This window comes from Mycobacterium sp. 852014-52144_SCH5372336, assembly GCF_001665615.1.
Lineage (GTDB): Bacteria > Actinomycetota > Actinomycetes > Mycobacteriales > Mycobacteriaceae > Mycobacterium > Mycobacterium neumannii_A.
This window is the reverse complement of sequence record NZ_LZSW01000035.1, coordinates 1-57671: the sequence shown is the minus strand read 5'-3', so window position 1 is coordinate 57671 and position 57671 is coordinate 1. Positions and strand designations below refer to the sequence as shown.

The window sequence follows — 57671 nt, the reverse complement described above, 5'->3', positions numbered from 1 at the left end:
CATCGGTATGGCTTGTCGCCTTCCGGACGGTATCGACTCCCCCGCACGGTTATGGGAGTCGTTGTTGCGAGGCGATGACCTGGTCACCGAAATTCCCGGCGACCGCTGGGACGCCGATGATTTCTACGACCCAGAGCCAGAGGTGCCCGGCCAGTCGGTATCCAAATGGGGCGCATTCCTCGACGATGTCGCCGGTTTCGATTCCGGATTTTTCGGGATCGCCGACGCCGAGGCTGCCGCCATGGACCCGCAGCATCGGTTGTTGTTGGAGAACTGCTGGGAAGCGACGGAGCATGCCGGCCTTGTACCGCAGACCCTGTCCGCTTCGCTCACCGGCGTCTTCGTCGGACTGGATCATTCCGACTACCAGTTGGTCAACTCGGATTCTGACGCAATGGCGGGCCCGTTCGGTTACCTGGGAAACAGCTCCGGCATGGCTTCCGGACGGATCGCGCGCATCCTGGGGCTCCGTGGTCCCGCGGTGACGTTGGACGCTGCGGGTTCTTCAGGTCTCCTTGCGGTGCACATGGCCTGCCGCAGCCTGGGTGACGCAGAGACAGATTTGGCGTTCGCCGGCGGGGCCTTCGTGATGCTGGAACCACGAAGGTTTCTCGAAGGGACGGCGAGAGGCGAACTGTCGCCTACGGGACGCTGTCGCGCATTCGACGCCACAGCGGATGGGTGCGTCTACGGCGAGGGTAGCGCGGTGGTGTTACTCAAACGTCTGCCGGACGCGATCAGGGACGGCGACAGGATTCTGGCGGTGGTGCGTGGCACGGCAGCCAATCAGCAAGGCCGGATAGTCGAGACGTCGGAATCGTCGCTCAGTGCCCTGACAAGCCTGTACCGGGCAGCCCTGACCACCGCGGGCGTAGACGCCAAGACGATCGGCTTGGTCGAGGCACACGGTGCCGGGTCCCCCGTGGACGATCCAATCGAATACACCAGCGTGACCAAAATCTATGGCGTGGACAGTGATTGTGCACTGGGTTCGGTGAAGACCAACCTCGGCCACGCACAGTCGGCATCGGGAACCGTGGGTTTGATGAAGGCGGTGCTCGCTCTGCGTCATGGCGTCATTCCACCGAGCCTGCACTTCACTCGCCTGCCCGAAGAACTCGCTGACGTCCACACCAAACTCTCTGTCTCGCAAGATGTCAGGCAATGGCCGTCGCCCGGTGAGCATCCACGACGCGCCGCGGTTTCGTCCTGCGGCGTGACAGGAACCAACGTCCACGCCATCCTCGAGCAGGCCCCTCCACCACCGGGACCCGAGGCGGGTCACGACGGGAAAGCCGACGCGACGCTGCCGGCAGCACAACCGTTTCTGATCTCGTCCTCGTCGACCGACCAGCTGCGTCGGACTGCGAGCCGGCTGGCCGACTGGGTGCAAGCGCACGATGACGAGCCGCTATCAGATCTGGCCTACACCTTGGCGCGTCGACGGGCACACCGCCCGATGCGGACCGCCGTGATCGCAAGCAGCCGACCCGACCTCGTGGAAGGTTTGCGCGCCGTCGCGGCCGACGACGACACCGCTTATCGCGCCGCGGTCGGCCACGACGACCGCGGCCCGGTTTGGGTGTTCTCCGGCGAGGCGACGCAATGGGCAGCCGTCGGCGCCCATCTACTCAGAACTGAGCCGGTGTTCGCCGCCACGGTCGCGCAGATCGACTCGGTGATCGCTCGTGAATGCTCGTTCTCGGTGACCGAAATGGTGTCGTCGCCGAACGCGGTCACCGGTATCGAGCGCGCCCAGCCGACGCTCTTCACCATGCAGGTCGCACTTGCCACCGCATTGGACGCCTATGGGTTGCAACCAGGTGCGGTCATCGGGCACTCGCTTGGTGAGGCCGCGGCAGCCGTCGTCGCGGGAGCCCTGTCGCTGGAAGACGGTGTGCGCGTGGTGTGCCGTCGCTCTCGCCTGCTATCCCGCATCGCCGACACGGGCGCTATGGCGTCGGTGGAGTTACCCGCCAAGCAGGTTCTTTCGGAGCTGACGATGCGGCGCGCCAAAGACGTCGCGGTGGCCATAGCCGCCTCGCCGGAGTCGACGGTCATCAGCGGCGCCGCGAACACGGTCCGCGATCTGGTGGCAGGCTGGCAGCAACGTGATGTGGTCGCTCGAGAACTCCCCGCTGATGTCGCCGTTCATTCCCCTCAGGTCGATTCGATCCTCGGCGAGCTGACCGACGCACTGGCAGAACTGAATCCGGCGACGCCGAAGGTTCCGTTCTACTCCGCGACGCAGTTCGACCCACGCGAACAGCCGGTGTGCGACAGCAGGTACTGGGTGGACAATCTGCGCCGCACCGGACGATTCGGTGCGGCGGTGCGGGCCGCATTGGAGGACGGCTACAAGGTATTCGCGGAGCTGGTACCGGAGGCTTTGCTCACCAAGGCTCTCGAGCAGACCGCGCACAGCCTCGACATGGAGTTGGTCGCGCTGGCCGTCGTCCGGAATGAAGAACCGCTGTCATCGGGGCTCCGTGGCGTCGTGGCAGAGGTGCACCGCGCGGGCGCAGCGGTGGACTTCTCGGTGCTCTATCCGAATGGGAATCTGGTCGACGCGCCGTTGCCGTCGTGGACTCATCGACAGCTGTGGTTGGGCGACAATGGCCATGCTTCGCCGACACACAGTGATTGCACCGTCGCGGTACACCCGCTGCTGGGCCAGCACGTGCGGTTACCAGAGGAGCCTGAACGCCATGTCTGGCAACGGGAGATCGACACCACCCAGACGTGGTTGGACGAATATCAAATCGGCGATAAGCCGGCACTCCCAGGGGCTGCCCTCTGCGAAATGGCGCTCACAGCCGCGCATGCTGTGTTCGGTGAGACGACTGAGGTCCGTGATATCCGCTTGCAGCAGACATTGCACTTGGACGGGCCGACCGTCATCGACGCTTCGGCGACAGTCGGATCACCGGGAAGCGCCGACTTCACTGTGGAGACGAACCGCAGCAACGAGCGAGTGAGGCATGCCGCCGCGATCCTCGGTGCCGCAAATGACGATCAGCCCCCCGCCTACGAGATCCAGTCGCTGCTTTCCATGCACCCGCAGCGCGAAAACGGCGCCGCGTTGCGCGAGCGACTCGAACAGAGCGGCGTTCGCCACGGTCCGGCGTTCACCGGGCTTGACACGATCCACACCGACAGGGCATCGAACACCGTGTTGGCGGAGCTTGCGCTTCCCCGCCAAATCCGTTCCGGGCTGGATGATTACGACGTCCACCCCGCTCTGTTGGATGCGTGTTTCCAGTCCGCGGCCGCCCACCCAGACGTCCAGGCTCTGGACGGGGAGGCGGCGCCTGGGCTGCCCGTGAGCATCCGACGCCTGCGTCCCTATGGCTCGGCACGTGGTGCGCGCTTCTGCTACACGAAGGTCATCAAGGCTGATAGCACCGAGGTCGAGGCCGACTTGGAAATACTCGACGACGAGGGAACGGTGCTGCTGGTCGTCGAAGGCCTGCGGTTGAGCACCGGAACCTCCGAGCACGACCGCAGGGATCGAGTGTTCCGCGAGCGACTGCTCACCGTCGAGTGGTTGAGACGTCAGTTACCTGAACCGGCACGGACCAGTTCTGGGAAGTGGTTGCTGATCAGCGCCACAGCCGCGGACCTGGTTGCGGCCGCCTTGGCCGGTGCGTTGAGTGACCTGGGCGCCCAGTGCACACCCATGGACTGGCCGCAGCACGCTGACGTGATCGACAGCGCGGCGACAGTTGGAAACCATCTGCGCGCAGGCGGTTTCACCGGTGTGGTGGTGCTGGCGGGACCCAAACAAGCCACCGAGGACGGCAGCTTACCCCTCCTCGGACACGAGAACGTGCAGCGTTTGGTACACCTCGCTCGCGCCTTGTCTGAGGTTCCGACTGGGTCGCCTCAGCTCTACGTTGTGACACGCAACGCGCAACCCGTCGTTGCGGGCGAGGACCCCAACTTGGAGCAGGCGGGGCTGCGGGGTTTGGTCCGGGCCATCGGCGCCGAGCACCCACACTTGCATACGACCCTGATCGATCTCGACGATTCCACCGATGCAAGGCATGTGGCGCAGCAACTGGTCGGCGAGTCCGAAGAAGACGAGACCGCATGGCGCAACAGTGAGTGGTACGTCGCGCGGCTGCAGCCGTCTCCACTTCGCCCTGACGAGCGAAGAACAACCGTCGCCGATCATCAACATGATGGAATCTGCCTGCAGATACGAACTCCGGACGATTTGGAGACTCTGGAGCTTGTTGCGTGCGAAAGGAATTCGCCGGGGCCAGGCCAGATTGAGGTTGCGGTCCGCGCAGCCGGCATCAATTCCGTTGATGTGCTTGTCGCGATGGGACGACTCCCGAGCATGGACGGACATCGCCCACAGCTGGGTATGGAGTTCGTCGGTGTAGTGACGGCGCTCGGTCCGGGGGTGGTCGACCATCACGTCGGGGACCACGTGGGAGGCGTCGCCGACGGGTGCTGGCGCAGCTTTCTCACGTGCGATGCCCGCCTGGCCGTCAGACTCCCCGAGGGCCTGTCCGACGGCCAGGCGGCAGCGGCCACAGTCGCGTACGCGACAGCCTGGTACGGCTTACACGACCTGGCCGGGATCGGATCCGGTGACAAGGTGCTGATCCAGTCGGCGGCCGGCGGCGTCGGGCAGGCCGCAATCGCGATCGCACGCGCTGTCGGCGCAGAGATCTTCGCTACAGCTGGTAGCCCGCAGCATCGGCAGATCCTGCGGGACATGGGTGTTCAGCATGTCTACGACTCAGGCAGCATCGAGTTCGCCGAATCGATCAGGCGCGACACGAACGACTATGGCGTCGACATAGTGTTGAACTCGCTGGCCGGTGCCGCCCGACGCGCTGGTCTCGAGCTCCTGTCCGTCGGCGGTCGGTTCATCGAGATCGGAACGGGCGACATTCACGGCGACACGCGCTTGTGGCTTGCGCCCTTCCGTCACAACCTCACATTCCACGCCTTCGACCTGGCGTTGCTGTCTCGCACCCGCCCCCAACGGGTTCGGGATCTGCTGCAGAAGGTGTACGCGCTCGTCGCCCAAGGGGACCTGCCAGCGGCGGAAACCACGCACTACTCGATCGAGGATGCGGCATCGGCGCTTCGGCTCATGGGCGCGGCCGACCACTTCGGCAAATTGGTTCTCGACGTTCCAGACGATCGGCGCGACACAGTGATAGTTCCGCCGGAGCAGGTTCCGGTTTTTCGCCGTGACGGCGCCTACGTCATCGCCGGAGCGCTCGGAGACTTCGGGCTTCACCTCGCGGAGAAGATGGCAGCTGCCGGCTGCGGTCGAGTCGTGATCTCCGCGCGCTCGAGACCGACGTTCGACGCAGAACGAAGCGTCGAGCGCCTCCGGGCATCGGGTGCGGACGTCGAGGTCGTAACAGGTGACATTGCCGATGCCAATACCGTGCAGCGGCTGGTGGCCACAGCGACCGCCGCGGGGCACCAGGTGCGCGGTGTGCTGCATCTGACCGCCTCCACCGACGAGGCGACCTTGTCGAATCTGACCGATGCGCTCATCGAAGGCGATTGGGCAGCAACGGTTCACGGCGCATGGAACCTGCACACCGCCACTTCCGACCAGCCGTTGGACTGGTTCTGCTCGTTCTCATCGGTGGCCGCGTTGATGGGCGCGCCCGGGCAGGGAGGCTATGCCGCCGCCACCGGTTGGGTGGATGCCTTCATGTTATGGCGACGGGCTCACGGCTTGCGGGCGACCGCGATCGCCTGGGGTGCTATCGGACGCTCCTCGGCTGCGTCATCCGGCGCTGATGCCATCATCACTCCCGAAGAGGCCGCATACGCACTAGACACGCTGTTGCGTCACGACCGCGGATACACCGGCTATGCCCCGCTCGAGGGGACGCCATGGTTGGCCGCATTCTCGCAACGTAGTCCTTTTGCCGAAGCATTCCGCTCGACCTCGGAAAACGCTGCGGGCAGTTCCCAGCTTCGCTCCGAACTGAACGAGCTTCCACGCAACGAATGGCCCGGCCGGTTACGGCGGCTGATCTCGGACCAAATCAGCCTGATCCTGCGTCGCAGCATCGACCCGGATCGGCCGCTCGCCGAGTACGGTGTCGACTCGCTCGGCGCCCTCGAGCTGAGGACCCGCATCGAAGCCGAAACCGGAGTGCGTCTCACGGCCGGCGACATCGCCACCATCAACATCCGGGACTTGGCGGTGCTGCTGTGTGAGAGGCTGGCAGCCGTCGAAGGCGGCTGACTTCGACGAATTCGCGAATGCGTCAGTCGATCTCGCCTGTCAGGTCGAACTCGGCCAGTGTGCGGGCAGTCAACTCGCGCAGCGCAGCCTTTGTGTTCGCCGCACCCGGCTGATAGGCGACTACGCTGATGCCGATCTTGTCGCCGATGCGCCCGGCCTGCAACCTCAGTACTCCGCCTGCCCGATCGAGCCATTCGCGGGTCGCAGTGCTGGCCCCTCGGGTGGTGACGTATTCGGCGTCGGTGCCATCGATGCGGCAGATCAACGTGCTGAAGTCACCGAGATTGGAACAGAACACCGGGAGATCCGGGTCGGCGAGTGCCGCATCCGCGCCTCGTCTCAGGGACCTCGTCGTCCTCAACGGAGCCAGCCACAGGAGTTCCTTCGGCTCCTCCGGGCTCTCCAACGAAGCCGTCAGTGCCTGCTTGACGGTGGTGTGAATGTCACGCAGATCCGTCGTCACCCGCGTCGGATCGACGCTGACGCGCGTGACCGACAATGCGATTGCGCGCGTGTCGCCCTCGACGCGGTCGCTCATCGGCAGTTCCAGGGTGACCGCGCCGTCGGCGCGTCGGCGCTCCATCCGCTCCCCGAGTTTGGCGGCCATCCCCGCGATCAGCGTGTCGCCCGTGGCGCCGAGCGCTTCGGCACGGGCATCCCAGTCATCCGCATCGACGTAAACCGTGATACCCGGCACGAGGACGACTTCGTCGCCGTCGCCCTCCGAGAGGATCACAGCTCGCGGCGCCGGTGAGCGAGGGAGATCTCGTCCCTGGCGGCGGGCCAGCCTCAACTCCCGTCGCTGACGCCGATTCAGCGACAGCCCCGTGAAAAACGCCCGGGCCACCTCGGGTGTGTCGCGCGCCGCCTGCCGGGCATCCTGCGTCACTGCACGAAGCTGCGTACGTGAATTGGGCTGGGGGAGGTTGAGATCGAGCTTGCGACCCGAGACCGCATCGGCCAACGCTATTGCGAGGCCGAGCCCGTCGATCAAAAAGTGCGAAACCACCAGGGTGACCGCGGTCGATCCGTCGTTGAGCTTAAGGACGCCGAGATGCCAGCCGGGACCCCGTTCCGCGTCGATCGGCACTTGCAGGCGTTCATCGGTCCAGTCGCTGAGTTCGGCGCGGGGACGAGCGGACTCGGCGATGTCGATGTCCGGCGCCTCCTGAGCCGCGACCCACCGATGCCGGGCGAAGGGCAGCGGCGAACACTCGATGAGGCGTCCGAGTAAACCGTGACCGAGATTGCGATGAAAGCCCCGCAGCGCGTCGAAGTCGACGGGGTGCTCGTACACCCACGTGACCTGAATGAGCTGCTGCTGGCCGACCGCACGATGTCCTGAGTAAAAGGCGTGGTCCAGCAGTGCGAGTCGACTGTCGGGCATATCCCCGTCAGCTGAGCGGCCGTCGGTCTCCTTGCTGGCCTGAGGGCTGAAGGGCGGGAGCGAGGGCCTTGTACCTTGGCTTGAGGAACCTTTGTCAGAACCCGTCTGCGTTCGCGGGCGGCCGGGCGAAGGCAAGTGGTGCGCATCCCGTTCGTGCCCGTCCGAGGTTACGGCCGGCGTGGCGGCGATCCTCTCGCACAACAAGTCCGCCAGCTCGCGGATGGTGTTGGTGGTGACGAATTCTCGCGGACTGATGCGGACATCGGTTTCGGCCTCTATTCGGGTACGTAGCTCGAGGGAACCCAGCGAATCCAGCCCGTACTCCGAGAGCGGATGGTCGGGATCGACGCTGCGGCGCAGGATCAGGCTGATCTGATCGGAGAGTACGCGCCGCAACCGCGCCGGCCACTCGTCTGTCGGTAGCTCATTGAGCTCGGCACGCAATCTGCTTGTGGCCGTTTGGTTTTGACTGGTCACCCGAAACGCTTCGGCAAACGGGCTGGATCGGGCGAGGGTGTCCAACCAGGGTGCGTCCACGTATGGCGCATAACCGCTGTAGGCGCGATCGTGGCGCAGCAGCGCTTCGAATGCGAAGGCGCCCTCGTCGGGCGCGATCGCCAGCCGGGCGTCCTCCGCCAGCGCGGCGCCGCGCCCGATCTGCGCCCAGGCCCCCCAGGCGATCGCCGTCGCCGGCAGACCCTGCGTGCGCCGCCACAGGGTGAAGGCATCCAGCCAGCTGTTGGCCGCCGCATAGGCACCCTGCCCTGGCGAACCCACCAGCGCGGCCGCCGAGGAGAACGAGCAGAACCAGTCCAACGGCTCGTCGGCAGTGGCAGTGTGTAAGTGCCACGCCCCGGCCACCTTCGGTGCCCAGTCACGCTCGACGAGCTCGTCGGTGATGTTGGTCAGGGTGGCGTCCTCGATCACCGCCGCTGCGTGCAGAACACCGCGTAGCGCAAGCCCGGTGGCGCGGGCCGCCGCGACCAACCGATGAGCGGTTGCGGCCTCGGAAATGTCGCCGCATTCCACGACGACGTCGGCGCCCGAGGCCCGGATGTGTTCGATGGTGTGCAACGTGTCTCGATCGGGTTCAGACCGGGAAGAGAGCACGATGCGCCCGCAGCCGGCCGCTGCCATCTTCTCGGCCAGGAACAGCCCGAGTCCCCCCAACCCGCCCGAGATGATGTAAGCGCCGTCGCTGCGGAAGACCTGCACCTGGGCCGGCCGCACCACCACGCGGCTGGACCCGGTTCGTGGCATGTCGAGCACCAGCTTTCCGGTGTGCGCAGCGCTGCTCATCAGCCGAATAGCGGTGGCGGCATCGGCCAAATGGTAGTGCGTGCTCTGCGGCATCGGGAGCGTGCCGTCGCCGGTTAGCCGATACACCGTGCTCAATAGGTCGCGTAGCCGTTCGGGATGGCTACGGGACAGCAGTCCGAGGTCGACGCCGTAGAACGCGAGGTTGCGCCGGAACGGAAAGAGCCCTAATCGGCTGTCGCCGTAGATGTCACGTTTGCCGATCTCGACGAACCGTCCACCGAACGCGAGCAGCTCGATGCCGGCACGTTGGGCGGCGCCGCTCACCGAGTTGAGCACGATGTCGACGCCGTAGCCGTGCGTGTCGCGCCGGATCTGCTCGGCGAATTCGGTGCTGCGCGAGTCGTAGACGTGTGTGATGCCCATGTCGCGCAACACCCGCCGGCGCTGCTCGCTGCCTGCAGTGGCGAAGATTTCCGCTCCCGCCGTACTCGCGATCGCGATCGCCGCCTGCCCGACCCCGCCAGTGCCGGAATGAATCAGCACCTTCTCGCCGCTCTTGATGCCGGCGAGATCGTGCAGGCCATGCCAGGCCGTGGCGGTCGCGGTGGTCACCGCGGCCGCCTGTCCTTCGGTGAGTCCGGTCGGCAGCGCGACGGCCGTCCGTGCGTCACAGGTCAGGAAGGTCCCCCAGCAACCGTCGGCGGAAAGGCCGCCCACACGATCACCGACCCGGTGGTCGACCACGCCCGGGCCGACCGCCGTCACCACCCCGGCGAAATCGGTGCCCAGCTGCGGCAGTTTCCCCTCGAACTCGGGGTAGCGGCCGAACGCGATCAGCACATCCGCGAAGTTGATGCTCGATGCGCTGACGGCAACCTCGATCTGTTCCGGGCCTGGTGTATTCCGTTTATCTGCAGCGATTTCCAGTGTCTTCAGGTCACCAGGTGTGCGGATCCGGGCGCGTATGCCGTCGCGCTCGTGGTGGACGACTACGGTACGTCGATCCTCCGGGGCGAGCGGCGCCGGTGACAACCGCGCGACGTACCACTGGTTGGCTCTCCAAGCGGTCTCATCCTCGTCGGAGCCGCTGACCAGTTGCTGTGCCAACTGCTCGGTGTCCGTTGCGGAGTCGAGATCGATCTGGGTCGCGTGCAGATGCGGATGCTCCGCGCCGATCACCCGCGTCAAACCGCGTAGCCCAGCCTGTTCGAGGTTGGCCACGTCGCCCGCCACCACGGTTCGGGCGTTACAGGTGACCACCCACAGACGCGGTGATTCGGCGGGGAACTCGGCCAGTTCACGCGCGATGTGCACCAGGTGCCGCACATGGTCGCAACCCAGCTCTGCCGGCCCTTTGCCGGCGACCGCGTTCGCCGGGCCCGCGAGCACCACCACGCCGGTGAAGGCACTTTCCTGCATGTTGCTCTTGAACTCTTCGGCGCTGGCGGTCGGGTCATCCTGGACGGTCCAACCCATCGCAGTGCACTGTGCGCCGCGATCTTTCAACGCAGCGGCCAACGCGGTGGCCCTTGAGTCGGGAGAGGAGGCACTGATCACCAACCAGGAACCGGCGTCGGCATGACCCAGTTCAGGCAACTGCCGTCGCCGCCATTCGATCGCCAGCAGTCGCTCGGAAAGCACCCGTTCTCTGTGGCTCACCTCGGAGGTTCCGGTACCCAACCGCAGACCCTGCACGGCGAGCAGCACCGTTCCGCCCTCGTCGAGCACATCCAGATCGGCCACCACGCCGGAACTCTCGGCCTTCGTCACCCGGGTGTAGCAGTAGTGAGCGCTGCGAGCGGCACCGTGGACACGCAGGCGAGACACTGCCAGCGGCAGTGCCAGCGCTCCGTCGCTCAGAGCCCGGACGGCGGGATGCGCGCCGACGGACTGGAAACACGCATCGAGCAGAGCAGGGTGCACGCCGTACGCATCTGTCTGCGAGCGAATCTCCCTGGGCAGCATGACCTCAGCCAGCAGAGTCTTCGAGTCCGCCGCCCCGGTGTATGCCGCAATCAGACCGGTGAATGCTGGACCGTACTCAATACCCTTGTGCTCCAGGCTCTCGCGTATCTCGGCGCCGTCTCGCCGGCACGGGTGTGCGGAGAGCAACGCAGCCAGATCGTAGGCAGGCGGTTGCTCGGGCGCTGCGGCGTGCAGCACTGCTGCAGCGTGCTGCAGTCGTTCCCCCTCGTGGTGTGACACGGCAGCGAAGTCGGCTTTTTCCGCCGACGCAACCGTGGCCGAAGCCTCCAGTGTGGATTGCTCATTCAACAGCAACGCCTGCTCGAAACGGACGTCGCGGACCTCACCGGCCTCGCCCAACACTGTGCGCGCCGCCGCCAACGCCATCTCGCAATAGGCCGCCCCCGGGAGCACCGCCACATCGCGGATCCGGTGATCGCCCAACCACGGCTGAGCACCGGTGCCGACGTCGCCCTGCCAGATGTGGCGTTCCGGTTCCTCCTGCAAGTGCACATGCTGGCCGAGCAGCGGGTGTACCGACACAGCGCACCCGTTATGCGTTCGGGCATCCTGTGCGTCGGGAGTCAGCCACAGCCGACGGTGTGTCCACGTCGGCAGGGGCGCATCGATCAATCGACCGCTCGGATAAAGCGCCGAAAAATCGACTTCGGCCCCAGAACTGTGCAGGTCTGCCAGGAAACCGCGGAGCCCGTGGGCTGACGGTTGTTCGCGCCGCATAGCGGCCAGCGCGGCCAGCAGCACGTCGAGGCTGCGAGCGGTCTGCTCGACCGCGTGCGTGAGCAGCGGGTGCGGCGCCAACTCCGCGAAGACCCGGTACCCGTCCTCCAGAGCCGCCTGCACCGCCCCGGAGAACCGGACCGTCTGTCGCAGGTTGTCCACCCAGTAGTCGCTGTCGAACACCGACTGTTCGCGCGAGTCGAACTGCGTCGCCGAATAGTAGGGAATCTCCGGTGCCATCGGATGCAGGTCTGCCAACACCTCGGCCAGCTCGTCGAGGATCGGCTCGACTTGAGGTGAATGCGATGCGACGTCGACGGCGATCTCGCGGGCCATCACGTCACGCTGCTCCCATGCGGCAACCAGTTCGCGAACCGTCTGGGTGGCGCCGCCGATCACCGTGGACTCCGGGGAGGCCACCACCGCCACCACGGCGTCCTCGACCTCGGCCACCGCAAGTTCGGTGAGAACCTGTTTGGCCGGCAGTTCCACCGAAGCCATGGCGCCGGCGCCGGAGATCCGCGACATCAGCCGCGAGCGCCGGCAGATGATCCGCACACCGTCTCCCAGCGACAGCGCCCCCGCGACAACCGCTGCCGCGACCTCGCCCAACGAGTGCCCGATCACCGCACCCGGGCGCACTCCACAGCTCCTCATCGTGGCCGCCAACGCGACCTGGATGGTGAACAGCGTCGGCTGGATGCGTTCGATGCCCGTGACGACGCGCGGCGCAGACATCGCGTCCGTCACCGAGAACCCGGATTCACGGGCAATCAGGGGCTCCGCCTGAGCGACCGTCGCAGCGAACACCGGTTCGTTGGCTAAGAGGTACGCGCCCATCCCCGCCCACTGCGACCCCTGGCCGGAAAAGACCCACACCGGACCCCGGTCATCGCGTCCGACGGCAGCCTGATACGGAACCTCGCTTTCGGCGACCTGGCGCAGGGCTTCGGCGAGTTCCGGTGGGCTGCTCGCGATTACGGCGGTGCGAACGGGACGGTGAGCACGCCGGCGTGCCAAGGTATATGCCAAGTCCGGCAAGGCTACGTCTGATTGTGTTCGCACCCAATCGGCCAGTCGACCCGCGGTGCGGCGTAACTCCTCGCTCGAGGTGGACGACAGCGCGAAGATCTGGGGTGCTGTCGAGTTGGCTGGAGTTGAGCCGGTAACGGGCGCAGTGGTTTCCGGAGCGCTCTCCACGATGGCATGGACGTTCGTACCCGAGAGTCCATACGACGATACCGCGGCCCGCCGAGGGGTACGACCGTTAGCGGGCCACGGTGTATGCGCCTGCGGCACAAACAATCTGGTGTCGATTCGGGCGAGTTCGTCGGGTAGACGAGTGAAATGCAGGTTCTGCGGAACGCCACCATGTTGCAGGGCGAGGATCGTCTTCATCAGCCCAAGCACACCCGCAGCCGACTGGGCATGACCGAAATTGGTCTTCACCGAGCCGAGCGCACACGGACCCTCGACGCCGTAGACCTTCGCCAGGCTGGTGAATTCGATCGGATCACCCACTGGAGTGCCGGGGCCATGCGCCTCGACCATGCCGACGCTTCCGGCGTCCACGCCCGCAGCGGCCAACGCGGCCCGAAACACCGCAGTCTGCGCGTCCACTGACGGTGTCGAGATGTTCACGGTGTGACCGTCCTGGTTGGCCGCCGTGGCACGCAGAACCGCCAGAATCTGGTCACCATCGCGCAGCGCATCGGGCAGGCGTTTGAGCAGCACCACCGCAGCCGCCTCGCCACACACATACCCGTCGGCCGCGACGTCGAACGCACGGCAGCGTCCCGTAGGCGACAGATGCCCCTCAGCAGTACCTGCAACGAACTTCCGCGGATCCAGCATCACGTAAGCACCGCCCGCCAGTGCCATGTCGCTTTCACCGTCATTCAGGCTGTGAAATGCAAGATGGACGGCAGTCAGGCTGGAGGAGCATGCAGTATCCACAGTCAACGCCGGGCCACGGAGACCCAGCACGTAGGCGATCCGCCCGGACGCCATGCTGAAGATGTTGCCTGTGAAGCCGTACGGCTTCTCCATCGCCTGGGAACCGACCGTCACGAGTTGGTAGTCGAAATGCGTCAGGCCGATGAACACGCCCGTTCGAGAACCGAACACGACCTCCGGGACCAGACCGGCGTGTTCCACGGTTTCCCACGATGTTTCCAGCAGCAGCCGGTGCTGTGGGTCCAGCGCAGCGGCCTCGCGTTCGTTGAGGTGAAAGAAGTCGGGATCGAAGCCGCCAACGTCTTCGAGGAACGCGCCCCACTTAGACGTCGACCTGCCGGGCACACCGGGTTCCGAATCGTAGAACTCGTCGATATCCCAACGTTCGCGTGGAACTTCGGTCACCAGATCTTCGCCCCGCGCCAACGCCTCCCAGAGCTTCGCAGGGGAATCGATGCCGCCGGGCAGTCGGCACGCCATGCCGATGGCGGCAACCGGGATGACAGGCTTGGTGTTGATGGGCGACGCTTTCACCGAGAACCCCCGTGTGCCAGTAAGTCAAGCACCCGATGAGGCTATCCACTTTTAGTGCAATTCGGGATGTAAATGACGGGTGATCGCGTACTTTCTGCCGACAATTACATGTACCTCGGCTTTTGCACGGTAATCTCAAGCCGTGCTCGAGGCGTCGATTCCGGCTCTTGTGCGAGAACGTGCCAGCCTGCAGCCTAATGACACGGCATTCACATTCGTCGATTACGACCGGGACTGGGAAGGTCTTTCCGAGAGCGTCACCTGGTCGCAGTTGCATCGCCGATCGTGCAACCTTGCACGCGAACTCAGGCTCTGCGCATCAGCGGGTGACCGGGCGGTCATATTGGCGCCACAGGGGCTCAATTACGTCATCGCCTTCCTCGGAGCCTTGCAGGCAGGCCTTATCGCGGTTCCGCTGTCGGTCCCACTAGGCGGCGTCAGCGACGAGCGTGTCGAATCGGTACTGGGCGATGCGTCACCGTCAGTCGTTCTGACCGAATCCGCGGTTGCCGGCGAAGTGGCTTCGCACGCTAAGTCCCAGGGTCGAAGATTCAATCCATCGGTGATCGAAATTGATTCGCTGGAATTGAATGCCCGTGTGCGTTCGGACAGCAGCCAAAACGATTCTGGTGAAACGGCGTATCTGCAATACACGTCCGGGTCGACCCGCCAACCCCGCGGAGTGATGGTCTCCTATAGAAATCTTCGAGCCAATTTCAAACAGTTATCGGCAGGCTATTGGCCGCCACACGGCGTCCCACCATCCGACACCACTTTCGTTTCGTGGCTGCCGTTTTATCACGATATGGGGTTGGTTCTCGGAATCGCTGCGCCGATTGTGTTGGGGCTCCCCGCGATGCTCACCAGCCCGGTGGCCTTCCTGCAGCGCCCGGCACGTTGGATGACATTGCTGGCGACCACTTCTCATCCACTCACTGCGGCGCCGAACTTTGCATTTGAGCTGGCTGTTCGCAAGACATCTGACGACGACATGGCCGGGCTGGACCTCGGAGGAGTGCACTCCGTCCTCAGCGGCGCCGAGAGGGTGAACCCCGCAACCCTCAAGCGCTTCACCGAGCGGTTCGCCCGGTTCGGCCTTCGCGACGAGGTTTTGCGGCCCTCATATGGGCTCGCGGAAGGCACGGTGTACGTGGCCTCCGGCAGAGCCGGGAGCCCGCCCGAAATCGTCGACTTCGAGCGCGACGAACTTGCGGCCGGGCATGCGAAGCGATGCGCTGGCGGAGCCGGCGCAGCCCTGGTCGGCTACCCCCTGCCGAGCTCACCCGTCGTGCGCATCGTCGATGCCGATACGCAGAACGAATGCCCGGACGGATCGGCCGGCGAAATCTGGGTCCACGGCGACAACGTCGCGTCCGGTTACTGGCGCAAGCCCGACGAAACTAAATACACCTTCGAAGCCAGGCTTGCCGCGCCAACAGCGGGTACACCCGAAGGACCGTGGCTGAGGACCGGAGACCTCGGCCTGATATTCGACGGAAAGCTATTCATCGTCGGCCGCATCAAGGACCTCCTGATCGTCTACGGGCGTAACCACTCCCCCGACGACATCGAGGCGACCATCCAGGAGATCACCGGTGGCAGGGCCGCTGCGATAGCCGTTGCAAACGGCGACGACGAGCAGCTTGTCGTCGTGATGGAGGTAATGGCGCGAGGGACCTCCCACGAGGACGTCCTAGAGACGCTCAAGGCGCTGAAAGGCGCAGTCGTCTCGGCGATCTCGGACTCGCACGGCCTCTCCGTGGCGGACCTGGTTATGGTGTCCCCAGGCTCGATTCCGATCACCACGAGCGGCAAGGTAAGACGTGCAACCTGTGCCGAACAGTATCGACGCGGTCAGTTCGTCCGAGCCGACGCCTGATAACCGGTCAGATCAGAAGTTCTGACAGGTGTTGAACGCTGCCTCGATGGACGGCAGGTACGGCTGGGCCCATTGGGCGTTCGCAATCTGCGTCGCTATGACCCGCCGTTGATTCGGTCCCGAGGCGAGGAACTGGTGCAAACCCGCCTGCAGCCCCTTCGCTTGGTTGAAGCCGGCGGCGGCTTCAGGGCTCTGCGCGTTCAGTGCCGCGACCAACTGGGGGTACGTGCACGTCGTGTTGACAGCCGCGTCCAAGTTGGGAGCCGCGGATGCGGCCCCGGCACCGGTTGCCAGCGAGACGGCGACACAGCCCGCACCGACGGCCAGACTGGTAAGCGACTTCTTGATCATGAACGATTCCCTCCCTGCGCAGAATTACGCCGACTTTACTTTGTTACACCGACTAGTTCGCTATGCCGGCTCACACCGTTACAGCGACTTTAGTCCCCGCTGCCAGCGTGGCCCAAACCCTTCGGAGCACACCCCCACCTCGGCTCGAGATTTACCGTTCCTTGCCGAGCAGAGTCCGCACCGCGGGGCGAGGCCCTGTCGGCCGCAGCATGGAACTGGCGGGACGAGGGCGCACGCGTAGCGGCCACCAGAACCACCGTCCCAGCAATGCCGCGATCGAGGGTGTCATAAACGCGCGGACGACCAAGGTGTCGAACAGTAGCCCCAACCCAATGGTCGAGCCGACCTGCCCGATGATCCGCAGGTCGCTGACCACCATCGACAACATGGTGAAGGCGAACACCAGACCTGCTGCGGTCGCGACCTTGCCGCTACCGCCCATGGCCCGAATGATGCCGGTGTTGAGGCCGGCGCCTATCTCCTCCTTCATCCGCGACACCAGCAGCAGGTTGTAGTCAGAACCCACCGCAAGCAGGATGATCACCGACATCGCGAGCACAAGCCAGTGCAATTCGATACCCAGAATGTGTTGCCAGATCAGCACGGAAAGTCCGAACGCCGCACCCAGCGACAGCGCCACCGTGCCCACGATCACGACCGCGGCGACGAAACTTCGCGTGACGATCAACATGATGATGAAGATCAGACAGAGCGCAGCGACACCCGCGAGCAACAGATCGTAGAAAGAGCCGTCACGCAAGTCTTTATATGTCGGTGCGGTACCCGCGACGTAAATTTTGGCGTTCTCCAGCGGAGTCACCTTGAGCGCTTCCTCGGCAGCGGTTCTGATCGCGTCCACCCGCGAAATGGCCTCCGGGGACCCGGGGTCATCCCGGTGCGAAATGATCAGGCGAACGGCTTTCCCGTCCGGGGAGAAGAACAGTTCCATCGCGCGTTTGAAGTCTTCGTTTTCGAAGACCTCCGGGGGCAGGTAGAAGGAGTCATCACTTTGGGCCTCGTCGAAGATTCGGCCCATGGCGGTCGCAGTGCTGCTGGACTCATCCATCCTGAGGATGACACCGGACATCGTGCTGTGCATTGTCAGAACCATTGTCCGCATACTCTGCATGGCCGCGATCATCTGCGGGAACTGAGCGAGCATCTGCGGCAGCAGTGCGTCTATCTTGTCAAGATTTTCGACGAGCTCGTGCATCTTCATACTGATCCGGTCGGGCCCGTCGAGTGCGTCGAATAGCGACCTGAACGCCCAGCAGATCGGAATGTTGAAGCAGTGCGGTTCCCAATAGAGATAGTTACGGATGGGTCTGAAGAAATCGTCGAAATTGGCGATGCTATCCCGCAACTCGTCGGTTATTTCTGTCAGTTCCTTAGTCTTGACAATAGTCTCGCGAGTAATCGCATTCATTTGCTGCATCAGCGAATACATACGCTGTAGCTGCGTCAACATCTTCGTCATGTCATCTGCCTGTTTCAGCAGATCTCCCATGCGGTTCTTCTGAAACGGCAGCATCTGCATGAGACTGGCGCTTTGGAGGCTGATCTGAAACGGTATGGAAGTGCGCTCGATCGGCGTTCCCTCGGGCCGGGTTATACCCTGCACCCTCGACACCCCGGGGACGGCGAAGATGCTCTTGGCGAGTTTGTGCAGTACCAGGAAGTCGGTTGGATTACGCAAGTCGTGGTCGGCCTCGACCATAAGGATGTCGGGCATCATTCGCGACGTCGGAAAGTGCCGCTCTGCGGCGGCATACCCGACATTCGCCGGAATGTCCTGGGGCACGTACATTCGATCGTTGTAGCTGGTTCGGTATCCGGGCAGGGCCAGCAGACCGACGAGAGCGACCACACACGCGGTGATGAGGATAGGCGCCGGCCATCGAACGATGGCCGTACCCAAGCGTCGCCACCTGCGGACGATGACCTTGCGCTTTGGTTCGAACAACCCGAAACGACTGCCGACAGCAAGCGCGGCGGGAATCAGCGTGAGCGCGACCAGAACCGCGATGACCATGCCCACTGCCGTCGGAATGCCCATTGTCTGGAAGTAGGGCAACCGAGTGAAGCTCAGGCAGAATATCGCTCCGGCGATCGTCATACCGGAGGCCAGCACGACCTTGGCCACGCTGCTGTAGGTCGTGTAGAACGCGGTAACTCGATCCTCGCCGGCCTGCCGCGCCTCGTGATACCGACCGGTGAAGAATATGCCGTAATCAGTCCCGATCGCTATGCCGAGTGATACGAGCATGTTCACAGCGAACGTGGAAAGCCCGATGATGTCGTGGTCGCCGAGGAGTGCAACGACCCCCCGGGCTGCCTGAACCTGCACGCCGACGATCAGCAGTAACAGGACAGCGGTGACAATCGAGCGATAGACGAAAAGCAACATCGCGATGATCACTGCGACAGTGACGATGGTGATTTTGATGATGGACTTGTCGCCGGCGTGGTTCATGTCCGAGACCAATGGCGCGGGACCGGTGACGTAGGCTTGCACCCCCGGCGGCGACGGTGTCCGTGCCACGATGTCCCGGACGGCTTCCACGGATTCGTTGGCCAACGCCTCGCCCTGGTTGCCCGCGAGGTTCAGCTGCACATACGCGGCCGTACCGTCGGCGCTCTGCACGCCCGATGCGGTCAGCGGATCACCCCAGTAGTCCTGTACATGCTGCACGTGGGTGGTGTCGGCCGTCAGTTGGCGGATGAGTTCGTCGTAATACTCGTGTGCGTCCTCGCCGAGGGGCTGCTTGCTCTCCAGGACGATCATCGCTACGGAGTCGGAATCCGATTCTTCGAAGACATGCCCCATGCGCTCGATCGCGTTGAACGACGGCGCGTCCCTGGGCACCAGCGAAACCGAGTTCTCCCGCCCGACCTGTTCCAACGATGGGACGGCGAAGAAGAATATCGCGACGAGCACCAACCATCCGACGATGATGGGCACCGAAAGCCGGTAAATCATCCGCGCAATGAATGGCGGTCTTTCGCTCGTCTGCTGGCTGCTCATGCGACTACGAGCAGGCCGAAGGTTGGCCCGGTCATTGCGTCAGCGCTCTTCTTGCCTCAGCAACAGCGAACGCACCAGCGGACGGGGTCCTGTCGGTCGAAGCATGGAACTGGCGGGGCGGGGGCGCACGCGCAGCGGCCACCAGAACCACCGGCCCAACAGTGCGGCGATCGAAGGGGTCATGAAGGCGCGGACCACCAGGGTGTCGAACAGCAGGCCCACTCCGATGGTCGAACCCACTTGTCCAAGGGTGCGCAGGTCGCTGACCAACATCGACATCATCGTGAACGCAAACACCAGACCCGCGGCCGTCACGACCTTGCCGCTTCCGCCCACCGCCCGGATGATGCCGGTGTTTATCCCGGCAGCGATTTCCTCTTTCATTCGCGATACCAGCAGCAGGTTGTAGTCGGACCCGACCGCCAGGAGGATGATCACCGACATTGCGAGCACCACCCAGTGAATCTGCATCCCGAATATGTGTTGCCAGATGAGCACCGACAGCCCGAACGCCGTCCCCAGCGACAGCGCCACCGTGCCGACGATCACCAGGGCGGCGACGAAACTTCGCGTGACGATGAGCATAATGGTGAAGACGAGACACAGCGCGGCGACTCCGGCGATTAAGAGGTCGTAGGTGGAACCGACCACCAGGTCCTTCACGCCGGCTGCGGTGCCACCGAGATAGACCTTCGCATTCTCCAGAGGTGTCCCCTTGAGCGCCTCTTCGGCCGCGGTCTTGATCGGGTCTACCCGAGCGATGCCCTCAGGACTGGCGGGGTCGCCCCGCTGAGTGATGAGGAGCCGCGCTACCTTCCCATCGGGCGACAAGAAGATGTCCAACACTCGCTGGAAGTCTTCGTTCTCGAAGACATCCGGTGGCAGATAGAAGGAGTCGTCGTTCTGGGCGGCGTCGAAAGCCTTGCCCATGGCGGTCGAGTTCTCACTCGCTTCCTCCATCTGGGCGATCATTCCCGACATGGTGCTGTGCATCGTCAGCATCATCGTCCGGGCGCTCTGCATGCTCTCGATCATCGTGGGGAACTGCTCGAGCAGCTGTGGCATGAGCGCGTCCAGGCGGTCGAGGTTCTCGACCAATCCGCGCATTTCATCAGTGATCTGGTCGATACCGTCGATCGTGTCGAACACCGATCTGAGCGCCCAGCAGATGGGAATGTTGAAGCAGTGCGGCTCCCAGTAAAAATAGTTGCGGATGGGCCTGAAGAAATCGTCGAAGTTCGCAACGCGATCGCGTAGCTCGTTGGTGATGTCCTCGAGCTCGTGAGTCTTGCCGACCATGTCGTGAGTCGTGGCCACGATCTGCTGGGTAAGGCCGTACATGCGTTGCATCACGGCCACCATTTCTTCCATCTCGTTCGCCTGCGTGAGCATGTCGTCCATGCGGGCCCGCTGGAACGGCAGCATCTGCACCTGGGTGGCATTGCTCATGCTGAGCATGTAAGGAATCGAAGTGTGCTTGAGCGGCACCCCGCCAGGGCGCGTGACGCTCTGCACCCTGGCGACGCCCGGAACCGACAGCACACCCTTGGCGAGCTTGTTCAGGACGAGAAGATCGGGCGCATTGCGCATGTCGTGGTCGGCCTCGACCAACAAGATGTCGGGGGCCATCATCATCGATGGGGGGAAGTGGCGCTGAGCGGCCGCGAATCCCACGTTAGCCGGGATGTCGTCCGGAATGGTCTCCTGGTCGTTATAGGTGGGTTCGTAGCCGATCAGCGCCAAGAGCCCGACCAGTGCGACGGCTATTGTCGCGACCAGGATGGGCGCGGGCCACCGCACGATTGCCGTGCCCACCCGCCGCCACCGGTGAACTGCGATCTTTTTCCTGGGCTCGAAGATCCCGAAGCGGCTGCCTACGACGAGCACAGCGGGAATCAGGGTGAGGGCCACCGCGACCGCGATGACCATGCCCACCGCGGTGGGAACGCCCATGGTCTGGAACACGGGTAGCCGGGTGAAACTGAGGCAGTAAACCGCACCGGCGATAGTCATACCGGACGCCAAGACCACCTTGGCCACGCTTCGATAGGTGGTGTAAAAGGCCGTTTCTCGATCTTCGCCGGCTTCGCGCGCCTCCTGATACCGCCCGGTGAAGAAAATCCCGTAATCGGTTCCAATCGCGATCGCTAGCGCGACCAGCACATTGATGACGAACGTCGTGAGGCCGATGAGTTCGAGATCGCCGAGCAACGCGACGACACCACGAGCCACCTGCACCTGAATCCCGACCAGGAGCAATATCAGGATGACCGTGAATATCGAGCGGAAGACGATCAGCAGCATCACGAAGATCACGGCCAGGCTGAGAGCGGTGACGAGCGCGATCGTCCTGTTGCCCGCCGGGCCCAGATCCGCGGCGAACGCTGCGGGACCGGTCACGAAAGCTTCGACACCAGGCGGCGCCGGCGTCCGATCGACGATGTCCCGAACGGCTTGTACCGCCTGGTTGGCCGAGGCTTGGCCCGGGTCTCCAGTGAGGCTGACTTGGACATATGCGGCCTTGCCGTCGGCGCTTTCGGCGGCTGCCGACGTGAGGGGGTCGCCCCAGAAGTCCTGCACGTATTGCACGTGTGCCGAATCGGCTCTCAGCTGACGTACCAGCTCGTCGTAGTACGCGTGCGCTTCGTCACCGAGAGGTTGCTGGCCCTCCAGGACGATCATCACCACGGTGCTGGATTTCGTCTCCGTGAAGTGCTCCGTCATGCGCTGCATCGCTTCGATCGACGGCGCTTTGGGCGGATTCAGCGTTACCGCACGCTCTTCCTGGACCTTCTCCAGAGGAGGGACACCGACGGTGAGGAGGACGGTGATCGCCAGCCACGCCAGGATGATGGGCACCGCTAGGCGATAGATCCATCGCGCTATCGCCGGCGGCTTACGGTGTAGCCGGTCTGTACTCATGCGGCCTTCAGCAAACAGAAGGTGAACGCGTTGACGCCCTCCCGGACTCGCTCAGACTTCACCTCATCGTCGACGATAATCCGGCAGCCGATGCTGTTACCCGTGCCCTGCGCCGCGATGTTCCCGACTCCCGCCGTCTCCGTGATGGGGAAGCTAAACGACCAGGGCAGGCTTGCCCCCTCGACGAGTTCGGGGTCCGCGTTCTCGTTGAAGTAGCTGATGTCGGCCACGGTTCCCGGGGGGCCGAACACCTCGTAAACCAGGTACTTGGGGTCGTATGGCCGAGCTTCCTGTCGCTCCGTGTCGGCATACGACGGACGGTGTTCGTTACCGAAGACGCCTTGCAGCCGCGAAACCGTGAATCCACCGGCCAAGAGCACGACGAGTATGAGCAGCGGGATCCACAGCCGCCCCAGTACCTTGAGAATCGCGCTCCCCCTCTCCGTTCCCGTGCCGTCGTCCGGCCGCCGCTCGAACTCACAACCCGACGGCCGCGCTGGCAGCCTATGCGCCTCGATGCGGCGGCATGCGAGGCTAGCTTATGGGGTCACCGCAAACGTGTGGCGCCTCGGGCAGCACAATGCGATCTTGACGAGTAAATCACGGCGATGGCCTCCAGAATCTGCTCGTTCTCAACGCGATATGGGATCGTAATGCACGTTTGCGTACGCCACGGCACGGTACCGACGTTCCACGCCTCCCCGCAAATTAAAGTAACCCGGGTTCGCCTGTTCCGCTAGGCGGTACACCTCAAGCACATTCACAGAAAACACCGAGGTACGGCGGGCGGGATGAATGACAGGAGTTAGCTCGTAGGGCCAGCCCAAATGTCTGACGATTTTCTTACGGCCGCGAAAAATACCTGGTGGCGTGGCGTCGGGCTAACGGCGACGACTGTTCTCCGGCCTCTCCGCGAGCCTCCGGTGGCTGTCGCTGAAATCGTTGTGGCACAGCAATTCTGGTGACTTCAGTTCGGTCACACCGGGGCGGCACCGGCCACATTTCGGCATCTTTGATTGAAACAATGTCCGCAGCGGGGCCCGGTCGTATGCTGACTTGCGGCGACGGCGCGTTCTACAAACTACGCGGGGTGGGGGTTAACCCCCCCTGATCTGTCCGGTAAACGGCATGTTGTCGCACGATAGTGGCCCGTACGTTTGATGGTGTGGTCACGATGATGGGACATGCGGTCGAGCCGGTCAGGGCTGACGCGACCCCTGCGGCGGTCCGCCGGTGGATCGGCGTTGTGCCCACCGCGTCGCTGATCGTGGGCGCGGTGATCGCCGTAGCGTGGCTGTGGATACCCATCACAATCGCGGTTGTCGGGATCGCATCGATTCCCTCGGTGATCGGTTTTGCCGTTGCCGTAGTCATATTCGTGTACCTGATGCGCGTGGTCGGGTGGCTTGAGCGTCTGCGTAGCGAGGCCGTCTTCGGCTTGGATCTCCAGGGTGCGCCCCGAAAGACATCTCCCTACAACGGTTTTCTGGGCTGGGCACACCAATTGTGGCTGGACCTCAACAGCGCGCGCTTCTGGAAGGGTTGCCTTCACCACTTCCTTCGGGCGTTCTATGACCTGATAGCCGCCGGCCTGGCGTTTGCGCTCCTGGCGTTCGGGGTACTTGCGCCGGCGGCGGCGATCGCCGTGAGTCGCGGCGACGACGCCCAACTCTCCTTCATCCCGGCCGGACTTGCGTGGCCCTTGGGCGCTGTCGCATTGATCGCGGCCGCTGCGACCTTGGTCTTTGCGCCACTTCTCGACGCCAAGATCGACCATTGGCTGCTCGCCCCGTCGCCGGCCACGATGCTGCAACACGAAGTGAACGCACTCGCAGATGCCCGGTTGGGCGCGGTGTCATCGGCGCAGACCGAGCGCCACCGCATCGAGCGCGACCTGCACGACAGTGTGCAGCCCCGACTGGTGTCTCTCGCGATCACGATCGGTCTTGCGCAAACCAAGCTCGAATCCGACCCGGCCGCTGCCAAGGCGCTGATCGCCGAGGCGCACGACGACGCGAAAACCGCTCTGGTGGAACTGCGTAACGTGGTGCGCGGTATCGCACCGACGATTCTGTCCGACCGCGGATTGGACGCCGCGCTCTCGTCGGTGGTGCAACGCGCCCAAAACACCGGGGTACCCACCACCCTGGACATCGACTTGCCTCGGCGCATTCCCGCCGAGACGGAATCGGTCGCATACTTCGTCGTCGCCGAGGCGCTGACCAACGTCGCGAAGCACGCGATGGCGTCGCGCGCGGCCGTGACGGTTCGACTCGACGAGGCCGAAAACACGCTTCACGTATCCGTATTCGACGATGGCCGCGGCGGTGCACAAGTCACCGACAGCGCGAGCGCCACCGGCCTGCGCGGCCTGGCCGAGAGGGTCCGCGCTGCGCGCGGCACGTTCACGGTGTCCAGTCCGGCGTCCGGGCCCACGATTGTCACCGCGGTGTTGCCATGCGGATCGTGATCGCCGAGGACTCGGCGCTGCTGCGCGCCGGCATCGAACGAATCCTCATCGACGCCGGCCATGAGGTGGTGGCGGGTGTCGGCGACGCTACGGATTTGCTGAACCTCGTCAACGACAGCAACCCTGATCTTGTGATCGTCGATGTGCGGATGCCGCCGACGTTCACCGACGAGGGAATACGCGCCGCAGCGCTGTTGCGCAGCCAGAATCCGGAGTCGCCGGTGCTGGTGTTGTCGCACTACGTCGAAGAGCGCTACGCCTCCGATCTGATCACCTCGGACACCCGTGGCTTCGGCTACCTACTCAAAGACCGCGTCGCCGACGTACCGGCCTTTCTCGACGCCGTCGCAGTCGTGGGCGCCGGCGGGACCCTGCTCGACCCTGAAGTCGTGTCCCAGATACTCGCGCGATCGCATCGTCGCAGCGCACTCGATCAGCTCACCCCCCGCGAGACCGAAGTGCTGCACCTCATGGCCGAAGGCAGAACCAACTCGGCGATCGCCACAACCTTACATATGTCGACCGGCTCGGCCGAAAAACACATCGCCTCCATCTTCACCAAGTTGGGGTTAGCGCCCGATGACACCGAAAACCGGCGTGTACTCGCTGTTTTGCGCTACCTCGAATCGTAAGCAAGAGAAGGGACCACAAAGATGACAACTATCTCCCGCATAGTCGCCGCTCAACGGACGGAGCTGAAGTCCGACCGAGAGGTGATCGAGGACGCGCTGACGCTCCTCGAGATGGACAACGGGTGGACTCAGGGCACCTACTGCCGCGACGGAGATGGACGCGAGTTGCGGCCCGACGCCGACTCTCCAGGCGGCTGGGTCGCGATCCGGACCGAGCACGTCGGCGGGGGCGGCTTCGTGGTGCACACCCAGCGCGGGGTGAACCCGTGCAGCTTCTGCCTGGGCGGGGCACTGCGTGTGGCGGCCGGTTATTGGCACGGCGCACAGCCGTTCGCGGTATCGGAGCAGGTGGAACGGTTAGAGTGCATTATCCTGCAACTGGCTAACTCCGTCACCGCGCCGGGTTGGCTGACGCTACAGAGCTTCAACGACGATTCCCACACCACCAAGGCCGACGCGGTCCTCATGCTCAAGCTCGCGGCGGCCCACCTCGATGCGCAGGAGCAGAAGCACTCGTGAGCAGATTCGACCTTGGCGCCAGCCGACACTCCTGATGTCGGGCGGTCGCCGCACAACGATGCGCGTTGCGCTCGTCGTCGTCGCCGCGCTCGTTTCCATTGCGACGTTGGCCGGCCTCGGGGTACTCGCGTTCGGACTCGCAGGCAGCCGCGTCGTCGCCGACACATTTGCATTGCCGGCCGACATGCGCACACTGACCATTGATACCGGGGATATGCCGGTGGCGGTTCGCGTGACCACCGACGACGCCGCCGAAGAGGCGCACGTCGCGCTGCGGATGGTGACAAGGGCCGAGGGTCCGCCGCTGACAGTGGTGAACGACGATACGAGCAGCCGAGTCACTCTCGACGGCGGCGGTTCGGAGTTCCCCTGGTTCGACGGCACCGGAGAAGTTGCCGTGGTCCTCCCGCCGGACGCTGCACGACGGTTGAGCGTGACCGTCGATCACCGGGCAGGCCCGCTCACCGTCCAGGCGGACCTCGATCGGCTGGTCGCAACGACAGACGGAGGCACCGTTTGGCTCGGCGGCTCAGCCCGTCTGATCGACATCGACGTCCGCCACGGAGACGTCAGAACCAGCACTAGAGTCGCCGTGTCGGAATCGTTCAGTGCGGCAGTCGAATCCGGCAGTGTCGCAGTAGAGTTTCGCGCGCCACCCCGGATGACTGAGGTGATCGCCGGCGGCAATGTAACTGTAGGACTCCCCGGCACAGAGCCGTATCGAGTGCGCGCCCGAACCGGGCAACCAGCTGGCGAGACAAGGGTCACCGTGCCGCAAACAACCGACCCGGACGCACCCGAGGTGACAGCTCGCTCCGAGCGCGGCTACGTACACATCGACGAGATTCGCTGAGTTGATCGGCGACCCCGCGGTTCCCTAGCGCCGAAGACCTTCTCAGCAAAATCCCCGTTGGTGGGCTAGCAAACCATCCAAGCGACGCCTGCACTCCGGAGCAGCGCGGCCAGAGTTTCTGGATCCCTGGGCTTTCCCATGCCGAGTCAACGCCGAAAGCATCTGCACCGCCTCCCCCGCTTGAGCCCGTCAATCAGGCAGTATTGGCTACATGCCCAGTGGTACAGACAGTGGCGGAGCCTCACCTAGAGTTCTCGTGGTCGACGACGATCCCGACGTGCTGGCCTCTCTCGAGCGCGGCTTGCGGCTGTCCGGGTTCAATGTGGCCACCGCGGTGGACGGCGCCGAAGCGCTGCGCAGCGCCACCGAGACCCGGCCCGACGCGATCGTCCTGGACATCAACATGCCCGTGTTGGACGGAGTCAGCGTGGTCACGGCGCTGCGCGCGATGGACAACGACGTGCCGGTCTGCGTCCTCTCGGCGCGCAGCTCGGTCGATGACCGGGTCGCCGGTCTGGAGGCCGGGGCCGACGACTACCTGGTCAAACCGTTCGTGTTGCAGGAACTGGTCGCCCGAGTGAAGGCGCTGCTGCGCAGGCGCGGGTCCACCGCGACATTCTCCTCGGAGACCATCCAGGTCGGACCTTTGGAGGTCGACATCCCGGGCCGCCGCGCCCGCGTCAACGGCGTCGACGTCGACCTGACCAAACGCGAATTCGACCTGCTCGCGGTGCTGGCCGAGCACAAGACCGCCGTGCTGTCACGCGCACAGCTGCTCGAACTCGTCTGGGGCTACGACTTCGCCGCCGACACCAACGTAGTCGACGTCTTCATCGGCTACCTGCGCCGCAAGCTCGAAGCGGGTGGCGCCCCTCGGCTCCTGCACACCGTCCGCGGAGTGGGGTTCGTCCTGCGGACGCAGTGATGAGCGTGCTGTCGCGGATCTTCCGCCGAACCCCGTCGCTGCGCACCCGCGTCGCGCTCGCCACCGCGATCGGCGCGGCAATCGTCGTCGTCATCGTGGGAACGGTCGTCTGGGTCGGCATCACCAATGACCGCAAGGAACGCCTCGACCGCCGCCTTGACGAGGCCGCCGGCTTCGCGATCCCGTTCCTGCCCCGCGGCCTGGACGAGATTCCGAAGTCGCCGACCAACCAGGACGCGGTCATCACCGTGCACCGCGGTGACGAGGTGACCTCCAACTCCGACGTCGTACTGCCCCAGCTCGAACCCGGATACGCCGACACCTACGTCGACGGTGTGCGCTACCGGGTCCGCACCGTCGACATCCCCTACTACCCCGGACCGATGTCGGTGGCCGTCGGCGCCACCTACGACGCCACCATCGCCGACACCAACAACCTGCACCGACGGGTGATCATCATTTGCGTGTTCGCCGTCGGCGCCGCGTCGGTGTTCGGCTGGGTACTGGCCGCTTTCGCGGTGCGCCCGCTCAAGAGCCTGGCCCAACAGACCCGCCAGATCGATGCCGGCGACGAGGACCCCGACGTCGAGGTGCGCGGCGCCACCGAGGCCGTCGAGATCGCCGAGGCGGTCAAGGGCCTGGTCGAACGCGTGTGGAAAGAGCAGGACAGGACCAAGGCCGCGCTCGCGTCGGCACGCGACTTCGCATCCGTCTCCGCCCACGAACTGCGCACCCCGTTGACCGCGATGCGGACCAATCTCGAGGTGCTGTCCACCCTCGACCTGCCCGAGGACCAGCGCAAAGAGGTGGTCAACGACGTGATCCGGACCCAGTCGCGGATCGAGGCGACGCTCGGCGCGCTGGAACGCCTGGCGCAGGGTGAGTTGTCGACCGCCGACGACCACGTGCCCGTCGACATCACGGAGTTGCTGGACCGCGCCGCCCATGACGCGATGCGGGTCTACCCGGACCTGGAGGTGTCGTTGGTGCCTGCGCCGACGGTGATCATCGTGGGCCTGCCCGCCGGTCTGCGGTTGGCGGTCGATAACGCGATCGCCAACGCCGTGAAGCATGGTGGCGCTACCCGCGTACAACTGTCGGCGGTCAGCTCACGAGCGGGCGTGGAGATCGCGATCGACGACGACGGCGTCGGCATCCCCGAGGAGGAGCGCTCGGTCGTGTTCGAACGGTTCTCTCGCGGATCGACGGCGTCGGTGTCGGGCTCGGGGCTCGGCCTGGCGCTGGTCGCACAGCAGGCCGAATTGCATGGCGGCACAGCTTCTTTAGAGGAAAGCCCGCTCGGCGGCGCTCGGCTGCTGCTGCGCCTGCCGGGCCATCAGTGACCGCTACGCCGAGTCTGAACATTTGCGCGAGGATTCGCCGTTTCAACGCGTAAATCTTCAGTTTCGGCGGCAGGTCAGCGGGTCGCCAGCAGGTCGATGACGAAGATCAGCGTCTTACCCGACAGCCGGTGCCCACCGCCGGCGGGACCGTAGGCCTGCTCAGGCGGGATGACGAGCTGTCGACGACCGCCGACCTTCATGCCCGGAATGCCGTCCTGCCAACCCTGGATGAGTCCGAGCAGCGGGAACTCGATCGACTCGCCGCGGTTCCATGAACTGTCGAATTCTTCGCCGGTGTCGTACTCCACGCCGACGTAGTGCACCTCGACGTTGCCGCCGGGCACCGCTTCGGCGCCGTCGCCGACGACCAGATCGGTGATCACCAATTCGGTGGGCGGAGGGCCGTCGGGGAATTCGATTTCGGGCTTCTGCCCTGAACTTGAAGTCACCGCACTCACGGTAGTCGGGCAGACTGGTGCTGTGACCAAAGACCAAGACATTCTCGACCAGGTCAACAGGCTGGTCGCCGAGGAGCAGGAGCTGCGCGCACAGCTCCAGAACCGCGAGATAGACGAATCCGAGGAGCACCGACGGCTGAAGGCCCTCGAGGTGCAGCTCGACCAGTGTTGGGATCTGCTGCGGCAGCGCCGGGCGCTTCGGGAGACCGGCGGCGATCCACGCGAAGCCGAGGTGCGTCCGCCCGATGAGGTCGAGGGCTACCTCAACTGAGCCCCAGTTACGACGTCATCGTCGTCGGCGGCGGGCACAACGGTCTCGTCGCGGCGGCGTATCTGGCGAAGGCGGGTCGTCGGGTTCGGGTGCTGGAGCGACTGGACCACGTCGGCGGCGCGGCGGTGTCCGCGCACGCGTTTGACGGAGTCGACGCCCGGTTGTCGCGATACTCCTACCTCGTCAGCCTGCTGCCCCGGCGCATCGTCGACGACCTGGGCGCGCGGGTTCGCCTGGTGCGTCGCCGCTATTCGTCGTACACGCCCGACCCGACTACCGGTGGCCGCACCGGACTGCTCATCGGCCCCACGTCGACATTCGACGCGATCGGCGCTGCCGACGACGAGTCGCGGTTCGCCGGGTTCTACCGCCGGTGCGGTGGGCTGGTCGAGCGGTTATGGCCGACGCTGCTGGAACCGCTTCTGACGCGCACACAATCGCGCGCTCTCGTGGATGACGAAACCGCATGGCGGTCGATGGTCGACGAGCCGATCGGGCACGCGATCACCTCGGCCGTCGACAGCGACGTCGTTCGCGGTGTGATGGCCACCGACGCGTTGATCGGCACCTTCGCCCGCCTCGATGACCCGTCGTTGATCCAGAACGTCTGTTTCCTCTACCACCTGCTCGGCGGTGGAACCGGCGACTGGGATGTACCGATCGGCGGGATGGGCGCGATCAGCGGTGCGTTGGCTGCCGCGGCAGCCGGCTATGGTGCCGAAATCACCTGCGGAGCAGAGGTGTTCGCGATCGATCCCGACGGCGAAGTGCGCTACCGCCGCAACGGGGTTGATCACACGGTCCACGGCGGCGTGATTCTGGCCAACGTGACGCCGAGCGTGCTCGCCGGCTTACTGGGTGAGAAACCGCCGGAGTCGACGCCGGGCGCGCAGGTCAAGGTGAACCTCATCCTGCGGCGCCTACCGCGATTGCGCGACGATGTCGTCACACCCGAGCAGGCGTTCGGCGGAACGTTGCACATCAATGAGGCATTCAGCCAGTTGGATTCGGCATACCTGCGCGCGGCCGACGGTGTGGTACCCGATCCACTACCGTGCGAGATCTACTGTCATTCGCTTACCGATCCGTCGATCCTGTCGGACGAACTCCGCGCCGCGGGAGCCCAGACGTTGACGGTGTTCGGATTGCATACTCCCCACCCCTTGGTGTCGTCCGGCGACCCAGACCGGATGCGGGACGCGTTGACGTCGGCGGTGCTCAGTTCGTTGAATTCGGTTCTCGCCGAGCCGATTCAAGATGTACTGCTAGAGGATTCCGCTGGCCGGTTGTGCATCGAGACGAAGACGACTTTCGACCTCGAACACTTGCTCGGCATGACGGGCGGGCATATCTTTCACGGTGCGTTGACGTGGCCGTTCGCCGAGGACGACGAACCACTCGACACCCCTGCTCGACGCTGGGGCGTGGCGACCGCACATGAGCGAATCCTGTTGTGCGGATCGGGTTCACGCCGCGGTGGTGGAGTCTCGGGTATCGGTGGACACAACGCCGCGATGGCCGTGCTGGAGAGCTAGGGCATTTCGGCGGCCAGCGACATGTGTCCTTCGAATCCGAAGTCGTTTGCCAAGGTGCGGTAGCGCCGCTTCATCTCGCGATATGTCGGTTCGTCACCGTAGGCCCGGGCCAGCAGGGCACGAAGTCGCATGACCACGACGTCACGGATCGCCCATTTCGCCGCGGGGAGCGTTCTCGACAGCCTCTCGATCGCTGCCTCCGCCTCGGCCACATCCTCGTTGGTCCCGCGCGCGAGCAGGAGTTCGACAAGGGTCTGCGTGCAGACCTCGCCGTTGGAGAAATTGCCTGATACGAACACGTCATCCGTCGCCCGGCGTATTCGCTCTAGCGCGCCGTCGATGCCTGTCTCAGCATCGTCGGTAGCAAGGATCACCTCCAGGGGCGCCACGATGTTCATTGCGTATCGCTCCCGCACACACGTATCGCGAAGCTCGGCGAGCATCGCCAACCCGTGCGCGCGAGCAGCGTTATCGCCGTGCGTCAGCGCCACCCCGAGCGTCATCCGCAGGAGTACCAGGGGCAGATCCTCAGTGCTCCGCTCAGCCAACTGGAAAATCTCCGTGAGCTCAGCCAGAGCTGCGTCAGTGAACGGCAGAACTCGTCGACCGATACCGACGTACTTGTAGGCGGTGGCCACAGCTAGCGACGTAGGGTCGGCACTGCGCGCCATCGAGACCGCGGTGTCCAGGTCCTCCCGCCAACCGTCATGGCCTACGCTGCAGCGGGCGAATCCGCGGAACACGTAAGCGAGCGCCAACGGCGACCCGAGCACGAAACTTCCAGCCGTGCAGTCGCCGTCGGCGACGTCGATGACAGCTTGCGCCCACCGCAGCGCATCTTCCATCTCTGCGGCTTGCAGTTTGGCGACGCACGCGGGAATGGTGAGGCCGATCGTCAAAGCCGTGTCACCGATCGATTCGACGAGCGTCATCAGTTCGGACGCCTGTGCGGACGAATCGAAAATCCGTCCTCGGATCAGGTGCTCCATAGCCAGCCCTGCCATCCCGATTGCGAGCGACGCCTTGTCGCCCGCCTCCATACACAATGTACGAAGCTCGTCGAATCGCTCCGACAGATCGGAATGGAAGCGCCGGAAGGCGCTGCTGCACAACAAGCTTCGTGGCGCAATCCTAAGGTTCAAGCGGTTGGGAAAGTCCAGCGGTAGCGCGTCTGCCACTCTGAGAGCACGTTCCCAACTCAGCTGCGCCGCAACGTTGTCGCGATTGTTCGACCACGCACCCGCGCGCATATGCCAGTCGTAGGCGCTGCCCAGTTCACCGGCCGACTCGAGATGCTCCGCGATCAGTACCGCATTCTGGTCGTTTTGTTCGATTGTGGCCGCCACCCGTTTGTGCAACCGAGCTCGCTCAGACTTGAGCTGTGACTCGTATGCCACGGCGCGGATCAAGGCGTGGCGGAATGTGTAGTGGGGATCCGGGCCGAACACGGTTTGATCGATCAGTTCCGCCCTGACCAGGTCTTCGAGCGCTGGCTGAATGTCCAGCGCTTCGAGCATCTTCGGGCTGAACTCGATCCCTATCACCGCTGCGCCGTTGAGCGTGCGCTTCGCCGCCGGATCGAGGCGGTCGATGCGAGCTGCAATGACCGCCTGCAGCGTCTGGGGCACGTTCACCTCGCTCGTCGGCTCGACGCACAGGTAACAACCCCGAGTGCCGATCAGCACTTGGCGCTCGGTGAGGTCACGGACGATCTCTTCAGCGAAGAACGGGTTGCCCTCGGCCCGATCTGCGACCAGACCGGAGAGTTCTGCTACCGAACCATCGTTACCCAGCAGTTCGGTGCTCAGCTGCGACATCTGTGAGGCATCCAGCGGCTCGAGCGCGATGGTTTGTGACCGGGGCGCATGAGCGAGCGGACCGTCGTATTCCGGGCGGTACGTGATGAGCACGAAGAAGTGTGTACGGGGCACTACGCTCAGGAAGTCGGCAAGCATTGATTCGCTCACCCCGTCGATCCAGTGAGCGTCTTCGATGACGTACATCGTCGGGGTCGCTCTGGCGAGCGCCGCGGCGTTGACCGCCGCCGCGATACGGCGTCGGCGTGCGTCCGAATCGATCTGGGGCAGTGCCGCTGCGGGATCGCCGATACCCAAGAGATCTTCGACGAGAAACTGATCTTCCTGGTCGGCGCCGGGGAACCCCGCGCGCACCTGTTCTCGAGCGGCCGCGTCGTCGAGTCCACTGGCACCGGTCGCCGACCGAAGTAAGTTGGCGGCGGCATGGAACGGAACGTCTGCGGTATGGGACTCGCAGAAAGTTGTGAACACCTCGAAACCGGCTCGTCTGGCCCGCGACGTCACTTCGTGAACCACCCTGCTCTTGCCGATGCCGGGTGGGCCGACCAGCCCCACGATGCCCCCATTGCCTTTGACCGCGCGTTCGAGCAGCCCGACGAGCGCGTGCATCTCCCACTCTCGGCCGATGAAGCTCGTCTGCATCCGGGCCGTCCGCCTGCTGGGGGCAATTCCCAGGAGACGATGCACGCGCAGCGGCGCCTGCATTCCCTTGACACGTACCAGCTGTGGGTCGGCGAGTACGGCGGCGCTCTCCACCAGTCGCGCGGTCGACTCACTGACCATCACACCGCCCGGCGGCGTCACCGACTCGATTCGTTGCGCCATGCCGACCTGCTCGCCGACTGCCGTGTAAGACAATGGGCCAGAACCGATCTGGCCCGTGATCACCACTCCGGAATTCAGCCCGATCCGTAACTGCAAGGCGGTGTGGTCGCGCGCCTCGATCATGGCGGCAAGGCGCTGAGCATCTTCCTGAATATCCAGTGCCGCCCGGCATGCGAGCAGCGCGTGATCTTCAAGCGCGACCGGAGCGCCGAACTCGGCCATGATCCCGTCACCGGTGAACTTGTCTACGGTGCCGCCGTAGCGCTGAACCACTGCTGCCGATCGATTGAACAGTTCCGTCATGATCTCGCGCAGCCGCTCGGGTCCGAGCTTGGCTGCGATGTCCATGGACCGCACCACGTCGGCGAACAGCACGGTCACTTGCTTGTACTCGGCGCGAGAGTCCGCCGCGGTAACCGTCGACCCGCAGGCGTCGCAGAACCGCGCTCCGGCCCGCAGCCCGGCACCGCACGAATGACAGGAAACCCCCACTGTCTAATCGTGCGCCGAGCGAGAGGTCAGGGCTGCGAAATCGCCACAAATGCGACCAGGACCGCTACTTCGGCGAGAGTTTGGCGAGTATCTCGCGCAGCGCCTCCAGGTCGGCTTGATCGAGGTTCGCCAGGGTCTCTGGCGCCGGGTCGTCGACCGCGTCGATCTTGGCCACCATGGCGCATCCCGCATCGGTGAGCGACACCCGCTTGCGCCGGCGATTCGCCGGATCCACCTGACGCACCACCAGCCCGCGCTTTTCCAGGTCGTTGACCGCGACCGTCGCGGCCGGCGCGTCGATGGTCGCGGCGTGCGCCAACTCCTTGACGGTCATCGGCCGTCGGCTCAACCGCCGCAGGATGCGCACCCTGCTGAACGGCAGCCCGGACTGCTCGACGACCGCCCGCTTCCAGCTGTCGTGGTTCTCGACGACGAAGGCCGCCATCGCGCGCCATGCCTCGTCGGCCACGCGATTACCGGACATCGGCCGTCACCAACGGTTCCAGTCGATCGGCCGACCGCAACGCCCTGCCGGACGTCGAGTAGAAGCCGAGCACGATGATCGCCACCCCGAGTGCCGCGCAGATCAGCCACAGCGGCCGGGTAGCCTCCGCGAAGTCCGGGCCCATCCCGACCAGCGCGCCGCCTGCAACCGAACCACACAGCGCCACACCGATACTCACGCCAACCTGTCTGCTGGTCGAGGCGATAGCCGAGGCCGCCCCCGCCCGGTCGGTCGGCATGCCGCTGACCGCCGCATTGGTCACCGGGGCGTTGACCATCGAGAATCCGATACCGAAGACGGCGAAGATCACCAGCAGCTGCCAGACCGGCGTCGTCGCCGACAGCCGGGCGAGCATGACCGTCGCCGCCGTGATGAGCGTCCCGGCGATCAACAGTGACGGCCGAGCGCCGAACCGCCCGACCATCCGGCCCGACAGCGGCGAGAACACCAGGGCCCCAACGGCGATCGGCAGATAGATCAGCCCGGTGTGGAACGCCGAGAAACCGCGCGCGTCCTGCAGGTACAACGACATCATGAACAGGAACGCACCCCACGACGCGAATGCGCACACCGCGATCATGGTCGCCGATGCGAACGGGATGCTCCGGAAGAACCGCAGATCGACGAACGGGTCCCGCCTGCGCGCCTCGTAAGCCACAAAGCCGACGAAGGCCGCGACCGCGCCGACCGCCACGGCGACGGTACGAACGTCTCCCCAACCCAACCCCGGACCCTCGATGAGCACGAAGACGATGCCGAACAGGAACGCCATGCCCAGCAACTGCCCGATCGGATCGACGTCGCGCATGGTCAGCGACTTGGACTTCGGGATGTAGATGACCGTCAGCAGGATCGCCAGCGCGCAGATCGGCAGATTGATCCAGAACACCGCGCGCCAGTTGATCCACTCGATGAGCACTCCGCCGACGATCGGCCCCGCGGCCATCGAGATCCCGACGACGCCACCCCATATACCGATGGCCCGTGCGCGCTCGACCCTGCCGGTGAAGACCTGCGTGATGATCGACATCGCGACGGGGTTCATCATCGAGCCGCCGATCGCCTGCAGGAAGCGCGCGGCGATCAGCGTTTCGATGTTCGGCGACAGGCTGCACAGCAACGACGCGACCGCGAACACCGTCAGCCCGATCTGAAACGTCCCCCGCCTGCCGAACCGGTCGGCCGCCGCACCCGACAACAGCAGCAACGAAGCCAACACCAGCGTGTAGATGTCGATCACCCACTGCATTTGCGGCCCGCTCGCGTCGAGGTCGGCGCGGATGTTGGGAATGGCGACGTTGACGATCGTCGCGTCCATCGACACGATCAGCAGGCTCAGGCAGCAGGTCACCAAAATGATGGCCTTGCGCCGAGCGCTCATTGACCCGACGACGGTTTCATTCACCCAACAATTGTGAAACTACAACTGTTCGTCCGGCAAGGCGCCTGGCAGTGAGATACGCGACGCCGAAAGTGGGCCTACGTCACGCTTCGAACGCCCCGAACGTGCGGGTAACCCACGTTCGGCGGAGGGCGCCAACGGACCTAGCGGCTGCTGACGTCCTTGTAGTCGCGCTCGGTGTAGCCGGTGTAGATCTGGCGCGGACGGCCGATCTTGCCGCTGCCCTCGTCGTGCATCTCCCGCCAGTGCGCGATCCAGCCGGGCAACCGGCCGAGCGCGAACAGCACGGTGAACATGCGCGTTGGGAAGCCCATCGCCCGGTAGATCACGCCGGTGTAGAAGTCGACGTTCGGATAGAGCTTGCGCTCGATGAAGAAGTCGTCGGTAAGCGCGGCTTCCTCGAGAGTCCTTGCGATATCCAGCATCTCGTCGTCGCCGCCGAGCTTGCCCAGGATCTTGTCGGCCTGCTCCTTGACGATGCGGGCGCGCGGGTCGTAGTTCTTGTAGACCCGGTGGCCGAAGCCCATCAGCTTCACGCCGTCCTCGCGGTTCTTCACCTTCTTGATGAACTCGTGGACGTCGAAGTCGGCCTGGCGGATCTTCTCGAGCATCTCCAGCACCGCCTGGTTGGCACCGCCGTGCAGCGGGCCCCACAGCGCGTTGATGCCGCCGGAGATCGACGTGAAAAGGTTGGCCTGCGACGAGCCGACCAACCGCACCGTCGACGTCGAGCAGTTCTGCTCGTGGTCGGCGTGCAGGATGAACAGCATGTCCAGCGCGCGGACGATCTCGGGATCGACCTCATAGGGCTCGGCCGGGAAGCCGAACGTCATCCGCAGGAAGTTCTCGACCAGCGTCAGCGAGTTGTCCGGGTACAGGAACGGCTGGCCCGCAGACTTCTTGTAGGCATACGCCGCGATGGTCGGCAGCTTGGCCAGCAGCCGGATCGTCGACAGCTCGACCTGGTTGTCGTCGAACGGATCGAGCGAATCCTCGTAGTAGGTCGACAGCGCGTTGACCGCGCTGGACAGCACCGGCATCGGGTGGGCGTTGGCCGGGAAGCCGTCGAAGAACCGCTTGAGGTCCTCGTGCAGCAACGTGTGCCGCTGAATTCGGGTGGTGAACTCCGCCAGCTGCTCCTTGGTGGGCAGCTCGCCGTAGATGAGCAGGTAGCTCACCTCGATGAAGTTCGACTTCTCGGCGAGCTGCTCGATCGGGTAGCCGCGGTAGCGCAGGATGCCGGCCTCGCCGTCGATGTAGCAGATCGCACTCTTGGTCGATGCGGTGTTGACGAAGCCCTCGTCGAAGGTGGTGTAGCCGGACTTGGCCAGAAGTGAACCCAGCGCGATGCCATCAGCGCCTTCGGTGGCTGAAACGATGTCAAGGTCGAGCGTGCCACCGGGGTAGGAGAGGGTGGCTTGCCCTTCCCCACTCTTCGCGTTATCGGCCACGAGGTTCCCTTCGTCGCTGCTGGGAGTATTCGAACATTGCTCCTACAAAAGGTAGTCCCATATCTGCACGCGTGCCCCGCCGGGGGCGGTCACTTGTTCAGACAGGCTGCCGCAGATTACCCAACAAGCCGGTGAAGTCCACGAAGACCGTCTCCAAGCGCTCGATCAGGTCGTCGATGGACACCTGTGACCAGTCGCTGTTGACCTGCACGACGTCGGTGAGCGCCGTCATGATCACCGCACTCCACGTGGCCGATGCCAGCCGTACCCTGCGGTCGGCCAGGTCGACTCCCATGCGCCTGGCGAGTGCCCGTTCGAGTGCGTTGCCCCGAAATTCGACGGTGACCTGTCGCAGCGTCGGCGAGGACAGGATGATCCTGGCGATGCACAACACCCGCTCGGCCCTCAGGTCGTCGGGTCCCGCGTGCTTGGCCGCCTCACCCATCGCGACGTAGGCGCGCAGGATCGCCTCAAGGTGATTCAGCTCGGCGGGCTGGCGGTCCAGTTCGAGGGCGACTTCGTCGACGATTTCATCGACGAGAGCCAGCGCGATGGAGTCCTTGGTAGGGAAGTACCTGCTGAAGGTGCGCGGTGACACGTCGGCCACCGCGGCGATCTGGTCCACGGTGGTGTTGTCGAAGCCCTGTCCGTTGCACAGTTCCACGGCGGCGTCGATGAGAGTCGCACGCGTGCGCTGCTTCTTGCGCTCGCGCAGCCCAGCGGACTGCGCCCCCCTACCGTCAGGCACGAACGCGATCCTAACGGTCGAATTTATGAAGGAGCTAAGAATTCATCTTGGCCGAAAACATGATCGACGTCAGCATTTCGGGTCGGCGTCACGCGGTAGCGAACGCCGGCACCTACGGCTGGAGCCGCTCGATGCGGCCATCCTGGATGCGAATCCTGTTGTGCACCCGGTTCTCCCGGCCCTGCCAGAACTCGACCACGTCGGCGCCGATCAGATAGCCACCCCAGTTCGGCGGCACGGGCACCGTGTCGTGGCCTTCGAACCGCTGCGTCACCTCGGCCAGTTGGTCCAGCAGCGCGGCCCGCGAGGCGATCGGCTTCGACTGGTACGACGCCCACGCACCCAACTGCGACCCCCGCGGCCGCTTCGACCAGTATTCGGCCGTCTCCTCCGCCGACACCTTCGACACCGGTCCTCGGACATGAACCTGACGTCCGGTCAGATACCAAGGGAAGGTGGCCGACGCGTACGGCGTCGCCGCCAGCTGCTCGCCCTTGTCGGAGTCGTAGTTGGTGTAGAACGTGATGCCCGTGTCGTCGACGCTCTTGCACAACACCGACCGGGTCACCGGCCGCCCGCGGCTGTCGACCGTGCCGACGACCATGGCGTTGGGTTCGGCGACACCGGCGCGCTCGGCGTCGGCTAACCACTTGCGCAGCAAGGCAACCCAGCCGTCCGCCAGCCAATCGACGTCCAGATCGGGACTGCCGTCCTTTTCCGCCGAACCGTATTCCACCCGCATCCTCGCCAAGCGTTCTGGGCCTACCTCCGCCACGCGACAACGCTACGCCCACACCGGCTGCCGTCGTGTCAGCAACCGCCAGATGAGCACCGATGGACAGGTGCGAGAATCTGGCCATGAGCGCGGTGCCTGAAGACTTCGTACCCGGCCTCGAGGGCGTCGTCGCCTTCACTTCCGAGATTGCCGAACCCGACAAGGACGGCGGCGCGCTGCGCTACCGCGGCGTCGACATCGAGGATCTGGTCAACCAACGGGTGACCTTCGGCGACGTGTGGGCGCTGCTGGTCGACGGCAAGTTCGGCAACGGTCTGCCGCCCGCTGAACCGTTTCCGCTTCCGATCCACAGCGGCGACGTGCGCGTCGACGTCCAGGCCGGGCTGGCGATGTTGGCCCCGATATGGGGCTATCCCCCGTTGCTCGACATCGACGACGCGACCGCCCGCGAACACCTCGCCCGGGCCTCGGTGATGGCGCTGTCCTACGTCGCGCAGTCCGCGCGCGGGATCTATCGGCCCGCGGTCCCGCAGCGCACCATCGACGAATGTTCCACGGTGACAGAGCGATTCATGACCCGCTGGCAGGGTGATCCGGATCCCCGCCATGTGGAGGCCATCGACGCCTACTGGGTCAGCGCCGCCGAGCACGGTATGAACGCATCGACCTTCACCGCCCGCGTGATCGCGTCGACCGGCGCCGACGTCGCGGCCGCCCTGTCCGGCGCGATCGGCGCGATGAGCGGACCGCTGCACGGCGGCGCCCCGGCTCGGGTGATCCCGATGATCGAGGAGGCCGAGAAGACCGGCGACGCCCGCGCGGTCGTCAAGGGCATCCTCGACCGCAACGAGAAGCTCATGGGCTTCGGGCATCGGGTGTATCGCGCCGAGGATCCGCGGGCCCGGGTGCTGCGCGCGACGGCCAAGCGTCTCGAGGCGCCGCGCTACGAGGTCGCCGCCGCGCTCGAGCAGGCCGCCCTCGCCGAACTGCGGGAGCGGCGACCCGACCGCGCCATCGAGACCAACGTCGAGTTCTGGGCGGCGGTGATCCTCGACTTCGCCCAGGTGCCGACCAAGATGATGCCGGCGATGTTCACCTGCGGGCGCACCGCCGGATGGTGTGCGCACATCCTCGAGCAGAAGCGGCTCGGCAAGTTGGTGCGTCCGTCGGCGATCTACGTCGGCCCGGAGCCGCGCAGCCCCGAGTCGGTCGAGGGCTGGGACCAAGTCGTCCGGTCGTGACGACGACGTTCGCCTCGGCGGCGCGCAGTTTCGCGGACCTGGTCGGCCGCATTCCCGCCGACGCGTGGTCGGGTCCGGGTCTGGGCGACTGGGATCTGCGCTCGCTTGTCGGGCACACGTCGCGCTCGCTGACCACGGTGCTCACCTACCTCGAGACGCCCTCCGATCGTGAGGACATCGCCACGCCGCAGGAGTACTACGCGCGGGTGAACCCGGCGGCGCTGGGGTTGGACCCCGCCGACGTGGCCGAGCGCGGGCGGCAAGCCGCACGCGACCTCGGTGACGACCCGCCGGTCGCCGTGGCCGACCTCGTCTCCCAAGCGCTCTCGCGGCTGGAGACGGTGGACGATCCGATAATTCGGGTGCTTGGCGGGCTGGGCATCCGGTTGCGGACCTATCTGCCGACACGCACGTTCGAGCTGGCCGTGCACAGCTTGGACATCGCACGCGCCGTTGGTCTTTCGTTGACGTTGCCCGGGGCGGTGCTCGAGGAGGCGTTGGTGCTGGCGGCGCGTATCGCCGCCGAGCATCAAGGCGAGACGGTGCTGATGGCGCTGACGGGCCGCGACAGCCTGCCGCCGTCGTTCTCGATCGTGTGATCTGTCGGTGGTTGGGCGCACTAAGCGGTTGATTGCCCTCATGCCATGCGTGTGATCAACCCCTTAGGGCCTGTCGGTGGGCGGTGGTTGCATGGCCGGTGTACCGATGACTTGGGAGCGCTCACCGAGTCGGTACTGACGACCCCGTTCGCGGGACGCAACCTAATTCGAGAGGAGCTTTCACATGGCTATCGATTTTCAGCCGGCGGTGTCGCCCATGCTCACGGTCAGCGATGGCGCTGCGGCCATCGACTTCTACGTCAAGGCGTTCGACGCCGAGGAACTCGGCCGCGTACCCGGACCCGACGGCAAGCGACTGTTTCACGCTGCGCTGCGCATCAACGGGGCCTTGGTGATGCTCAACGATGACTTCCCGGAAATGAACGACGGCAAGTCGGTGACGCCGGAGGCGCTCGGCGGCTCGCCGGTGACCATCCACTTGACGGTCGACGACGTCGACGCCAAGTTTCAGAAGGCCGTCGACGCCGGCGCGACGGTCGTGATGCCGCTCGACGACATGTTCTGGGGCGACCGGTACGGCGAGCTCCGGGACCCCTTCGGACACCTGTGGTCGATGGGCCAACCGGTGCGCGAGGTCAGCCAGGAGGAGATCGACGAGGCGATCAAGCAACACCAGTGACGGAGCTAGCGGCGCAGCCCGGCAAGTAGGCGCCGGCCGAGCGGCACCGGGGCGTCGGCCGCGGCGGTCAACATGTCGGCGACCGCAGTGAACTTGACGCGCGGCCGTCCCTCGCCGCCGCGGGCGACCTCGGCGGCGTCGATCGTCTTCCACCCCGCGGCGTCGACCACGTCGGGTCGCCTGCTGCGAACCAGCTTGTCGAGGGCCGCCGGCTTGTGCGCGGGGTCGCGCAACCTGCCGTCGTTGTAATCGGCGACCAGGTTGTGCACGGTCTGCGCGGCGCACGACTTGTTGGTGCCGATGAACCCCGTCGGCCCGCGCCTGATCCATCCCGCGACGTAGCTGCCGGGCACGGGAGTACCTGACCGCGGGTCGACGACGCGGCCGCCGTCGTTCGGCACCACGGCCGCCGACTCGTCGAAGGGGAGTCCGCGAATCGGCTTGCCGCGGTATCCGATCGAGGTCAACACCAGCCCGGTGTCGAACCGCCGAACCTCGTCGGCGCCGGTGTCGGTGAACTCCATCGCCTCGGCGCGGGCGTCGCCGAGGACGCGCTGCGGCGTCAAGTGATAGGCCAGCCGGATACGCGGATGCGTCACCGGTGCGGAGGAGTCGCCGAGCTTGCTCAAGACCTCCAACTTGTTGCGGGTCAGGCGATCCTCGGTGGTGGCCAGGTCGCGCTCCACCCACTCGTGGTCCTCAGGCGAGAGCACCACCTCGCATGTTGAGGTCAGTCCGATCAGCTCGGGCAATGTGAACGCCGAGTCGGCCGGCCCGCGCCGCGCCGCGACCACCACCTCGGTCACCTTCGAGTCGCGGAGCACGGCGAGCGCATGATCCGAGATATCGGTGCCTGCAAGGACATCCGGCGGCGTGGTCAGTATTCGCGCGACATCGAGGGCGACGTTGCCGTTGCCGACGATGACGACCCGCTCATGACTCAAATCGACTGGCAGCGAGTCGAAGTCGGGGTGGCCGTTGTACCAGGCCACGAACTCGGTGGCGGTGCCCGTGCCTTGCAGGTGCATTCCCGCGATGTCGAGCCGGCGGTCGTTGGGCGCTCCGACCGCATAGAGCACGGCGTGGTGGTGCTCGAGCAGCTCGTCGTGGGTGACGTCGGCGCCCACCTCGACGTTGAGGTAGAAGGTGAATCCCGGTTGGGCCGCGATCCTGTCGAACAATTTGGTCACGCGTTTTGTGCTCTGGTGGTCGGGCGCAACGCCGGCGCGCACCAAACCGTATGGCGTGGGCAGCTTTTCGAAGACGTTGACCCGCACGCCTTTTTGGGTCAGTAGCTCGTCGGCGGCATACATCGCCGCCGGCCCCGATCCGACGATCGCCACGGTGAGCGGTCCGCCCGAGCGGGGATAGACCACTGGCGCCTCGATGACCGGTGCCAGCTTCGACGTCGGCGGCAGCTTTCCGTCCGGTTCGGGGTAGAACGCTGCGTTCAACTCGACGAACGGGAGCTGCGCGGGCGTCAGCTTCGAATCGTGCGATATCGCGCCGACCGGGCATGCCGACACGCACGCACCGCAGTCCACACACGCCACCGGATCGATGTAGAGCATCTCGGCGGTCGCGAAGCCGGGTTCGTCGGGCGTCGGGTGGATGCAGTTCACCGGGCAGGCGTAGACACAGGACCCGTCGCTGCAACACGACTGGGTGATCACATGCGGCACAGGCGCTCCCTACGCGGCAGCGACCACGTGCTGGCGAGCCGGTTCGCTGCGGTAGCGGCTGGGCGGACCGTCGATCTTGCACAGCCGCCAGACGAGTTTCGCGAACGGGTTCATCAGCCCGGTGTCGTGACACAGCATCCGGACATCGCCGAACATGTCGCGCAGGAACTGCCGCGACTTGGGCGCACGGAAGAACAGTTCCTTGCGCACCGAGCGCGGGATGTCGAACTCCCGCCAGAACGACCTCGGCGGCACGATGATCGCCTGGCACAGCACCCGCATGATGATCGGCACGTTCCACGACAGCCAAAACCGCTGGCGGCGGTTCAGATACGGCAGGCGCTTGCGCAGATACTCGTGGGCGAATGAGATGTGGCGGGCTTCCTCGGCCACGTGGATGGCCATCACCCGCTCCATGATCGGGTGCAGGTCCTTACCCTCGCGCAGCACGTTCTTCTGGGTGTGGTCGATCGGTTCCTCGCCGGCGAGCACGCCGAAGAAGAACGGAATCGGCAGCGGCCCGGCGATCAGCGGGATGAACGGCGACAGCCAGCGCAGCATCCGCGGCATGCCCGGCACGTCCGCGCCGATGCGGTTGACCATCTCCTGGAACATCATCGTGTGGTTGCACTCTTCGACCGACTCGTGCAGGCAGTACCGGTATTCGGGGGAACCGTTGGGCACCCAGAACGCGTAGTTGGTGAGGCCGCGGATGAGGATGATCTCGAACTGCAGCCCGACCTTCGCGACGTTGGCCTGCCGCCACATCCCGATCTCGATCTGCCGCTCGAGCGGCTGGGCCTGATACCAGGGATGCCCACCGAGCGGGTCGGTGGCGGGCAACACCCAACGCGGGTCGTTTTCGGTGACCGCGAACTCAGGGGAGTCCCATTCGATGTCGGTGTAGGGGTTGAAATTCCGCCGCACCGAACCCTCGGACAGCGTCATGAGCGTGTCGACGTACTCGGCGTCGTCGCTGACTTCCATGTTGCGACGCCAACGCCTGACCATACGAGTGCGGGCCATCTTCAGACCTCCCCCTTGAGGTTTACATTCACGCCTTTGATGTCCAATAACGGTACCGCAGGTACTACGTACTGAACATACCCCGAAGCGAGATGTGTCACACGGGCTGTTGCGGCGCTACGTGTGATCGCGCTCACACATCAGAAGGGGAAGGGTGTGGCTTATTTGGTGCCGAACTCACCCACTGCGGTGGCCCGATTACCGGCGCGCGCCACCGAGAACCCGGCTTCGGTCATGCCGCAGTCGGTGATGATCGCGCGGTGTCCCGGGCTGTTCATCCACCAGTTGACCGCCGCGGCGGGGACACCGTTGACACCGGTGCTCCAGAAGATGATCTCGCCGACGTTCGCGTACTGCGTGTAGCCGGCGGCGGTGATGCGTTGACCGACGGACGACCCGTCCGAGCCGGTGTGGCTGCGCACGTTGTTGGCCAGCATGTCGTTGGCCTGACGCGCGGCGGCCGCGGTCAGCTGCGGGTTGGCGGCGACGGGGCCGCAGCCGTTGGCCGCGCGGGCGGCATTGACCTCACCCAGCAGCGCGCCGCCTTCGTCGGCGTGGGCCGGAGCGGCGAGTGCCGGGCTGAACAGTGCCAACGCCGCTGCGCAGGCGGGTATCACCTTGATGCTTCTGCTACGACTGTCCACGTGCCCCCCTGGGCTCGATCCGCAGTCCCCGACAGGTCACAGTATGGACACGGCGAGGTCTCTATATCGGCTCTTTACCCACTTTTTAGAGTTCTCTTGCCTTCCATCCCCGCGGCAGGAGCACCGGTGCGGTCATTAGTGTTGACCGCATGGGCCAGCTGACGATCCCCGCCGACCTCAAACCGCGTGACGGCCGCTTCGGTTGCGGCCCCTCCAAGGTTCGGCCCGAACAGCTGGCGGCGCTGGCCGCCGCCGGTGACTTGTTCGGGACGTCGCATCGCCAGGCGCCGGTGAAGAATCTGGTCGGCCGGGTGCGCGACGGGCTGTGCGAGCTCTTCTCGGTGCCCGACGGCTACGAGGTGATCCTCGGCAACGGCGGCACCACCGCGTTCTGGGATGCGGCGGCGTTCGGCCTGATCGACAAGCGTTCGCTGCACCTGACCTACGGGGAGTTCAGCGCGAAATTCGCCTCGGCCGTCGCCAAGAACCCGTTCGTCGGCGATCCCGTCGTCGTCAAGGCGGACCCGGGCAGCGCACCGGAGCCGACGTCGGATCCGTCGGTGGACCTGATCGGCTGGGCGCACAACGAGACCTCGACGGGTGTCGCGGTCCCGGTGCAGCGCCCCGACGGGTCGGGTGATGCGTTGATCGCGATCGACGCGACGTCGGCGGCGGGTGGGCTGCCGGTCAACATCGCCGAATCCGACGTCTATTACTTCGCTCCGCAGAAGAACTTCGCGGGCGACGGCGGCCTGTGGATCGCCATCATGTCGCCGGCCGCGCTCGCCCGCGTCGAGGCCATCGCGGGTGCGGGGCGCTGGGTTCCGGAGTTCCTGTCGCTGCCGATCGCGATCGAGAACAGCCTCAAGAACCAGACGTACAACACCCCGGCGATCGGCACGCTGATCCTGCTCGCCGAGCAGCTGGACTGGTTGCTGGGCAACGGCGGCTTGGACTGGGCGGTCAAACGCACGGCGGACTCGTCGCAGCGGCTCTACTCATGGGCCGAGGCCGCGGCGTTCGCCACGCCGTTCGTCGCGGATCCGGCGTTGCGCTCGCAGGTGGTCGGCACCGTGGACTTCAACGACGACATCGATGCCAGCGCCGTGGCCAAGACGCTGCGAGCCAACGGCATCGTCGACACCGAGCCCTATCGCAAGCTCGGCCGCAACCAGCTGCGGGTGGGGATGTTCCCGGCCGTCGACCCCGAGGACGTCAGCGCGCTCACCGCGTGCATCGACTGGGTGGTGGAGCGGCTTTAGCGCGACCGACAAGCGGGGAGCGGCTTTAGCCGCGACCAACAGGCGGGAGCGGCTTCCTGCCTCCGCGTGTCCTACCAGGTAACGAGCGGATAACGCAGTAGTGTCCGGTTGATCGGGCTTTGCGCTAGCCCGGAGGAGGTCGCCATGCGGGAACTCAAAGTCGTCGGACTCGATGTGGACGGCAAACGAATCATCTGCGAGGCCGACGGCTCCGGCGAGAAATTCACGCTGCGGCGCGACGATCGGTTGCGGGCCGCCGTTCGAGGCGACCAGATGGGTTCGAGCCAGACACGAGACGAGGCCGAGGTTCACAACGTGCTGCGCCCCAGAGAGATTCAGTCCCGGATCAGGGCGGGCGCGTCCGTCGAGCAGGTCGCCGAGGCGTCGGGCGTCGACGTGGCCCGGGTCGAGCGGTTCGCACATCCGGTGTTGCTCGAGCGTTCTCGCGCCGCTGAACTGGCAACGGCCGCGCACCCGGTGCTCCCCGACGGTCCGTCGGTGCTGACCCTGCTGGAGACGGTCACGACGGCGTTGATCGCGCGCGGGCTCGACCCCGACGCCCCCGCGTGGGATGCGTGGCGCAACGAGGACGGCCGCTGGACCGTACAGCTGGCGTGGAAGGCGGGGATGTCCGACAACGTCGCGCATTTCCGGTTCACCCCCGGCGCCCATGGCGGGACGGTGACCGCATTCGACGACGCGGCGTCCGAGCTGATCGATCCGAACTTCTCGCGACCGCTGCGTCCGGTCGCCGCGCTGCCTCAGCCTGCGGCCGAGGTCGAGGAACCGACGCTTCCGATCGAGCCGCCGGTGCAAGTCACCGCCCCGGATCCGCAGCCCGAAGCGGAGCCGGAGCCCGTCGCACCGAAGCCGGCCAAGGCTCGCAGAGGTAAGGCCAAGCCGGCGGTCCCGGCGTGGGAGGACGTTCTGCTGGGCGTGCGGTCCAGCGGTCAGCGCTGAGTTTTTCGCGCCCAGGTCAGCCGCTCAAGGCGACGACGAGCACCACCAGCCACGCGGCGAGCACTCCGACGCCGGAGCCCAACACGAACCATCGCCACACCGGCCGGTTACGCCACCCCCACACCGTCGGGGCCAGGCCGCCGACCGCCACCAAGTTGAGTCCGATCGCCAGCAGCGGGTGCAATCGCAGCAAACCGAGGCTCAGCACGACGATCGCGGCCGCGATGACCGCCGCGACGAAACCCGCCACCGTCAACCCCATCGCCCACGGCGTCGAGTCGTCGGCCATCTCATTCACTCCGAGTCGCTCCGCTCAATCTCGCCGGTGCCCAATCTAACCCGCTCATAGAACGCCAGGGCCGCAGCGGTCGCGACGTTGAGCGAGTCGGTTCCCCGCGACATCGGGATCCGCACCCGAAGATCCGCGGCGCGCATCGTCCGCTCCGTGAGCCCCGGACCCTCCGCGCCGACGAGGATCGCCACCTTGTCGTCGACCACGTCCGACATCGCATCGGCAAGAGTGCGTGCGGTAGCGGCGGGCGTCATCGCCAGCAGCCGAAACCCGTTGTCGCGCAACAACTCCAGATCCGTCGGCCACGACCGCGCCCAGGCGTAGGGTACGAGCAGTGCATGGCCCATCGACACCCGGACGGCGCGGCGATACAGCGGATCGGCGCAGCCGGTGCCGAACACCACCGCGTCCACACCGAGGCCGGCCGCGTTGCGAAAGATCGAGCCGAGATTTTCGTGGTCGTTGACGCCTTCAAGGACGGCGACGGTACGGGCGCCCCTGCCCGATGTCGCCGGCGCGCCGGCTCCGGCGAGCACCTCGGCGACCGTCAACTCCCGTGGCCGTGAGGCCGACGCCAGTACGCCGCGGTTGAGGTGGAAGCCCACCACTTCGGCCATCACGTCGGCGGGCACGCGGTAGTACGGGGCGGAGACACCGGCCAGATCGGCCCCGAGTTCCTGCAGCCGGCGGTCGGTGCCCATCATCGCGCGCGGGACGAACCGCGAGGCCAGCATGCGTTGCACCACCAACACGCCCTCGGCGATCACCAGCCCCTTGCCGGTGGGCAGGTCGGGTCGGCGGTCGACGCTGTTGAGGTCACGGAAGTCGTCGAGTCGCGGATCGGACGGATCGGCGACGTCGATCACGGTGTGGGTCATGGTCACGCCCGACCGGCACCACCGCGCGGTGGGCTATTTTTCATAGCGATGACCCCGCAACCGCCCCCGCTGCCCGACGTCCTGCTCAAGCCGGCGCCGGTCATCGTCGTGATCGCGGCCGGTTGGGTCGTCGCTGCGATCCTCGCGTTCACGGTGACCGGTTTACACGAGTGGCGGCCGTACACGGTGGCCGGGCTGGGCGTCGGCGCCCTTGGCACGGGGATCTGGTTGTGGCAACGTCACGCCGTGCGTCGCGGATCGCGCGGGGCACAAAGCGGACTCACGTAAAACAGGATGAGACGGGAGGGCGCAATGGCAGCGCCGCTGTTGCAAGCCGAGACGACGATCAACGCCCCGGTGGCGAAGGTGTGGGAACTGGTCTCGGACCTCAAGAACATGCCGCGATGGAGTCCGCAGTGCCGGCTGATGAAGACGTTCGGTCCGCTGCAGCCGGGCGCGCGGACCATCAACCTCAATCGCCGCAAATTCATGTTCTGGCCCACCACCAGCCGGATCATCGAAGTGATCCCGGAGAAGAAGCTGGCGTTCCGGGTCAACGAGAACAACACGGTGTGGAGCTACGAACTCGAACCCACCGAGACCGGCACCCGGCTGGTGGAGACGCGCCATGCGGAGAACGGGGTCAAGCCGGTGTCCACGATGCTGGTCAACGCGGTGATGGGCGGCGTGCCGAGTTTCGAACGTGAACTCGTCGAGGGCATGAACGAGTCGCTCGCGCGGATCAAGGCCGCGGCCGAACGCTAGTCGGACGACGATTAAGCGGCGAGGAACGAGCCGCGTTGAGAAGTCCGACGAATAACGTCAGTCGGCGGGCTCGGTCAGGTCCAGCACACCGTCGTCGTACGGGTCGTAGAGCGGGGATCCACCGCCCGCGGGTTGCGGCGTGTCGGAGTGTGCGCCGCAACCGTATTCGGAGTCGACGACGTGGCCGTCGGCGGAGAACTCATTGGCGCAGACGCCGAACATCGTGCCCAGTGAACCGGCCAGCGGAAGATAGAACCCGCAGTCGCGGCAGACGCGCCGTGTCGAGCGCGCCATCGCCGAACCGGGCCCATAGTCGCCGTCGTGCCAGCGTTGGGCCGCATCGATGCGCCCCCACTGGCTGAGCACCTGGCGACGGCCCAGACCCACCTCGAGTGCGACGTCGTCGATCTGCGGGTCGCCGGTCGCCATGTAGCCGGGCACCAGACGAGGGTCGTCCGGGGGCGGGGCGAGAAGATCGCCCGGGCCCAGATCGCCGGGCTGGACACGGTCCTGCCACGGCACCCACTTCGGCGCCAGCAACGCCGTCGGCCCCGGAACCAGCACCACCTCGCTGATGGTGGCGTGGTCGGCGCCGGGCCACGCCGCGACGACGACCGCCCACTGCCAGCCGCGGTAACCGGGCATGTCGGCGAGGAAGCGGTGCGTGGCCGCGGTCGGGTCCTCGAAGCTGGCACCCAGGTAGTCACCGACGGTGTCTTCGCCGCTGAACTCGACGATCGCCGCACGTGCGTCGTCGACGGCGCCCAGGAGTACCGCCTCCAGATCCGGCCGCTCGGCGGATTCGGTCACGCTTTCCATCGCCCTCAATACTGCCTGACCGGCTAACCGTCAGCCACACCGGTTGGCTGCACGCCCGCTACCGCTTCGATGGTGGAGAATCGACATCGTGACCGGACCGCGTCGTGACCCCCGAGACTCTGCGGGTCGGCGCGACCCTCGGTACCACCCGCCACGACCGCCCGCCGACGACCGCTGGAGTGACGACCGGTGGAGCGATGAACATCCCGGGATGGCGAACTACCCGAGCGATCCGAGCTACCGTCGACCCCGGCGCAGCGGACCGACGCCGAGCGCCAACCGCTGGCTGCCTCCGCTCGATGAGCCCACCCGCGAATTCGGTGCCACGCCACCGCCGCACCGGATGGGCGGTGCCGCAGGCGAAAAGGTCACCGTCACCCGGGTAGCCGCCCAGCGCAGCCGCGAGATGGGCTCCAGGATGTACGGCCTGGTGCACCGGGCCGCGACCGCGGACGGCGCCGACAAGTCCGGACTGACCGCGCTGACATGGCCGGTGGTCGCGAACTTCGCCGTCGACGCGGCGATGGCGGTCGCTCTGGCCAACACCTTGTTCTTCGCGGCGGCCTCCGGGGAGAGCAAGGGCAAGGTCGCGCTGTATCTGTTGATCACTATCGCGCCGTTCGCCGTCATCGCCCCGCTCATCGGGCCCGCGCTGGACCGGCTGCAGCACGGCCGCCGCGTCGCGCTGGCCACGTCGTTCGGGCTGCGCACGGCGCTCGCGGTGGTGCTGATCGCCAACTACGACGGTGCCACCGGCAGCTTCCCCTCGTGGGTGCTGTACCCGTGCGCGCTCGGAATGATGGTGCTGTCCAAGTCTTTCAGCGTTTTACGCAGCGCGGTGACCCCGCGGGTACTGCCGCCGACCATCGACCTGGTGCGGGTGAACTCGCGGCTGACCACCTTCGGCCTACTCGGCGGCACAATGGTCGGCGGTGCGGTGGCCGCGGGTGCGGAGTACCTGTTCAAGCTGTTCGAGATGCCGGGTGCGCTGTACGTGATCGTCGCGGTGTCGGTGGCCGGCGTGGCCCTGTCGATGCGCATCCCGAAATGGGTCGAGGTCACCGAGGGCGAGGTGCCCGCGACGCTGAGCTACCACGGTCGCACGGGTGAACTGCGGCGCGGTGATCACGTGCCACCGGCAAAAGCGGCGCGCCAACCCTTGGGCCGCAACACCATCGCCGCACTGTGGGGTAACTGCACCATCAAGGTCATGGTCGGCTTCCTGTTCCTGTATCCGGCGTTCGTCGCGAAGTCTCACGACGCCAGCGGGTGGGAGCAGCTGCGCATACTCGGACTGATCGGCGCGGCCGCGGCCGTCGGTAACTTCGCGGGCAACTTCACCAGCGCGCGCCTCAAATTGGGCCGTCCGGCGCAGGTGGTGGTGCGCTGCACGATCGTCGTCACCCTCGCGGCGCTGGCCGCCGCGCTGACCGGCAATCTGCTGGTGGCCGCGATTGCCACGCTGCTCACGTCGGGGGCGAGCGCGATCGGCAAGGCCTCGCTGGACGCGTCGCTGCAGGACGACCTGCCCGAGGAGTCGCGTGCCTCGGCGTTTGGCCGTTCGGAGTCGGTGCTGCAGTTGGCCTGGGTCGCCGGCGGTGCGGTCGGCGTGCTGGTCTACACCGAATTGTGGGTGGGCTTCACGGCGATCACCTCGGTGCTGATTCTCGGCCTGGCGCAGACCGTGGTGAGCTACCGCGGTGATTCGCTCATTCCGGGGTTTGGCGGTAACCGACCCGTGCTGGCCGAGCAGGAGGGCGGACGCACCGACACCGCGGCGGTGGCGCACGAGTGAAACGCATGATCGCCGCGCTCGTCGCGGTGGTGATCCTCGCGTCGGTGGGTACCGGTGTGCTCGTCTGGTGGCTCAGCAGCAACGCCGACGCCCCGAAATACCCTGAGATCAGCGCGTATTCGCATGGGACCCTCGTGCGAGTGGGCCCGTACCGCTATTGCGAGGTGCTCAACCCCACCAAGTGTGAGGTCTTCGAGGACCAGGGCGAACTGCCGGTCATCGAGAGCGACGCGGTGCAGCTGTCGGTGCCGCCGGCGATCGCGCGGGCGCCGTGGGTACTGCTGCGTCAGTACGAGGGTGGCGACGTCGTCGAGGAGTTCCGCCCGGGAACGCGACTGGCGGTGACCATCCCGACCGTCGACCCGCGGCGCGGCAAGCTCACCGGGTTCGCCGTGCTGCTGCCCACGCTGGTCCGCATCGACGACGAAGAGGTGCCGGCCCCGCACGCCGAATGGTCGGTGCGCACGGTCTGGTCCTGAGTCCTCCGTGGTGGCTTTGAGCCGGCGTCACTCGGCGCCGTGACCCTGCTGCACCCGTTCGCCCTCGGGCGTCGGGCCGGGCGGTGTCCCGTCTCCGAACGGCCTGCCGCCCAAGGCTTCTCGACCGTGCGGGGTCAGCCAGTTGGACAGGTCGGGTCCTTTTGGCACGACCTGCGTCGGGTTGATGTCGGTGTGCACGATGTAGTAGTGCTGCTTGATCTGAACGAAGTCGATGGTGTCGCCGAACCCCGGCGTCTGGAACAGGTCGCGGGCGTAGGCCCACAGCGCGGGTAGCTCAGACAGTTTCTGGCGGTTGCACTTGAAGTGCCCGTGATAGACGGGGTCGAAGCGCGCCAGCGTGGTGAACAGCCGCACGTCGGCCTCGGTGATGGTGTCGCCCACCAGATACCGCTGGCCGTCCAGGCGCTCGGAGAGCAAGTCGAGCGCGAAGAACAATCTGTCGTAGGCCTTGTCGTAGGCCTCCTGCGATCCGGCGAACCCGCACCGGTACACGCCGTTGTTGATTTCGGTGTAGATGCGTTCAGCCACTTCGTCGATCTCGTCGCGGTGCTTCTCGGGGTAGAGGTCGGGCGCGCCGTCGCGGTGGTACTGCGTCCACTCGGTGGAGAAGTCGAGCGTGATCTGCGGGAAGTCGTTGGTGACGACCTCACCGGTCGGGACGTCGACGATCGCGGGGACCGTGATGCCCTTGTCGTAGTCGGGGAAACGCTTCAGGTAGGCGTCTTTGAGCCGGGGGATTCCCAGCACCGGGTCGACGCCGTCCGGGTCGAGGTCGAACGTCCAGCTGTCCTGGTCGTGGGTGGGCCCGCAGAAGCCGATGGACAGGGCGTCTTCGAGTCCGAGCAGCCGTCGGACGATGATCGTGCGGTTGGCCCACGGGCAGGCCCGCGCGACGACGAGCCGATAGCGGCCGGGTTCGACGGGATACCCGTCGCGGCCATCGGCGGTGATACGAGTGCCGATGTACTTGGTGTCGCGGTTGAACTCGCCACCGGAGTCGGATTTGTCGGCGACATATGCCATGTATCCAGGATGCCCCACGGGAACCGTCACCACCGCGGCAACGTCATACGCACATGGTCCCGTTTGTCGGCACCGAAGCTTTAGCCGTGGGCGCGGTGACCCGCTACCAGTTGCGCACGCGGTACCGGATGGTCCATCGGAATGTGTACGTGCCCCGCGACCATGTGCTGAGCGCGGTGGACAAAGCGGTCGCAGCTTGGCTGTGGTCCAGACGGGAAGCGACGCTGGTGGGATTGTCGGCGGCCGCGATGTACGGCTCGAAGTTCATCGACGGGCGCCTGCCCGCAGAGGTGCACCGGCGATCCCGCGACAGGCCGGCGGGGATCGTCGTGCACAGCGGGGAACTCAGCAGGGAGGAGATCCGCCGGGTCCGGGGCATTCTGGTCACCACGCCGGCGCGCACAGCCTTCGACCTCGGCCGGCGGTATGGGCGGACGCTGGCCGTCATTCGCGTCGATGCGCTGCTGCAGGCGACCTCGCTGAAGTTGCGTGACGTCGAGGCGCTCATCGAGCAGCACCGCGGCGCACGAGGTGTCGTTCAGCTGCGGGAAGTGATAAAACTCGCCGACCCTGGCGCGGAATCGCCGCAGGAGACGCGGACACGTCTGGTGTTGACCGACGCGGGAATTCGGCCAACACACACGCAGATCGACGTCTTCGACCGCTATTACAACCACGTCGGCCGCATCGACATGGGCTATCCGAAATGGAAGGTCGGCGTCGAATACGACGGCGCACAACACTGGACCAACCCGCGGATCCGCGCAGCCGACATCGAACGCCAAGCCAGACTCGAGGCCCTGGATTGGCGGATCGTCCGGGTCAGCGCCGAGATGCTGCGCTACCGACCCCACACGATTGTCGAGCGCACTTTGGCCGCTCTGCGCGCCGCCGGCTGCTCCAGCGTCGAGTTGTTGTCGTGAGATCGGCAATTCATCGACAACAAGTCGACGTTCGGCGCGAAGAAACTAGGCCTCGAGCTCGCGGGCGACCGCCCGCACCACCTCGGACACCCGGCGGGCGGCCTTGCGGTCCGGATAGCGACCCTTACGCAGTTCGGGCTGCACAGCGCTCTCGAGCAGCGTGATCATGTCCTCGATCATGCCGTGCAACTCGTCGGGCGAATGCTTGCGCTCGGCGGCGGCAGCCTCCCGGCGCGTGCGCGAAAGGCTCGGCGGCGGGTCGATGAGCGTCAGCGTCAGCGCCTGCGGCCCGCGCCTGCCCGCGGCGATGCCGAACTCCACGCGCTGCCCGGCCTTGAGGGTCTCGACACCGGAGGGCAGCGCCGAGGATCGGACGTAGACGTCCTCGCCGTCCTCCTGGGACAAAAACCCGAAGCCCTTTTCGGCGTCGTACCACTTAACCCTGCCGGTCGGCACTGGTCTCACCCGCTCGTCGTTGTACCTACAAAAGGAAAGCGCCCCGATGCGCCGGGACGCGTGCTGCTCGATCCTACTCTGACCTCTACCTCGCCAGCACCCCCTTATCGGTAGGCTGAAGACCACCGCTGGAGGAGAAGAAGCGCGCATATGCGATTGATACTCAACATCATCTGGTTGGTGTTCGGCGGCCTGTGGCTGGCGCTGGGCTACCTGCTGGCGGCGCTGATCTGTTTCGTACTGATCATCACCATTCCGTTCGGGTTCGCCGCGCTTCGTATCGCGATGTATGCGCTGTGGCCGTTCGGCCGCACGATCGTCGAGAAGCCGGGGCCGCGGCCAGCCGCGCTGGTCGGCAACGTCATCTGGGTCATTCTGTTCGGCGTCTGGCTGGCCCTCGAGCACATCATCACCGCGATCGCGATGGCGATCACGATCGTCGGCATTCCGCTCGCACTGGCCAACCTCAAGCTGATCCCGGTGTCGCTGATGCCGCTGGGTAAGGAGATCGTGCCCGTCGACGCCGCGAACAACCCGGAGCGGGCGTTCGCGTGACCGTCGTCCATCTCGGCGTGCCGTCCGCCGCACCGTCCTCCCCCGCCCCGGCCGACGGGCCGCTGGTCGACACCTTCGGCCGCATCGCCACCGATCTGCGGGTGTCGTTGACCGACCGCTGCAACCTGCGGTGCACCTACTGCATGCCCGCCGAGGGCCTGGACTGGTTGCCGTCGGAGCGGCTGCTGCGGCCCGAGGAGTTGACCCGCCTGCTGCGTATCGCCGTGACGAGGCTCGGCGTCAGGAGCGTGCGCTTCACCGGTGGCGAGCCTCTGGTCGCGCGCCACCTCGAGGACGTCATCGCCGCGACGACTGCGCTGAGCCCCCGGCCGGAGATCACGCTGACTACCAACGGCATCGGCCTCGACAAGCGGGCCGAACGGCTCAGGCAGGCGGGGCTGGACCGCATCAACGTCTCGCTGGACACCGTCGACGCCGCGCGATTCGCCGCCATCACCCGTCGGGACCGGCTCCCCGATGTGCTGGCCGGGCTGCGGGCCGCGAAAGCCGCGGGCCTGAACCCGGTGAAGGTCAACGCCGTCCTCGACCCGGCCACCGGCCTTGACGACGCGGTCGGGCTGCTGCGCTTCTGCCTCGACCACGGCTACCAGCTACGCATCATCGAGCAGATGCCGTTGGACGCCGGCCACTCGTGGCAACGCGGCAAGGCGATCTCCGCCGACGACGTTCTCGCCGCGCTGCAGCAGCATTTCGACCTCACCCCGGACACCACCCCGCGCGGGTCGGCGCCGGCCGAGTTGTGGCGCGTCGACGGCGGCGTGGGCAAGGTCGGCATCATCGCCTCGGTGTCACACGCGTTCTGCTCCGCCTGCGATCGCACCCGGTTGACCGCCGACGGCCAGGTCCGCAACTGCCTGTTCGCGCAGCAAGAGACCGACCTGCGACAACTGATGCGCTCGGGCGCCGACGATGCCGCCCTCGAGGCCGCGTGGCGTGAGGCGATGTGGGCCAAAGCGGCGGGCCACGGCATCAACGATCCCAACTTCGTACAACCCGATCGGCCGATGAGCGCGATCGGCGGATGAGTCAAAGGAAGCAATGACGACGACAACGACCACGGTTGCGGTGAACGTCCGCTATTTCGCGGCCGCACGGGCCGCCGCCGGTAACGATGAGGAGACGATTCGGCTTCAGCCGGGAACGACGCTCGCCGAACTCGTCGGGCAGCTCAGTGAGCGCGACGAGAATCTGGCGAAAGTGCTGAAACGCTGCTCTTTTCTGACTGACGGCATCGCTGTGCGCGACGACGCCGTCGCGCTGCGCGACGCCCAAACCGTCGATGTTCTTCCCCCATTCGCCGGCGGATAACGGTGATTTCCGTCACATCACGGAATGATCACAACCTGGCTACGACGCGATTTAGCGCGCGATAGTCCTGCGGAAACGCAGAAATCTGCTGGGCATTTAGAGGATTTTTAAGATTTGCCGAAGGCGAAAACGCCGTAATCGGCAAAAGATGACGCGCCCAAAACGAGCCGATACGGTTCAGTCCCAAGCCGGTCGACCTCAAACCGACTGGCCCGCCGTGCCCAACCGCGCCGAGCTCCATCCGTTGGTGCACGGGATACCAACGAACAACTTGGATGGAGGCGGGGGACCCAACCGGTCCGCCGAGTCAAAGACGGACCTGGAGCCGATCGGTTCCTTGGGGTGAAGCCGAATCGCATTGTGCGACAAGGCCGGGCAATACCTCTCCAGCCCGAACCCGACAGCTGACCTCGTGGGCGCCGAAGAGAGGACCGGAAGCACCTATGAGTGGACGGCACCGCAAGCCGGCTTCATCGGCTGTAAGCGTCGCGAAAGTCGCCTTCACGGGCGCTGTGCTCGGAACCGGAAGCCTTGCCCTCGCCGGCCAGGCCCACGCCGCCACCGACGGCGAATGGGATCGGGTGGCCAGCTGCGAGTCCGGCGGCAACTGGGCCATCAACACCGGCAACGGCTACCAGGGTGGTCTGCAGTTCGCGCCGAGCACCTGGACCGGTCACGGCGGCGGTGAGTACGCCCCCGCCGCGCATTTGGCCAGCAAGGAAGAACAGATCGCCGTCGCCGAACGCGTGCTCGCCAGCCAGGGCAAGGGCGCGTGGCCGACGTGCGGTAAAGGATTGTCGGGTGCGACGCCGCGCAATGTCGTCGACGACGCCGTCGAGGCCGTGAACAACCTGCTGCCACCGCCACCTCCGCCGTTCGACCCGTTCGCTCCGCCGCCTCCGCCCGCACCCGTTGACGCGCTGGCCGCACCTGCGCCTCCGCCACCGCCGCCGCCGGGTGATCCCTTCGCCCCGCCGCCTCCGCCCGCACCCGTTGACGCGCTGGCCGCACCTGCGCCTCCGCCACCGCCGCCGCCGGGTGATCCCTT

Annotated in this window: 44 protein-coding genes and 1 riboswitch (1 of these 45 running past the window's edge); of the genes, 24 read left to right on the top strand and 20 right to left on the bottom strand. The window is 65.6% G+C overall.

The window, feature by feature from the left end:
- A protein-coding gene (pks2, locus tag A5759_RS07435) for a type I polyketide synthase (RefSeq protein ID WP_082962033.1) crosses the window boundary here: on the top strand, positions 1 to 6235 show its 3' portion. It extends 98 nt beyond the left edge of the window; only the last 6235 of its 6333 coding nucleotides appear in the window; its start codon lies beyond the left edge, outside the window; its stop codon occupies positions 6233 to 6235.
- A gap of 22 nt (positions 6236 to 6257) precedes the next feature.
- On the opposite strand, the gene pks2 (A5759_RS07430) is transcribed toward pks2 (A5759_RS07435), so the two are convergent.
- Positions 6258 to 14075, bottom strand: coding sequence for a sulfolipid-1 biosynthesis phthioceranic/hydroxyphthioceranic acid synthase (gene pks2 / locus A5759_RS07430; RefSeq protein WP_369816174.1), 7818 nt, complete (start codon positions 14073 to 14075; stop codon positions 6258 to 6260).
- Positions 14076 to 14217: 142 nt separating this feature from the next.
- Here pks2 (A5759_RS07430) and A5759_RS07425 point away from each other — a divergent pair, with 142 nt between their 5' ends.
- Positions 14218 to 15954, top strand: a complete 1737-nt coding sequence (locus tag A5759_RS07425) for an AMP-binding protein (RefSeq protein WP_068195786.1) — start codon at positions 14218 to 14220, stop codon at positions 15952 to 15954.
- 12 nt (positions 15955 to 15966) lie between these two features.
- Here the strand turns inward: A5759_RS07425 and A5759_RS07420 are convergent, their stop codons facing one another.
- The 4 genes from A5759_RS07420 to A5759_RS07405 all read right to left on the bottom strand — a co-directional run bounded on the left by A5759_RS07420 (position 15967) and on the right by A5759_RS07405 (position 22659).
- Entirely contained in the window at positions 15967 to 16305 is a 339-nt protein-coding gene (locus A5759_RS07420; RefSeq protein ID WP_068195783.1) for a hemophore-related protein, read from the bottom strand.
- A 151-nt stretch (positions 16306 to 16456) separates the two neighbouring features.
- Positions 16457 to 19330: an RND family transporter gene (locus A5759_RS07415; RefSeq protein WP_068195779.1), complete on the bottom strand. Its 2874-nt coding sequence runs from the start codon at positions 19328 to 19330 to the stop codon at positions 16457 to 16459.
- Positions 19331 to 19369: 39 nt separating this feature from the next.
- Positions 19370 to 22252 (bottom strand): RND family transporter, encoded by a 2883-nt coding sequence (locus tag A5759_RS07410; protein WP_068195776.1) that lies wholly within the window; start codon positions 22250 to 22252, stop codon positions 19370 to 19372.
- Positions 22249 to 22659: an MmpS family transport accessory protein gene (locus A5759_RS07405; protein WP_156616851.1), complete on the bottom strand. Its 411-nt coding sequence runs from the start codon at positions 22657 to 22659 to the stop codon at positions 22249 to 22251. The genes A5759_RS07410 and A5759_RS07405 overlap by 4 nt, the downstream gene beginning before the upstream one ends.
- Before the next feature lie 767 nt (positions 22660 to 23426).
- Here A5759_RS07405 and A5759_RS07400 point away from each other — a divergent pair.
- The 6 genes from A5759_RS07400 (at position 23427) to A5759_RS07375 (ending at position 28994) form a co-directional block, all read left to right on the top strand.
- A complete protein-coding gene (locus A5759_RS07400; protein WP_068195839.1) occupies positions 23427 to 24722 on the top strand; it encodes a histidine kinase in 1296 nt (431 codons plus the stop codon).
- Positions 24710 to 25354 (top strand): response regulator transcription factor, encoded by a 645-nt coding sequence (locus A5759_RS07395; RefSeq protein WP_068195770.1) that lies wholly within the window; start codon positions 24710 to 24712, stop codon positions 25352 to 25354. The genes A5759_RS07400 and A5759_RS07395 overlap by 13 nt, the downstream gene beginning before the upstream one ends.
- Positions 25355 to 25375: 21 nt before the next feature.
- Positions 25376 to 25873 (top strand): hypothetical protein, encoded by a 498-nt coding sequence (locus A5759_RS07390; RefSeq protein WP_068195767.1) that lies wholly within the window; start codon positions 25376 to 25378, stop codon positions 25871 to 25873.
- Between the two features lie 58 nt (positions 25874 to 25931).
- Positions 25932 to 26726 (top strand): hypothetical protein, encoded by a 795-nt coding sequence (locus A5759_RS07385; protein ID WP_156616850.1) that lies wholly within the window; start codon positions 25932 to 25934, stop codon positions 26724 to 26726.
- 211 nt (positions 26727 to 26937) lie between these two features.
- Positions 26938 to 27651 carry a two-component system response regulator PrrA gene (gene prrA, locus A5759_RS07380; RefSeq protein ID WP_068195761.1) on the top strand — a complete coding sequence of 238 codons (714 nt, stop codon included), beginning with the start codon at positions 26938 to 26940 and terminating at the stop codon, positions 27649 to 27651.
- Entirely contained in the window at positions 27651 to 28994 is a 1344-nt protein-coding gene (locus A5759_RS07375) for a HAMP domain-containing sensor histidine kinase (RefSeq protein ID WP_068195759.1), read from the top strand. Before prrA ends, A5759_RS07375 begins: the two co-directional genes overlap by 1 nt.
- A gap of 74 nt (positions 28995 to 29068) precedes the next feature.
- Here A5759_RS07375 and A5759_RS07370 read toward each other — a convergent pair whose 3' ends face one another.
- A complete protein-coding gene (locus A5759_RS07370) occupies positions 29069 to 29452 on the bottom strand; it encodes an FKBP-type peptidyl-prolyl cis-trans isomerase (RefSeq protein ID WP_197505987.1) in 384 nt (127 codons plus the stop codon).
- A gap of 22 nt (positions 29453 to 29474) precedes the next feature.
- Between A5759_RS07370 and A5759_RS07365 the strand changes: the two genes are divergently transcribed.
- Both A5759_RS07365 and A5759_RS07360 read left to right on the top strand, forming a co-directional pair.
- Positions 29475 to 29723, top strand: a complete 249-nt coding sequence (locus A5759_RS07365; RefSeq protein WP_068195753.1) for a DUF2630 family protein — start codon at positions 29475 to 29477, stop codon at positions 29721 to 29723.
- Positions 29720 to 31258 (top strand): NAD(P)/FAD-dependent oxidoreductase, encoded by a 1539-nt coding sequence (locus A5759_RS07360; RefSeq protein ID WP_068195749.1) that lies wholly within the window; start codon positions 29720 to 29722, stop codon positions 31256 to 31258. The genes A5759_RS07365 and A5759_RS07360 overlap by 4 nt, the downstream gene beginning before the upstream one ends.
- Here the strand turns inward: A5759_RS07360 and A5759_RS07355 are convergent.
- From A5759_RS07355 to pdxH, 6 genes are all read right to left on the bottom strand, one after another.
- On the bottom strand, positions 31255 to 34281 hold the full coding sequence (locus A5759_RS07355) for an adenylate/guanylate cyclase domain-containing protein (RefSeq protein ID WP_369816176.1): 3027 nt from the start codon (positions 34279 to 34281) through the stop codon (positions 31255 to 31257). The two genes, A5759_RS07360 and A5759_RS07355, sit on opposite strands and share 4 nt — an antisense overlap.
- A gap of 175 nt (positions 34282 to 34456) precedes the next feature.
- Positions 34457 to 34876, bottom strand: coding sequence for a MarR family winged helix-turn-helix transcriptional regulator (locus A5759_RS07350; protein WP_068195744.1), 420 nt, complete (start codon positions 34874 to 34876; stop codon positions 34457 to 34459).
- Positions 34866 to 36278 carry an MFS transporter gene (locus tag A5759_RS07345; protein ID WP_068195740.1) on the bottom strand — a complete coding sequence of 471 codons (1413 nt, stop codon included), beginning with the start codon at positions 36276 to 36278 and terminating at the stop codon, positions 34866 to 34868. Before A5759_RS07345 ends, A5759_RS07350 begins: the two co-directional genes overlap by 11 nt.
- 164 nt (positions 36279 to 36442) lie before the next feature.
- Positions 36443 to 37750, bottom strand: a complete 1308-nt coding sequence (locus tag A5759_RS07340; RefSeq protein ID WP_082962032.1) for a citrate synthase — start codon at positions 37748 to 37750, stop codon at positions 36443 to 36445.
- A 97-nt stretch (positions 37751 to 37847) separates the two neighbouring features.
- A complete protein-coding gene (locus tag A5759_RS07335) occupies positions 37848 to 38498 on the bottom strand; it encodes a TetR family transcriptional regulator (protein ID WP_068195738.1) in 651 nt (216 codons plus the stop codon).
- A 112-nt stretch (positions 38499 to 38610) separates the two neighbouring features.
- Positions 38611 to 39240 (bottom strand): pyridoxamine 5'-phosphate oxidase, encoded by a 630-nt coding sequence (gene pdxH / locus A5759_RS07330; protein WP_068195735.1) that lies wholly within the window; start codon positions 39238 to 39240, stop codon positions 38611 to 38613.
- A gap of 116 nt (positions 39241 to 39356) precedes the next feature.
- Here pdxH and A5759_RS07325 point away from each other — a divergent pair, with 116 nt between their 5' ends.
- The 3 genes from A5759_RS07325 (at position 39357) to A5759_RS07315 (ending at position 41714) form a co-directional block, all read left to right on the top strand.
- On the top strand, positions 39357 to 40475 hold the full coding sequence (locus tag A5759_RS07325; protein WP_068195731.1) for a citrate synthase 2: 1119 nt from the start codon (positions 39357 to 39359) through the stop codon (positions 40473 to 40475).
- The gene (locus A5759_RS07320; RefSeq protein ID WP_068195729.1) at positions 40472 to 41074 is read left to right on the top strand and encodes a maleylpyruvate isomerase family mycothiol-dependent enzyme; all 603 of its coding nucleotides are present in this window, start codon (positions 40472 to 40474) and stop codon (positions 41072 to 41074) included. Before A5759_RS07325 ends, A5759_RS07320 begins: the two co-directional genes overlap by 4 nt.
- A gap of 184 nt (positions 41075 to 41258) precedes the next feature.
- Complete coding sequence (locus A5759_RS07315; RefSeq protein WP_068195726.1) at positions 41259 to 41714, top strand: VOC family protein; 456 nt, start codon at positions 41259 to 41261, stop codon at positions 41712 to 41714.
- A gap of 5 nt (positions 41715 to 41719) precedes the next feature.
- Here the strand turns inward: A5759_RS07315 and A5759_RS07310 are convergent, their stop codons facing one another.
- The 3 genes from A5759_RS07310 to A5759_RS07300 all read right to left on the bottom strand — a co-directional run bounded on the left by A5759_RS07310 (position 41720) and on the right by A5759_RS07300 (position 45066).
- Entirely contained in the window at positions 41720 to 43396 is a 1677-nt protein-coding gene (locus A5759_RS07310; RefSeq protein WP_068195723.1) for an FAD-dependent oxidoreductase, read from the bottom strand.
- 9 nt (positions 43397 to 43405) lie between these two features.
- Complete coding sequence (locus A5759_RS07305; protein ID WP_068195719.1) at positions 43406 to 44422, bottom strand: diiron oxygenase; 1017 nt, start codon at positions 44420 to 44422, stop codon at positions 43406 to 43408.
- A 161-nt stretch (positions 44423 to 44583) separates the two neighbouring features.
- Complete coding sequence (locus A5759_RS07300) at positions 44584 to 45066, bottom strand: CAP domain-containing protein (RefSeq protein WP_082962031.1); 483 nt, start codon at positions 45064 to 45066, stop codon at positions 44584 to 44586.
- Between the two features lie 149 nt (positions 45067 to 45215).
- Here A5759_RS07300 and serC point away from each other — a divergent pair, with 149 nt between their 5' ends.
- Positions 45216 to 46328 carry a phosphoserine transaminase gene (gene serC / locus A5759_RS07295; protein ID WP_068195716.1) on the top strand — a complete coding sequence of 371 codons (1113 nt, stop codon included), beginning with the start codon at positions 45216 to 45218 and terminating at the stop codon, positions 46326 to 46328.
- Between the two features lie 144 nt (positions 46329 to 46472).
- Complete coding sequence (gene sepH / locus A5759_RS07290) at positions 46473 to 47288, top strand: septation protein SepH (RefSeq protein ID WP_068195713.1); 816 nt, start codon at positions 46473 to 46475, stop codon at positions 47286 to 47288.
- A 16-nt stretch (positions 47289 to 47304) separates the two neighbouring features.
- Here sepH and A5759_RS07285 read toward each other — a convergent pair whose 3' ends face one another.
- Positions 47305 to 47577, bottom strand: a complete 273-nt coding sequence (locus tag A5759_RS07285; protein WP_068195829.1) for a DUF2537 domain-containing protein — start codon at positions 47575 to 47577, stop codon at positions 47305 to 47307.
- A gap of 5 nt (positions 47578 to 47582) precedes the next feature.
- Entirely contained in the window at positions 47583 to 48458 is an 876-nt protein-coding gene (locus tag A5759_RS07280; protein ID WP_068195832.1) for an RNA methyltransferase, read from the bottom strand.
- Positions 48459 to 48506: 48 nt separating this feature from the next.
- Here A5759_RS07280 and A5759_RS07275 point away from each other — a divergent pair, with 48 nt between their 5' ends.
- Both A5759_RS07275 and A5759_RS07270 read left to right on the top strand, forming a co-directional pair.
- On the top strand, positions 48507 to 48746 hold the full coding sequence (locus A5759_RS07275; RefSeq protein ID WP_064412265.1) for a DUF2530 domain-containing protein: 240 nt from the start codon (positions 48507 to 48509) through the stop codon (positions 48744 to 48746).
- Positions 48747 to 48770: 24 nt separating this feature from the next.
- Positions 48771 to 49223 (top strand): SRPBCC family protein, encoded by a 453-nt coding sequence (locus tag A5759_RS07270; RefSeq protein ID WP_068195709.1) that lies wholly within the window; start codon positions 48771 to 48773, stop codon positions 49221 to 49223.
- 57 nt (positions 49224 to 49280) lie between these two features.
- Here the strand turns inward: A5759_RS07270 and A5759_RS07265 are convergent, their stop codons facing one another.
- Positions 49281 to 50042 carry a DUF3027 domain-containing protein gene (locus tag A5759_RS07265; RefSeq protein ID WP_068195705.1) on the bottom strand — a complete coding sequence of 254 codons (762 nt, stop codon included), beginning with the start codon at positions 50040 to 50042 and terminating at the stop codon, positions 49281 to 49283.
- A gap of 211 nt (positions 50043 to 50253) precedes the next feature.
- On the opposite strand from A5759_RS07265, the gene A5759_RS07260 reads away from it, so the two are divergent.
- Both A5759_RS07260 and A5759_RS07255 read left to right on the top strand, forming a co-directional pair.
- A complete protein-coding gene (locus tag A5759_RS07260) occupies positions 50254 to 51837 on the top strand; it encodes an MFS transporter (RefSeq protein WP_197505986.1) in 1584 nt (527 codons plus the stop codon).
- Positions 51834 to 52316, top strand: a complete 483-nt coding sequence (locus A5759_RS07255) for a DUF2771 domain-containing protein (protein ID WP_068195699.1) — start codon at positions 51834 to 51836, stop codon at positions 52314 to 52316. The genes A5759_RS07260 and A5759_RS07255 overlap by 4 nt, the downstream gene beginning before the upstream one ends.
- A gap of 27 nt (positions 52317 to 52343) precedes the next feature.
- Here the strand turns inward: A5759_RS07255 and A5759_RS07250 are convergent, their stop codons facing one another.
- Complete coding sequence (locus A5759_RS07250) at positions 52344 to 53360, bottom strand: glutathione S-transferase family protein (RefSeq protein WP_068195696.1); 1017 nt, start codon at positions 53358 to 53360, stop codon at positions 52344 to 52346.
- Positions 53361 to 53413: 53 nt separating this feature from the next.
- Here A5759_RS07250 and A5759_RS07245 point away from each other — a divergent pair, with 53 nt between their 5' ends.
- Positions 53414 to 54283, top strand: a complete 870-nt coding sequence (locus A5759_RS07245) for an endonuclease domain-containing protein (RefSeq protein ID WP_068195693.1) — start codon at positions 53414 to 53416, stop codon at positions 54281 to 54283.
- Positions 54284 to 54328: 45 nt separating this feature from the next.
- Here A5759_RS07245 and A5759_RS07240 read toward each other — a convergent pair whose 3' ends face one another.
- Complete coding sequence (locus tag A5759_RS07240) at positions 54329 to 54739, bottom strand: cold-shock protein (protein ID WP_068195690.1); 411 nt, start codon at positions 54737 to 54739, stop codon at positions 54329 to 54331.
- Positions 54740 to 54889: 150 nt separating this feature from the next.
- On the opposite strand from A5759_RS07240, the gene A5759_RS07235 reads away from it, so the two are divergent.
- The 4 genes from A5759_RS07235 to A5759_RS07220 form a co-directional block, all read left to right on the top strand.
- Positions 54890 to 55294 carry a YccF domain-containing protein gene (locus A5759_RS07235; protein WP_064398166.1) on the top strand — a complete coding sequence of 135 codons (405 nt, stop codon included), beginning with the start codon at positions 54890 to 54892 and terminating at the stop codon, positions 55292 to 55294.
- Positions 55291 to 56340 (top strand): GTP 3',8-cyclase MoaA, encoded by a 1050-nt coding sequence (gene moaA / locus A5759_RS07230; protein WP_068195686.1) that lies wholly within the window; start codon positions 55291 to 55293, stop codon positions 56338 to 56340. Before A5759_RS07235 ends, moaA begins: the two co-directional genes overlap by 4 nt.
- Before the next feature lie 13 nt (positions 56341 to 56353).
- Positions 56354 to 56623, top strand: coding sequence for a MoaD/ThiS family protein (locus A5759_RS07225; RefSeq protein ID WP_068195684.1), 270 nt, complete (start codon positions 56354 to 56356; stop codon positions 56621 to 56623).
- Between the two features lie 218 nt (positions 56624 to 56841).
- A riboswitch (cyclic di-AMP (ydaO/yuaA leader) is annotated at positions 56842 to 57057 on the top strand.
- Positions 57058 to 57066: 9 nt separating this feature from the next.
- Positions 57067 to 57671: transglycosylase family protein (locus tag A5759_RS07220; RefSeq protein ID WP_197505985.1), on the top strand; the 605-nt coding region annotated here is incomplete at its 3' end.

Coding starts and splice junctions, on each gene's coding strand:
- A5759_RS07420 (WP_068195783.1), bottom strand. CDS start 16,305: ATGATCAAGAAGTCGCTTACCAGTCTGGCCGTCGGTGCGGGCTGTGTC.
- A5759_RS07415 (WP_068195779.1), bottom strand. CDS start 19,330: ATGAGCAGCCAGCAGACGAGCGAAAGACCGCCATTCATTGCGCGGATG.
- A5759_RS07410 (WP_068195776.1), bottom strand. CDS start 22,252: ATGAGTACAGACCGGCTACACCGTAAGCCGCCGGCGATAGCGCGATGG.
- A5759_RS07400 (WP_068195839.1), top strand. CDS start 23,427: ATGATGGGACATGCGGTCGAGCCGGTCAGGGCTGACGCGACCCCTGCG.
- A5759_RS07395 (WP_068195770.1), top strand. CDS start 24,710: ATGCGGATCGTGATCGCCGAGGACTCGGCGCTGCTGCGCGCCGGCATC.
- A5759_RS07390 (WP_068195767.1), top strand. CDS start 25,376: ATGACAACTATCTCCCGCATAGTCGCCGCTCAACGGACGGAGCTGAAG.
- A5759_RS07385 (WP_156616850.1), top strand. CDS start 25,932: ATGCGCGTTGCGCTCGTCGTCGTCGCCGCGCTCGTTTCCATTGCGACG.
- prrA (WP_068195761.1), top strand. CDS start 26,938: ATGCCCAGTGGTACAGACAGTGGCGGAGCCTCACCTAGAGTTCTCGTG.
- A5759_RS07375 (WP_068195759.1), top strand. CDS start 27,651: ATGAGCGTGCTGTCGCGGATCTTCCGCCGAACCCCGTCGCTGCGCACC.
- A5759_RS07350 (WP_068195744.1), bottom strand. CDS start 34,876: ATGTCCGGTAATCGCGTGGCCGACGAGGCATGGCGCGCGATGGCGGCC.
- A5759_RS07345 (WP_068195740.1), bottom strand. CDS start 36,278: ATGAGCGCTCGGCGCAAGGCCATCATTTTGGTGACCTGCTGCCTGAGC.
- pdxH (WP_068195735.1), bottom strand. CDS start 39,240: ATGCGGGTGGAATACGGTTCGGCGGAAAAGGACGGCAGTCCCGATCTG.
- A5759_RS07325 (WP_068195731.1), top strand. CDS start 39,357: ATGAGCGCGGTGCCTGAAGACTTCGTACCCGGCCTCGAGGGCGTCGTC.
- A5759_RS07315 (WP_068195726.1), top strand. CDS start 41,259: ATGGCTATCGATTTTCAGCCGGCGGTGTCGCCCATGCTCACGGTCAGC.
- A5759_RS07305 (WP_068195719.1), bottom strand. CDS start 44,422: ATGGCCCGCACTCGTATGGTCAGGCGTTGGCGTCGCAACATGGAAGTC.
- serC (WP_068195716.1), top strand. CDS start 45,216: ATGGGCCAGCTGACGATCCCCGCCGACCTCAAACCGCGTGACGGCCGC.
- sepH (WP_068195713.1), top strand. CDS start 46,473: ATGCGGGAACTCAAAGTCGTCGGACTCGATGTGGACGGCAAACGAATC.
- A5759_RS07285 (WP_068195829.1), bottom strand. CDS start 47,577: ATGGCCGACGACTCGACGCCGTGGGCGATGGGGTTGACGGTGGCGGGT.
- A5759_RS07280 (WP_068195832.1), bottom strand. CDS start 48,458: ATGACCCACACCGTGATCGACGTCGCCGATCCGTCCGATCCGCGACTC.
- A5759_RS07275 (WP_064412265.1), top strand. CDS start 48,507: ATGACCCCGCAACCGCCCCCGCTGCCCGACGTCCTGCTCAAGCCGGCG.
- A5759_RS07270 (WP_068195709.1), top strand. CDS start 48,771: ATGGCAGCGCCGCTGTTGCAAGCCGAGACGACGATCAACGCCCCGGTG.
- A5759_RS07265 (WP_068195705.1), bottom strand. CDS start 50,042: ATGGAAAGCGTGACCGAATCCGCCGAGCGGCCGGATCTGGAGGCGGTA.
- A5759_RS07260 (WP_197505986.1), top strand. CDS start 50,254: ATGGCGAACTACCCGAGCGATCCGAGCTACCGTCGACCCCGGCGCAGC.
- A5759_RS07250 (WP_068195696.1), bottom strand. CDS start 53,360: ATGGCATATGTCGCCGACAAATCCGACTCCGGTGGCGAGTTCAACCGC.
- A5759_RS07245 (WP_068195693.1), top strand. CDS start 53,414: ATGGTCCCGTTTGTCGGCACCGAAGCTTTAGCCGTGGGCGCGGTGACC.
- A5759_RS07235 (WP_064398166.1), top strand. CDS start 54,890: ATGCGATTGATACTCAACATCATCTGGTTGGTGTTCGGCGGCCTGTGG.
- A5759_RS07225 (WP_068195684.1), top strand. CDS start 56,354: ATGACGACGACAACGACCACGGTTGCGGTGAACGTCCGCTATTTCGCG.